At 47.9% G+C, this 57,671-nt stretch carries 50 protein-coding genes, 1 pseudogene and 1 riboswitch (2 of these 52 running past the window's edge); of the genes and pseudogenes, 23 read left to right on the plus strand and 28 right to left on the minus strand.

Annotated elements, in window-relative coordinates; genetic code table 11:
* From VP504_RS25150 to VP504_RS25170, 5 genes are all read right to left on the minus strand, one after another.
* Positions 1-370, minus strand: the 5' portion of a protein-coding gene (locus VP504_RS25150; RefSeq protein ID WP_325894736.1) for a DNA-binding domain-containing protein. Its footprint begins 401 nt before the window's first position; 370 of the gene's 771 nt are visible here — the first part of the coding sequence; its start codon is at positions 368-370; the stop codon falls past the left edge of the window.
* Positions 367-1,194 (minus strand): MNIO family bufferin maturase, encoded by an 828-nt coding sequence (gene bufB, locus VP504_RS25155; protein WP_325894737.1) that lies wholly within the window; start codon positions 1,192-1,194, stop codon positions 367-369. Before bufB ends, VP504_RS25150 begins: the two co-directional genes overlap by 4 nt.
* A gap of 22 nt (positions 1,195-1,216) precedes the next feature.
* Positions 1,217-1,498 carry a BufA2 family periplasmic bufferin-type metallophore gene (bufA2, locus tag VP504_RS25160; protein WP_062714710.1) on the minus strand — a complete coding sequence of 94 codons (282 nt, stop codon included), beginning with the start codon at positions 1,496-1,498 and terminating at the stop codon, positions 1,217-1,219.
* A 338-nt stretch (positions 1,499-1,836) separates the two neighbouring features.
* Positions 1,837-3,759, minus strand: a complete 1,923-nt coding sequence (locus VP504_RS25165; RefSeq protein WP_325894738.1) for a M14-type cytosolic carboxypeptidase — start codon at positions 3,757-3,759, stop codon at positions 1,837-1,839.
* Positions 3,760-4,218: 459 nt separating this feature from the next.
* Positions 4,219-4,524 (minus strand): hypothetical protein, encoded by a 306-nt coding sequence (locus VP504_RS25170; RefSeq protein WP_325894739.1) that lies wholly within the window; start codon positions 4,522-4,524, stop codon positions 4,219-4,221.
* Here VP504_RS25170 and VP504_RS25670 point away from each other — a divergent pair.
* Positions 4,482-4,601, plus strand: coding sequence for a hypothetical protein (locus VP504_RS25670; protein WP_442788938.1), 120 nt, complete (start codon positions 4,482-4,484; stop codon positions 4,599-4,601). The two genes, VP504_RS25170 and VP504_RS25670, sit on opposite strands and share 43 nt — an antisense overlap.
* Positions 4,602-5,064: 463 nt before the next feature.
* On the opposite strand, the gene VP504_RS25175 is transcribed toward VP504_RS25670, so the two are convergent.
* The 12 genes from VP504_RS25175 to VP504_RS25230 all read right to left on the minus strand — a co-directional run bounded on the left by VP504_RS25175 (position 5,065) and on the right by VP504_RS25230 (position 19,648).
* Positions 5,065-6,663, minus strand: a complete 1,599-nt coding sequence (locus VP504_RS25175) for a methyl-accepting chemotaxis protein (protein WP_325894740.1) — start codon at positions 6,661-6,663, stop codon at positions 5,065-5,067.
* 181 nt (positions 6,664-6,844) lie between these two features.
* On the minus strand, positions 6,845-7,378 hold the full coding sequence (locus tag VP504_RS25180; protein WP_325895439.1) for a GNAT family N-acetyltransferase: 534 nt from the start codon (positions 7,376-7,378) through the stop codon (positions 6,845-6,847).
* A 16-nt stretch (positions 7,379-7,394) separates the two neighbouring features.
* Positions 7,395-8,570, minus strand: a complete 1,176-nt coding sequence (locus VP504_RS25185) for a MerR family transcriptional regulator (protein ID WP_325894741.1) — start codon at positions 8,568-8,570, stop codon at positions 7,395-7,397.
* 125 nt (positions 8,571-8,695) lie between these two features.
* Entirely contained in the window at positions 8,696-10,447 is a 1,752-nt protein-coding gene (locus tag VP504_RS25190) for a HEAT repeat domain-containing protein (RefSeq protein WP_325894742.1), read from the minus strand.
* 80 nt (positions 10,448-10,527) lie between these two features.
* Positions 10,528-11,505, minus strand: coding sequence for a hypothetical protein (locus VP504_RS25195; protein ID WP_325895440.1), 978 nt, complete (start codon positions 11,503-11,505; stop codon positions 10,528-10,530).
* A 312-nt stretch (positions 11,506-11,817) separates the two neighbouring features.
* The gene (gene choV / locus VP504_RS25200) at positions 11,818-13,008 is read right to left on the minus strand and encodes a choline ABC transporter ATP-binding protein (RefSeq protein WP_325894743.1); all 1,191 of its coding nucleotides are present in this window, start codon (positions 13,006-13,008) and stop codon (positions 11,818-11,820) included.
* 2 nt (positions 13,009-13,010) lie between these two features.
* Positions 13,011-13,859, minus strand: a complete 849-nt coding sequence (gene choW / locus VP504_RS25205; protein WP_325894744.1) for a choline ABC transporter permease subunit — start codon at positions 13,857-13,859, stop codon at positions 13,011-13,013.
* A gap of 89 nt (positions 13,860-13,948) precedes the next feature.
* Entirely contained in the window at positions 13,949-14,899 is a 951-nt protein-coding gene (locus VP504_RS25210; protein ID WP_325894745.1) for a choline ABC transporter substrate-binding protein, read from the minus strand.
* A gap of 114 nt (positions 14,900-15,013) precedes the next feature.
* On the minus strand, positions 15,014-16,696 hold the full coding sequence (betA, locus tag VP504_RS25215; protein ID WP_325894746.1) for a choline dehydrogenase: 1,683 nt from the start codon (positions 16,694-16,696) through the stop codon (positions 15,014-15,016).
* 15 nt (positions 16,697-16,711) lie between these two features.
* Positions 16,712-18,172: a betaine-aldehyde dehydrogenase gene (betB, locus tag VP504_RS25220; RefSeq protein ID WP_325894747.1), complete on the minus strand. Its 1,461-nt coding sequence runs from the start codon at positions 18,170-18,172 to the stop codon at positions 16,712-16,714.
* Positions 18,172-18,783 carry a transcriptional regulator BetI gene (betI, locus tag VP504_RS25225; RefSeq protein ID WP_325894748.1) on the minus strand — a complete coding sequence of 204 codons (612 nt, stop codon included), beginning with the start codon at positions 18,781-18,783 and terminating at the stop codon, positions 18,172-18,174. Before betI ends, betB begins: the two co-directional genes overlap by 1 nt.
* Before the next feature lie 457 nt (positions 18,784-19,240).
* Positions 19,241-19,648: a nuclear transport factor 2 family protein gene (locus VP504_RS25230; RefSeq protein ID WP_062714601.1), complete on the minus strand. Its 408-nt coding sequence runs from the start codon at positions 19,646-19,648 to the stop codon at positions 19,241-19,243.
* Positions 19,649-19,774: 126 nt separating this feature from the next.
* On the opposite strand from VP504_RS25230, the gene VP504_RS25235 reads away from it, so the two are divergent.
* Both VP504_RS25235 and clcA read left to right on the plus strand, forming a co-directional pair.
* Positions 19,775-20,677 (plus strand): LysR family transcriptional regulator, encoded by a 903-nt coding sequence (locus VP504_RS25235; RefSeq protein WP_325894749.1) that lies wholly within the window; start codon positions 19,775-19,777, stop codon positions 20,675-20,677.
* A gap of 80 nt (positions 20,678-20,757) precedes the next feature.
* Positions 20,758-22,167 (plus strand): H(+)/Cl(-) exchange transporter ClcA, encoded by a 1,410-nt coding sequence (clcA, locus tag VP504_RS25240; RefSeq protein WP_325894750.1) that lies wholly within the window; start codon positions 20,758-20,760, stop codon positions 22,165-22,167.
* A 46-nt stretch (positions 22,168-22,213) separates the two neighbouring features.
* On the opposite strand, the gene VP504_RS25245 is transcribed toward clcA, so the two are convergent.
* From VP504_RS25245 to VP504_RS25260, 4 genes are all read right to left on the minus strand, one after another.
* Entirely contained in the window at positions 22,214-22,579 is a 366-nt protein-coding gene (locus VP504_RS25245; RefSeq protein WP_325894751.1) for a DUF4870 family protein, read from the minus strand.
* 204 nt (positions 22,580-22,783) lie between these two features.
* On the minus strand, positions 22,784-23,269 hold the full coding sequence (locus tag VP504_RS25250; RefSeq protein WP_325894752.1) for a DUF2127 domain-containing protein: 486 nt from the start codon (positions 23,267-23,269) through the stop codon (positions 22,784-22,786).
* A gap of 112 nt (positions 23,270-23,381) precedes the next feature.
* Positions 23,382-24,605: an HlyD family secretion protein gene (locus VP504_RS25255; protein WP_325894753.1), complete on the minus strand. Its 1,224-nt coding sequence runs from the start codon at positions 24,603-24,605 to the stop codon at positions 23,382-23,384.
* Entirely contained in the window at positions 24,598-24,957 is a 360-nt protein-coding gene (locus VP504_RS25260; protein ID WP_325894754.1) for an MFS transporter, read from the minus strand. Before VP504_RS25260 ends, VP504_RS25255 begins: the two co-directional genes overlap by 8 nt.
* A gap of 128 nt (positions 24,958-25,085) precedes the next feature.
* Between VP504_RS25260 and VP504_RS25265 the strand changes: the two genes are divergently transcribed.
* From VP504_RS25265 to VP504_RS25275, 3 genes are all read left to right on the plus strand, one after another.
* Positions 25,086-26,084 (plus strand): AraC family transcriptional regulator, encoded by a 999-nt coding sequence (locus tag VP504_RS25265; protein WP_325894755.1) that lies wholly within the window; start codon positions 25,086-25,088, stop codon positions 26,082-26,084.
* An 82-nt stretch (positions 26,085-26,166) separates the two neighbouring features.
* A riboswitch (FMN riboswitch) is annotated at positions 26,167-26,328 on the plus strand.
* 164 nt (positions 26,329-26,492) lie between these two features.
* Positions 26,493-27,149, plus strand: a complete 657-nt coding sequence (ribB, locus tag VP504_RS25270; RefSeq protein WP_325894756.1) for a 3,4-dihydroxy-2-butanone-4-phosphate synthase — start codon at positions 26,493-26,495, stop codon at positions 27,147-27,149.
* Between the two features lie 290 nt (positions 27,150-27,439).
* A complete protein-coding gene (locus VP504_RS25275) occupies positions 27,440-29,356 on the plus strand; it encodes a BCCT family transporter (protein ID WP_325894757.1) in 1,917 nt (638 codons plus the stop codon).
* A gap of 240 nt (positions 29,357-29,596) precedes the next feature.
* Here the strand turns inward: VP504_RS25275 and VP504_RS25280 are convergent, their stop codons facing one another.
* Complete coding sequence (locus VP504_RS25280; RefSeq protein ID WP_325894758.1) at positions 29,597-31,123, minus strand: diguanylate cyclase domain-containing protein; 1,527 nt, start codon at positions 31,121-31,123, stop codon at positions 29,597-29,599.
* Between the two features lie 531 nt (positions 31,124-31,654).
* On the opposite strand from VP504_RS25280, the gene VP504_RS25285 reads away from it, so the two are divergent.
* From VP504_RS25285 to VP504_RS25300, 4 genes are read left to right on the plus strand one after another with little or no spacing between them, the layout of a single operon-like run.
* A complete protein-coding gene (locus VP504_RS25285; protein WP_325894759.1) occupies positions 31,655-33,088 on the plus strand; it encodes a TolC family protein in 1,434 nt (477 codons plus the stop codon).
* A gap of 6 nt (positions 33,089-33,094) precedes the next feature.
* Complete coding sequence (locus VP504_RS25290) at positions 33,095-34,084, plus strand: HlyD family secretion protein (protein WP_325894760.1); 990 nt, start codon at positions 33,095-33,097, stop codon at positions 34,082-34,084.
* A 5-nt stretch (positions 34,085-34,089) separates the two neighbouring features.
* Entirely contained in the window at positions 34,090-35,259 is a 1,170-nt protein-coding gene (locus VP504_RS25295; RefSeq protein WP_325894761.1) for an ABC transporter permease, read from the plus strand.
* Positions 35,256-36,371, plus strand: coding sequence for an ABC transporter permease (locus VP504_RS25300; protein ID WP_325894762.1), 1,116 nt, complete (start codon positions 35,256-35,258; stop codon positions 36,369-36,371). The genes VP504_RS25295 and VP504_RS25300 overlap by 4 nt, the downstream gene beginning before the upstream one ends.
* A gap of 50 nt (positions 36,372-36,421) precedes the next feature.
* Here VP504_RS25300 and VP504_RS25305 read toward each other — a convergent pair.
* Positions 36,422-37,199 (minus strand): annotated as a pseudogene (locus tag VP504_RS25305) (SDR family NAD(P)-dependent oxidoreductase).
* 109 nt (positions 37,200-37,308) lie between these two features.
* Positions 37,309-38,364 carry a LacI family DNA-binding transcriptional regulator gene (locus VP504_RS25310; protein ID WP_325894763.1) on the minus strand — a complete coding sequence of 352 codons (1,056 nt, stop codon included), beginning with the start codon at positions 38,362-38,364 and terminating at the stop codon, positions 37,309-37,311.
* Between the two features lie 228 nt (positions 38,365-38,592).
* Here VP504_RS25310 and VP504_RS25315 point away from each other — a divergent pair, with 228 nt between their 5' ends.
* The 11 genes from VP504_RS25315 to VP504_RS25365 all read left to right on the plus strand — a co-directional run bounded on the left by VP504_RS25315 (position 38,593) and on the right by VP504_RS25365 (position 48,856).
* A complete protein-coding gene (locus tag VP504_RS25315) occupies positions 38,593-38,814 on the plus strand; it encodes a hypothetical protein (RefSeq protein WP_062714407.1) in 222 nt (73 codons plus the stop codon).
* A 22-nt stretch (positions 38,815-38,836) separates the two neighbouring features.
* Positions 38,837-39,991: a TRAP transporter substrate-binding protein gene (locus VP504_RS25320; protein ID WP_325894764.1), complete on the plus strand. Its 1,155-nt coding sequence runs from the start codon at positions 38,837-38,839 to the stop codon at positions 39,989-39,991.
* A gap of 90 nt (positions 39,992-40,081) precedes the next feature.
* Positions 40,082-40,594, plus strand: a complete 513-nt coding sequence (locus tag VP504_RS25325; protein WP_251880238.1) for a TRAP transporter small permease — start codon at positions 40,082-40,084, stop codon at positions 40,592-40,594.
* An 8-nt stretch (positions 40,595-40,602) separates the two neighbouring features.
* Entirely contained in the window at positions 40,603-41,913 is a 1,311-nt protein-coding gene (locus tag VP504_RS25330) for a TRAP transporter large permease (RefSeq protein WP_325894765.1), read from the plus strand.
* A gap of 86 nt (positions 41,914-41,999) precedes the next feature.
* Entirely contained in the window at positions 42,000-43,304 is a 1,305-nt protein-coding gene (gene hisD / locus VP504_RS25335; protein ID WP_325894766.1) for a histidinol dehydrogenase, read from the plus strand.
* A 21-nt stretch (positions 43,305-43,325) separates the two neighbouring features.
* A complete protein-coding gene (locus VP504_RS25340) occupies positions 43,326-44,102 on the plus strand; it encodes an SDR family NAD(P)-dependent oxidoreductase (protein ID WP_062714420.1) in 777 nt (258 codons plus the stop codon).
* Positions 44,103-44,125: 23 nt separating this feature from the next.
* Positions 44,126-45,133, plus strand: a complete 1,008-nt coding sequence (locus tag VP504_RS25345) for an alcohol dehydrogenase catalytic domain-containing protein (RefSeq protein ID WP_325894767.1) — start codon at positions 44,126-44,128, stop codon at positions 45,131-45,133.
* 107 nt (positions 45,134-45,240) lie between these two features.
* Positions 45,241-45,528: a UxaA family hydrolase gene (locus tag VP504_RS25350; protein ID WP_062664816.1), complete on the plus strand. Its 288-nt coding sequence runs from the start codon at positions 45,241-45,243 to the stop codon at positions 45,526-45,528.
* A gap of 2 nt (positions 45,529-45,530) precedes the next feature.
* Positions 45,531-46,700, plus strand: a complete 1,170-nt coding sequence (locus VP504_RS25355; RefSeq protein WP_002541226.1) for a UxaA family hydrolase — start codon at positions 45,531-45,533, stop codon at positions 46,698-46,700.
* 96 nt (positions 46,701-46,796) lie between these two features.
* Positions 46,797-47,810, plus strand: coding sequence for an Ldh family oxidoreductase (locus VP504_RS25360; RefSeq protein ID WP_325894768.1), 1,014 nt, complete (start codon positions 46,797-46,799; stop codon positions 47,808-47,810).
* Between the two features lie 14 nt (positions 47,811-47,824).
* Positions 47,825-48,856 carry a YeiH family protein gene (locus VP504_RS25365; RefSeq protein ID WP_325894769.1) on the plus strand — a complete coding sequence of 344 codons (1,032 nt, stop codon included), beginning with the start codon at positions 47,825-47,827 and terminating at the stop codon, positions 48,854-48,856.
* Positions 48,857-49,053: 197 nt separating this feature from the next.
* Here VP504_RS25365 and VP504_RS25370 read toward each other — a convergent pair whose 3' ends face one another.
* Positions 49,054-49,329 carry a hypothetical protein gene (locus tag VP504_RS25370; RefSeq protein WP_325894770.1) on the minus strand — a complete coding sequence of 92 codons (276 nt, stop codon included), beginning with the start codon at positions 49,327-49,329 and terminating at the stop codon, positions 49,054-49,056.
* 302 nt (positions 49,330-49,631) lie between these two features.
* Between VP504_RS25370 and VP504_RS25375 the strand changes: the two genes are divergently transcribed.
* Together VP504_RS25375 and VP504_RS25380 are read left to right on the plus strand one after the other, a co-directional pair.
* Positions 49,632-52,610, plus strand: coding sequence for a methyl-accepting chemotaxis protein (locus tag VP504_RS25375; protein WP_325894771.1), 2,979 nt, complete (start codon positions 49,632-49,634; stop codon positions 52,608-52,610).
* An 82-nt stretch (positions 52,611-52,692) separates the two neighbouring features.
* Positions 52,693-54,372, plus strand: a complete 1,680-nt coding sequence (locus VP504_RS25380) for an Hsp70 family protein (protein WP_325894772.1) — start codon at positions 52,693-52,695, stop codon at positions 54,370-54,372.
* 48 nt (positions 54,373-54,420) lie between these two features.
* Here VP504_RS25380 and VP504_RS25385 read toward each other — a convergent pair whose 3' ends face one another.
* The 3 genes in view from VP504_RS25385 to VP504_RS25395 are tightly spaced (at most 34 nt apart) and all read right to left on the minus strand, a layout consistent with a single transcriptional unit that may run on beyond the window.
* The gene (locus tag VP504_RS25385; protein WP_325894773.1) at positions 54,421-54,825 is read right to left on the minus strand and encodes a dual specificity protein phosphatase family protein; all 405 of its coding nucleotides are present in this window, start codon (positions 54,823-54,825) and stop codon (positions 54,421-54,423) included.
* A 34-nt stretch (positions 54,826-54,859) separates the two neighbouring features.
* The gene (locus VP504_RS25390) at positions 54,860-55,282 is read right to left on the minus strand and encodes an NUDIX hydrolase (protein WP_325894774.1); all 423 of its coding nucleotides are present in this window, start codon (positions 55,280-55,282) and stop codon (positions 54,860-54,862) included.
* A gap of 4 nt (positions 55,283-55,286) precedes the next feature.
* Positions 55,287-57,671, minus strand: partial view of a DnaJ domain-containing protein gene (locus tag VP504_RS25395; protein ID WP_325894775.1) — the 3' portion only. It continues 405 nt past the right edge of the window; 2,385 of the gene's 2,790 nt are visible here — the last part of the coding sequence; the start codon falls outside the window, past its right edge; the stop codon is at positions 55,287-55,289.

Here is a 57,671-nt window from a genome sequence, read left to right on the forward strand (position 1 = left end):
CGTCAAACGCTCTTCTTAGCGTCCAATCCAATTCTGCCAACTCTGCGACTTCAAGATCATCGGGAAGCTGCTTTGCAATAAACCCGGCAAACAAGTGTCCGTAATAGCCTATGTTGTTGCATATCGACGGATGGTTTTGCACGTAATCCGCAGCCAATTGGTTAAACCAATCATCCCCCAGGTAAACTGCAGTATGCTCGAAGTTATCGCGTAAGATATCGATAAGTCGGATACGGTATGCGTTGTAGTAAATCGCCAGACGATCTTTTGATGGTAGACCGCCTTTACTTTCCTTTACCCAGTCAGCGCCATTACAGTCTTGGCCGAGTACGATACTTTCAAAGCTGCTCTGAAGGGCTTGAAGGCTCATACAGAGTCCTCCGTATTCACCACATCTCCTGCGATTTTACGTGCTGCATCTAGCTCATCCAGTAGTTCAGCTAAAGGCGGCACATTGTCGTCGCGCTCTATCATGGTTGGCACGTTGCCGTAGCGGATTAACGCATATTCATACAAGTCCCATACACCCGCGCAAACGGGGTGATCGTGGGTGTCAATGAGGTGGTCACCATTGTTTTGGTGTCCGGCAAGATGAAACTGGCAAATGTGTTCTTTCGGCACGCTATCAATAAACTCAAATGCTGAAAATCCGTGGTTGAAAGCACTCACATAGATGTTGTTGATATCCAGCAAAAGCTGGCTGCCTGTTGCGTTGCAAATCTCTGTCAGAAATTCCCACTCGGTCATTTCCGAATCTTTAAACTCGACATAGCTTGAAACGTTTTCCACCACCAATGGACGCTTCAAAACATCCTGTGCGTGATGAATATTTCTCACTACCACGTCCAACGCTTCCTGCGTAAACGGCAAGGGCATTAAATCGTGAAGTTTGCGTCCGTGGACACCGCCCCAACAGAGATGATCAGAAACCCACTTGGGTTCAATACGCTGTTCAAGCGCTTTAAGACGTTTGAGGTAGTCTTCATCCAGACCATTAACCGAACCAATGGACATGGAAACACCATGCATTGTCATTGGATAATCAGCCCTAATGCGGTCGAGTATGGCCAATGGCTTGCCACCATTGACCATAAAGTTGTCGGAAATGACTTCCAGCCAATCGACAGGTTGTCGTGCATTCAGAAAATCGTTGTAATGCTGAGTGCGTAAACCCAGTCCAAAGCTCGAAGTCATTTCATTCACTCCAGGCAATCAATTAGAGATCAGAGATCACACCGCCTTGATCAAGGCATTCTTTTGCTTTCATCGCTTTAAAGCCATGGCCACCACATGCGTTTTGACCTTTGCACTGGTGCTCAGCAGTTTTACAGTCTGACTGGCCTTTACAAGAGTGAATGCCGTAGCAGTGAACTTTATCCCCGGCACCAATTGCTGCACCCGAGCTACCAGCTGGTGATTCTGCCGCAAACGCACTCGCGCTCATTGCTACTGCCAGTGCTACTGATGCAAAAGTGGCGCTCTTTTCAATCTTATTCATTGTCTGTACTCCAATGTTTTTAAAATTGGCAGCTTTCCAAACCTATTCCTTCAATGAGTGAAAATTTAGATCAAACCGTATGGGAAAAGTGTTTGCTACCGTTGAATAGGGCAAGTGCCCAGTCCATTCAGTAGACCCAACTAATAATTCTCTTCTTTCAATATTTTTTAAATCTTCTGAAGATTAACTTTCATTTCGTCATATTTACATACGCTTAAAGCAATAAAAAACCGCTTCCAAGCATGTATGCAATAGAAGCGGTTTAGCAATGACGATGGCGGCTATGTTTTCTCAGTTACCTGCCTTCCGCCGATTTCAGAAGTACGTTGATAATAATACTACTGCTTGGAGACGTCCTCATTCAAAACCACAGGATCAACCGCCCTGACTTCCTTGTTTAAACTTTGACGAGTAAAGATAGATCGTCTGAATCTTTGCTGCTTGGCAGGGATGGGAAGATCGTGATACGAAAGAATAGAAATTGCCATTGACTCACCCAACCTTCTCAGAGAATCTTCAGTGACATAGTTTGGAGCAAAGCCCGATTTATCGTAGGTGGTTTCAAATGTCACCGCCATGACATCACTCCCATAGTTTGTCCACCACCAAGATTCAGGATAGTTGCGACTTGCAAAGCTGCTACCACCCTCTTCAGGCGTTGGCTCAATCAAATCCTCTCCGAATGATGCTTTTACTCCGTCAATAAAACGAACTGTTTTATTCCAAAGCTCTGCTTCTTCTTTGCTATAGCCCAACGACTCTGGACCAAAATGCGGGTAAAAGAATGGGCGTGTATCGGGATCAGATTGTGAAGAGTGAAGGTTCAGTGCCATGGTAAACTTGCCATCTTGCTCGGCTAACCTCAGCATTGCTTCGTTGAGTAACCGATTCTCAATAGGTGCATCCTCGTTGAGGAGCATCGGATTATTCTCATCTCTTTGCCACATCACCTCTAGGTTGACCGAACTACCATTCAAACGATAATGCCCCAAATCAACGCCGTCTGGGTTATGGACAGGGACGATATGAAAAATCAGGTTATCCAAAGCTTCCTGCGAATATTCATCGGAACGTGCAAGAAAGTTCATTAAACCCTCTACCAGTAAAGACCCACCGACTTCCGCTGAGTGTGTTCGCGCATGAATCCAGACCCTTTTTTTATCTTTTGCGTCAACATATGGGTTAGTAATAGTGACTAAGTCGATGGGTTTACCCAAAATTGGTGAATGACCGAGTGTTTCTTTTGTCACATACTCCTCGGGCAACTTGGTGATGAAGTCTTCATAAAATGCGTCAAATTGACCAGAGCTGTATGGGTAAAAGCGCGAGAGTAAAACATTATTACTATCAAATTGTTTGTCGATTTCAATTGTTCTTGTAACCTCTCCTTCTACTTCATCCGTTACCACCGTAATCTCACTCGCGTCAAAACGATGCCATTTCTCTCCATCATACGAATACAATGGTGTGTAGTCGTACTCCCACCCTCTTTTATCGCTCGTGTATTTATCGTTCACGCTAAATGTAAATGGCGTATCCGTAAATACTCCGGACAATTCCAAATACCACCAGTTTCTCCATTTAGGGATGGCATTCAGCCAATCTTCAGGGCCGTCATTTCGCAAAGTAATTGCCGCTGATTGGGTTCCTGTAATTTGAGCATCATTTCGACCCGCATTCCCTGAAGGAAAATTCTCTGCAATTAAGGGATAAGGATAATCCTGAGGTTTAACTTGATCGGCAGTGTAACCATGCAGCCACCACGGGAAAAATTGTGCCCACCAAGGCAAATGATTTATCCAGGGTGAGAACAGTATCAGCCAATTGGGAATAGCACTCGTGCCTGCACCGCCCAGTATCAAGCCTTCTGGTGTGTATGCGCTAACAGTGAGGAATTTTTTTCCGTAGCGTGTAGAGTCCAGTTTTAGCTGTTCAATAAATGTCTCGTCACTGACTTTAATGTTATAGACAGGCTCACCACCAAAACTCCAAAAGTGGCGTTTTTTGAAAGCCTTAAATCGGAAATTGCTAAGCTCCTCAAGGGTGATATCTCTCCCTATGTAACACCTCGTCTCACCATTAAAAAAATACGGTACCGTCTCTTCTAAATTAACGGTAAAGTTCACCCTCCACGCATTGTGGGCAAAGTCGGAAGTAATGGTGCGACAGTCATGTTCATTCGCAAAAGTCTGAGCAGAGCATGCAGCAGTCGCGACGAGAAACAAAGACTTCACTTTGGATTTTAATAAGCCATTTAACATAGAATTCGCTCCTTGTTACGAAATCTCGCATGTATAAAATAGTTAACATTCTACGCTCGTAGCTTTGACACAACAGCTCAACGTTATGACTGTCAAACCCGCTAAGCACAACTCGTAGTTTTTCTTTTTTATCATATTGTTAAATGTAAACCAGAATAGAATTCCTTTACTGTTAATGAGAAGAAAGTGTCTTGTTTTCCTTACGACACAAAACATGTAAAGGTTGGAAAATTGGGAAAATCCTTAATGGAGGAGATTTTTAAGTTGACCAAGCAGTCTCAACCCAGTGCTCTCAACTTGCTTTGAACACTCTGCGAACACCATCGTGATACTGACTGCAGCTATCGCTGTTTTCTTGAGTATTGTGGTCGTCCTTGTTTGCATCAATTAAGGCAACAATGACGTAGGGTCTGTTGACCTTTCTAACGAGTACCGCTTATTGGAAGGTGCTTTAAAACTTCAGTTCTTACTTTCCTCGCTTAAGGATTCTCCAAGGGACTTAAGCCAGCTTTTTACCTCAGTCGCTTCATGACTTAACGGCTTACTACTATCGTGCAACAACCCATAGTAAGAACCGTCTTTCGCAAAACCCATTGGGCTAACCAAACGATGTTTTTTCAATTCATTGAGCGCCAATACCTTTGGACATAGCGCCACGCCGAGTCCATTGACTGCCGATTCCACCAATTCGCACCAGTCCGGACCACGGAACAGGGTTCGACATTGCAGGTAAAAGCGTCGCCTCGCCCTCAAGCCTATTGGCATCTATCCGATGCGCCCATCAACTATCACAAAACAGAGTTACACTGAACCAACCGGAGGGGAGCCATCATGAGCTTTGATTTTATCTTAGTACTACCCTTTTGTAGGAGAAATAGAAGGACACCCAAGTATCCTGATCGGCAGTGTCGATAGCATTTCCCGGCATGCAGAAGAGGTTTCAGCTATAGATGAGGTAGACGGATTAGATTTGCTCGCATACCGTTTTTCGGGAGATGAACCCGAGTTGATGCGCAGAGTATGTGAAGCATCATCAATGCCGGTCATCATGGCAGGGAGTATTGATAACCAAGAATGTATTGAGGTGGTATACCAATCAGGTGCCTCAGGATTCACAGTGGGGACGGCGGCCTTTGCTGGTGCATTTCCATCCGAAAAACCAGGATTGCAGGGTCAGGTTAGCGCCATCTCAAAGACATGTCTGGCAGTTCAGCAATCTCCTAGACCGACTGGATAGCGACAGTGGGAAATTCATTGATACTAACAAGCCTGCTCGCTGCAGGCTTATAAGCTTTATTATCTGGTTTAGGTCTTAAACTGCATTGTGAGCTTAGACAGCTCACTCGACTGACTGCTTAGCTGACCACTGACATGACTGGTTGTATTGATGGCAGCAGTCAATGACTGGCTTCCGCGCTTCAACTCTCTTCTTCGCTCTGTCAGTTGCTCTATCTCGCGGTGCTGGGAAGTCAGCGCCACGCCAGCTTCTGCACTGAGTTGTTCCAAACCTTCAAACGTGCGATGTATTTCACTGAGATATTGTTGAAGCTGCACACTCGCCTGCTGGTTGTTTTCACTCGCCACCTTCGTCTCACCCAATAATGAGCTTGCAGCTTCAACCTGCGAAATCAAATCGTTAATCCAGTTTCGAATGTCTCCCGTCGATTCAGACGTTCGTTTCGACAAACTACGAACCTCGTCTGCGACAACAGCAAACCCTCTGCCCTGCTCACCAGCGCGTGCAGCTTCAATAGCCGCATTGAGCGCCAACAGATTGGTTTGCTCGGCAATGGCCTCAATCACATCAGTCACCCCAGAGATTTTTTCACTGGTGGCCCTTAGTGTTTCCATCGTGATTGCCACTTTGCCGACAGAATCGACACTGTAAGCAATTGACCTCTCTGTCGCGGTCATTTGCGCCTGAAGATCGCCATTGTCTTTGGCCATTTTGCCGATACATTCACGCGTGTTGTTAACTGCCGACACAATGTCTGAGGTCGCTGTTTCCATCACAGTCAAAGACTGAGCCACTTCATTGATTTGCGACTGAGTATCTTTGTTAATATCCGACACCCTGTGGCTCTGGCCGTCGAGCGTACCGGATTGCTCATCCAACTCCCCGGTTCTGGTGTTGATGTGCGTGACGAAGTGATTGAACTTCTCCAGCAAATTGTTAGAGGCGCGGACAATCGCAGAGACTTCGTCTTTGTAATGGTCTTCAAGACGCACGGTAAGGTCAGATTCCGTATCAATATTGGTAAGCGCTGTCGATATCTTGTTCATACGGTCGATGACGGTTTGGTGCAGCCAAAGCATCAGGATCACGGCGACAATCGTCGCTATGCCGATTGCTGCCACGATAAACATCGACTGTTGCTTTAAAAAGGCAATCAAACCGCCAGCAGAGAAATTCGCATATTCGCGCCGCTCTGCCAGCTTTTCACTGATCGCCACTAACATTGGGTCTACCGCCGGATACAAATCAAAGTCGACCACTCTCCCTGCGTCGTAGAAGCTTTTATCTTTAATAGCGCGGGACAACTTAGTGACATAAGCATCAACTTTATCTTTGTTTTCCGCGTTGGCATGAACCCATTCACTGAGGGAAGGATACTGATAAAGCTGCTCCCAGCTCGCTTGGTAATTTGCCTGAAAGTTCTCAAATTGCGGTGTAATTTCACCCCAGAACAGGAGCTGAGCTTTCATTTTTTGAGAGAGAGTTGAGAGGTCTCGATGATCTCTTTCCAACGCTAAGAGCGCCCATACTTCAGGCAACTGTTCATTCACGTATTCTGAATACGCCTCAGTTGATCGGGATGAAATCCACAGCGCTAAACTGCCAAGCCCTATCGTTGACGCGAGAAAAAGTGTGAATGCGACCAGCAAACGCTGACGTACGCTCATAGTATTTCCTTATACCTACCTACTGCTTTTGCTGGTAAGCCTAGTAACGCTATGTTTCACATTGGTTACAAATTTATCACTAGAGTCGATAGCAGAGTGATATGCGACTTTGATCACATTCGAAAAACCACATATGGTCAGTAAAACAATAAGTAAAAAAATCGCCCAAGGCGCTCTTCATTTACCACAGGCTTGGGTTGTTCAATGCAGATACACAGCCTGATTCTCCAGAAATGGCTTCTAATGTTTCGCCATTTAGCGATTGTCCCAACCAACCTTCCGGGAAACTCAATGGCAAAGGCGCTTTGATGATGTCTTCGCTGATCTGCGCAAAACCTACTCTGCTGTAGAAGTTAGGGTCGCCATAGGTCACGGCGATATCGACGCCTTGGGATTTCAGAATATCCAGAGCATGGTTAATCAGCCCTTGGCCAATACCTTTGCCCTGCACTTCTGTGCTCACCGCCATTGGTGAAAGCAGCTTGGCTGTTTTATCGCCTTCCAAAGTGAGCGTGGAGAACATCACGCCACCAACAATTTTTTCTTCGTCTTTGGTAATGAATACCTGTAAGTCTTGCTCAGGCGTCGTTTCCATCATCGCGCGGGCAAATACGCCAAGCACTTTGCCTACTTCTTCACCTTCAGAGTTGGCAAATGTCTTTTGAAAATATTTCGATAATCGCTTCCACGTCGTTTTTTTGGTAAGTGGTGTAATTCATGTTTAATCCTGCTTAGCGGCCTTTCTTCTTCAGTACAAAGACCTGATAACTAAATTCGTTCAAGCATTCGTTGTAGATATTCAGTTCAGCCTGAATATCTTTCAGTGCCGCTGAGTCTTGCATTTCTGGTTTTAAAGCGTTCACACGTGCTTCTAATGGCTTGAAGTAATTCTCCCAAGCCTCCGGAGCGAGAGTAAAACTCTCCATGACGTCATATCCTGCAGATTTCGCCTGTTCTTCACGTCGGGAAATCGAGCCAATGTCTGGGTATCCCTGTGACCAGAAGGCCTTGGCTTCTTCACTTGGTGTCTCTGTCAGCCAGACCAAATCGCTTAACACCAAAACTCCGTCATGCTTGAGCACTTTACGCCACTGTTTGAGCGCATTTTCTACCCCCATAATGTAGGCAGAGCCTTCTGCCCAAATCAGGTCAAAACTTTCTGGTTCAAAAGGCAATTCCGTCATGCTCGCATTCACTGTTGTAATACGATCTGAAAAACCTAGCTCTGCTGCACGTTCATTCAAGCGGTTGAGCGCAGAGGGCTCATTGTCCAGCGCTGTAATTACTGCGTCGGTATGTTTTGCCAACACAGTCGTCGCAATGCCTTTGCCACAACCAATTTCGAGCAGTGTCTTTGGCGAAGACTTCACACTGCTGAGCGCACGAAGTGTTTCTTCTTCCGAACCTGGCCCCCAGCGGTCCATTGTTTCGAAAACACGCATAAAGTCGGCCATGTAGCGGTCATGTTCATTCATGTCTTTTGATAACCATTTCAAGTGCAGCGCCTCTTTTTTGCTGAAGCCCTGCTTTATTAACCATTCCAGATGCGCATCAGGCGCTACTTTGTCGACAGACTCATGCCAGGCTTTTAAGTCCCCTTCACCCAGCAGCGCCGCTAACAATTGTCGCGATTGCTGTTTGTGCGCAATCTCTTCATCCAACCGTTTCAGGCGACTCTGTAGAAGCTCACGGTCGACTTTGGCATTCAGGCAAGCTTTGCATTCTTTTAGGGTTAAACCTCCAGCCTGAAGCTTTTGAATCAAGCGAACGCGTTGAACATCTTTGTCGCTGTATACGCGATAGCTGTTTTCCAAACGTTTACCCTGAATCAGTCCCTGCTTTTCGTAATAAAGCAGCGCCGTGCGGGAAAGCCCTACAAAATCTGCAAGCTCGGAAATGCGGTACATATCTGGCTCCTGTGCCTATCAAGAGCGTCACCTTAAACTATAAAGCTATAGACAGGTCAATAAGAATTATGCAGAAATAGAAAACGCCGACACCAAATGCCGGCGTTTGATCGATAAAGTGAGGTTTAACGGTTTATCAGATCTTGTGCCAATGCCAGTGTTGATTCTGAAACGTCTGGCGTTTCCAAAATCTTACGGGCAACTGATTTGTTTAATTCTGTTGGCTGGGCATTGTTAGCTAGAAAGGCGAACAGTAAATCGCGAGTGGGAGTCAGAATATCTGGCGAACCAATCCTGTTTCGTAACTGCGCCTGATAGGTCTCTGAAAGCTTCAAATTCTGAGTATTAGTTTCAATACCTTCGGCAATGGCCTTCACCACACTAGGGTGGCTGTCATTTAACATTTGATTAAGTAGCCTTGATTGCATCTCTGGGTTCCGGCTTAGCATTTTCGCTGCCACTTGCCTCTCATCAGCATACTCGCTGTCCAGATAAGGCAATACTCGGTTATCGAGCTCGGCATTGCCCAGATTCGCGATGGCAACAAGTTCACTGTAACCCGCCTCACTCGACGAAAGCTTGTTCGCAAGGAATCCAGTGACCTCATTGGTCATACGTGGATTTTGCTTACCCAAAATGCCGATATTCAGCATCGCTGTCTTTGCTAAGAGGCTGTTGGAATGAGTGAGCATATCCTGAAGGGTACTGAGCGCAACCTGACTGTTCACCTCACCCATTTTGGAAATAGACATAATTGCCCGAAGACGATCTGTTTCCCCCAAGGAGTCGTCTTCAATAATGGAAGACAGCAAGTATTCGCCTTCTTGTTCACCGGAACGTTCAAGCGCAAATATCAGGCTCGAACGCATACTGTCGGTGATATCGTCAGACGTAAGAAGGTCACGAACAAAACCCCAGCCTTGGCTAACCAGATAAACTCCGAGAACCTGAGCTGTATCTAGCGTTGGATTGGCATCAAACGACACAAGCGTTTCCATAAAGTTTTCATCAGCCACTTCCAGTTCTGGCGCAGTGTCCATAAGTGCAACTTTGTACTGACTGTTTGTTCCAGCGCCATAGTTTGCCAAGGTGAACAAGCTGCCTTTAGGCGTAATGGGTTTGATGATAATTTGCTGATCCAATTGCATTTCGGAACCATCCATGACGATGGTTTTTCGGGTACTGAGTGTTAGCCGTTCAGGAAAGAAAAATCGATCGGTCTTCAGTTGCCATAAGTCACTGTCTTCTAGCGTTTCATAACTGGCTGAGCTGCCAATTTCAGCCGTTTTCTGTCGGCTGACTGCATTACCTTGAATCTCGTAGAGGTAAGTGTGGGTACCGTCCGGTAACTGCAGACTCTGAATGCCTTCGTAGTAAGAAAACTGCTGCAATAATACCGTCATCAAATTTAGCGGATGCATAGGCTCCAACCCCAGCATCGACACATCACTGAAAGCGCCCTCATGATACTTGAAAGTGAAGCCAAGGTACGGCGGAATTTGGGTATTCGGATCCTCTGATTCAAACGTCACATCAAATACAACGCCTCTCCTTGGGGCGCCACGCTCGATATCCAGCTGAAAACTCAAAGCATTGGTAAAATCAGCTAATACCGTTTGCGACGTTGAAAGCTTTGAATTCACTATTGCTTTATATGCCCTGATAGACGGTATTTCTTCTCCACCTTGTGGGATGTAATCAGCTTCGCTATCGTTTGGCGTCATATTTCTAGTAAGAGGTATGACAGTGTCACTTTTAGTGCTATTAGAAAATGTAATATTGTTTGACTGCACTTCAGGCTCGCTATCAAACCATACGAAAGATGCTGCCACCGCTGAGCACGCAATTAGAGAAATAAGAATAATATTTCTGTTCATGACTTATCCATAGTAGAAATAGGAGGCACTAATGCGCCCCCATAAGTATTATTTTATTAAAAGATCATGAATATTATTAGTTAGAAGTAAGCCGTTTTTTCATAAATCGTATGTTCAAGTTCATAAACCGGCGACCAGCTAATTAAGTCAGTTTGTGCGTAAAATATTCGTGCAAAGCTAAGTAACTTAACATCGCAGTACAAACCAATTTTACCATTTCCACCTTTTGCGCTTGCATCCCATTTCAGCTTGGTATAGTACTGGTATTCTTTTACTTGATTACACTCACAGCCTGGCTTATAGGCTATACCTGCCTCAGCGTAAGCTTTCGTACCCGCATTAATTAAAGTCAGCGAGCCATTCACACCTTTTTCAACAGTTTTCAATAAGAGGTTTAAACTGACATAGCCTTTTGCTGTTGCATCTCCAGAAATAAAGGGACGTACGCTAGCATAAATAAAGTCAGGACGACGCTGACCGTTAATTTCGATGGTTTTGTTTGGTCTATCAAAACCACCGACTTCTAGGCCTGCAGCGAAATCTGCACCCACCCTCAGTGCTGCCCCAACTTTAACGCCCAAGCGGAAGACACCAGCCGGGTCGATGGGTATCTCAGGGATAGGCACTTCTGCCTCAGCGACTGTGTGGCTGATAGTACGGTTGATATCGGCACGCAATAGCGCATCACATGTTGGGCTGAGCGATAGTGGAACATCACTGCCCACACTAAGTGAAAGGTGTAAACCGCGTACGCAATTCAGGTTTTCAGGATTAAAGTTTAAATCAACGCCACCAAGTACAGAACCCAACGTCGTGTTGTGTGGGCCTACAGTCACTTTGAATTCATTGTCGGTGTTACCAATCACTTTCCCACCTGTGAACTCCACGTAACCAAAACCCTTACGCGTTTCGACGAAGTTTTTCACCACGTTATGTGTGTTCGCACGATGTGATTTGTTAAGTACCTGCCCCGCGTAGAGGCCAACTGCCTGAGTTTGAAAAGATGAAACCGAGAGTACCGCTACGCAGAGCAGCCCCCCTATTTTCCTAATTTCCATCATAGTTTCCTAATATTATTGAGATCTAATTTAAATTTCGCCCAAAAAATTCAAAGGCAAAAAAAATGTAAACCACAGAAACAAAAAAAGTGAAGAAAGAAGATAGTTTGAGAATTAATTGGTGATTTTGTATTAGTAATAAGTTAAAGGTATGGCTTTGGCATTACTTTAAGGAAGACATTATTTAGGGAATGTTAACTTTACAACATATCTTCTTTTTAACACTAAAAATAAAAAGAAGTTTAATGCTTGTATTAAAAAATAAAAATAAAAAAGGACAGATAATATCTAGCCCTTTTAATTTCAATATTGTTAAGCCGCTTCAGAAAAATGCTTACCCAATAACGCATGATAAAAGTCATTGTCAGATAAGGCACCAATAACCTTATTATTTTCCGTTAATATCAACGGTAGCCCTGTCTGATAACGAATTTCGAGTGCATTGCGCATTGAAATTTCTGCATCCGCCATCACAATAACATCTCTAGGGAGAGAACAGGCTTCTGTTATGCCATCCCATGTGAGAATCGGTATTGTTGTTTCACCCCGATAGGCTGCTATCAAAGTATTCTGGCTGTCAAACAGTAGCCTACTTTGCTCCATCTCGTTGAGCATGACCATGTTATCTCGTCGCCCGAGATCACCAATGGCTGTCATTAAGGAACGACCACGAAGCACATTTAATGGATTGGTGTGAGCTACAAAGTCCTCGACATACTGGGTCTCTGGACGAAGTACAATGTCTTCCGGTTTGCCGTGCTGGATGATTTTCCCCGACTCCATGATAGCAATGTTGTTGCCAATCTTTAGGGCTTCATCCAAATCATGGCTGACAAACAGAATGGTTTTGTTGAGTTTACGCTGAAGCTCCAACAACTCGTCCTGGAGTTGGTTTCGGATCAAGGGATCGAGTGCTGAGAATGGTTCATCCATTAGCAGGATGTCGCTATCCATACAGAATGCACGCGCTAAGCCAACCCGTTGCTGCATACCGCCAGAAAGCTCGTGCGGTAGTTTGTTATGCCACTCACTCAAGCCAACCATTTCCAGTTTCTCCATCGCGCGTTTACGACGCTCGGCCTTACCCATACCCTGCAATTCCAGCCCAAAGGCAACGTTGTCAACCACAGGGAGCCAGGGCATCAATGCAAACTTCTGGAACACCATGGACACACGGTGGGAACGTAGGTCGCGAAGCTTGTTAGCATCGATACCATTAAGCTCTACCATCTCTTCGCCATCGCACACTTTCAGCGAGCCACGGGTCACTGGGTTTAAACCGTTCACTGCACGCAACAAGCTTGACTTACCCGAGCCAGAAAGCCCCATCAATACGCAGATTTCACCCTGTTCTACTGAAATGGTGGCATTACTGACGCCAACTACATTGCCAGTTTCTTCCTGAATCTCCTGACGGGATTTCCCTTCATCCAGCATGGCAATGCTGCGCTCAAGACCGTGACCGAAAATCACATCGAGGTTTTCAATCGATACTGCTTTCATGATTAACCCTCTTTTCCTTGGGAAGCCGGCGCTTTACAGAGACGGTCGAGAATAATAGCGACCAATACAATCGCGAGTCCTGCCTCAAAGCCTTGTGAAATGTTTACTGTATTCAATGCTCTAATGACTGGCTTACCTAAGCCGTCTGCGCCTACCAGCGCCGCAATGACCACCATTGAAAGTGACAGCATGATGCATTGGGTAATGCCGGCCATGATATTTGGCATGGCAGCTGGCAGCTCTACTTTGAACAACAACTTACTTGGCGTAGCGCCAAACGCTTTACCCGCTTCAATCAGCTCTTCCGGCACACTCCGGATACCGAGATAAGTCAGGCGGATAGGGGCTGCAATCGCAAAAATAATGGTGGATATCAGACCAGGCACGACACCCAGCCCAAACAGCACCAATGTAGGGATCAGGTAAACGAACGTCGGTATGGTCTGCATCAGATCCAGAATTGGACGCATAAAAGTATACAGCCAAGGTCGATGTGCAGCGAGAATACCGAGTGGTACACCAAGTAAAACCGATAACATCGTAGCAGTAAGTACCAGCACGAAGGTTTCAATCATCTCCGTCCAGTAGCCTAAATTTAAAATCAGCAGAAGCGCTGCTACAACAAAAATCACTAGCGAAACACGTCGATGCAGCAGCCAAGCGATACCTGCGGTTAGAGCAATCGGTACATATGGCGGGAACCACTGCATCACATCGACGAGGGACAGAATCAGCCATTCAAGCGAGATAGAAAGCGCGTCAAAAAAGCCCGCTGCATTGTAAGTCAACCAATCAACAACGTTTTCCATGTAGCTGCCAAGAGGAATTTTATTATCTGTAATCCAGTTCATTTGTGCTCCAAAATCCATGTTGGTGTGCTGGGCTGAGAAATAGCCCAGCACCTGCTTTCGCGGTTACTGCTTTCGAAATGCAGTTGGGTTTACTGGATATTGAGGTGAGCCTTCACCGCAGGCAGTGCATCTTTGCCATCTTGCGTTTTCACGCCGTCCAACCACGCAGTAAGCACTTCCGGGTTACCTTGCAGCCACTCTTTCGCAGCCACTTCCGGCTTCTCACCATCATTCAGAATGCCATTCATGATTTCGTTTTCCATTGGCAAAGTGAATTTCAGATTGGTCAGCAGTTTGCCCACATTCGGACACTCTGTGGTGTAATTTTTACGTACGTTTGTGTAAACATTCGCGCCGCCATAGTTGGGGCCGAAGTAGTCGTCACCACCGTCCAGATACTCCAGCTCGAAATTGCTGTTCATTGGATGCGGTGCCCAACCCAGGAATACAATCCATTGGTCGCGGCGCACAGCACGTTTAACCTGAGAGAGCATGCCCGCTTCACTTGATTCAACCAGTTCGAATTCTTTCAGACCGAACGCATTAGCATCAATCATGTCCTGAATAAGACGGTTGCCGTCGTTACCTGGCTCGATACCGTAAATACGGCCTTTGAGGTTGTCTTCATACTTTGCGATATCTGCAAAGTTTTTCACGCCACCTTCAAATGCATATTTTGGTACCGCCAAAGTGTATTTTGCGCCTTCCAGATTCATTCCAATGGTTTCTACGGTGCCCGCTTCACGGTATTTCGCGATGTCGCCTTCCATGGTTGGCATCCAGTTACCGAGGAATACGTCAATATCGCCATTTGCCAGCGAGGTATAGGTAACAGGTACAGACAGCAACTGGATGTCGGTGTTGTATCCCATACCTTGCAGTACAAGCGTGGTAGCAGCCGTGGTGGCGGTGATGTCCGTCCAGCCCACATCAGAGAAGCGAACTGTTTCACACTGGTTTGCCATTACTGGCATGGCAGTAAGGCCTGCCGCCAGTGTGATGCTCAAACCTGCCAGTCGCTTGGTCTGTTTATTTTCCATGGTTACTTCCTCTTCCTTTCTTTTTGGCTAAGGGCGCAACGACTTGCTGCGCCCTTCCGTTTTTTTACTTGGGTGGTGCTTGATAATGCTTTTATCCTGATGTCTCTTAAGGATTCATAGCTTCGGGTTCAGGCGCTGCTGAGTTTCCCAGTTCGGGTCGACCCACACGGATACTTCCGTGGGAGCTTCCATCGCCTTACCCAGAATCATGTCAGCAGCACGTTCAGCAACCATGATGGTTGGGCCATTCAGGTTACCGTTAGGAATCGTCGGAAATACTGACGAATCCACCACGCGAAGATTGGCAATACCGCGAACACGGAGTTGATTGTCTAGCACTGCCATCTCGTCGCTGTCTGCGCCCATTTTGCAGGTGCAGGATGGGTGATAAGCGCTTTCCACATTTGCCTTCACCCATGCATCGATTTCTTCGTCGGATTCAACCTTCACACCCGGCTGGATTTCCCCATCACGGTACGGAGACATCGCTTCCTGTGCGAGAATTTCACGCGTCAGACGAATGCAGTCGCGCCAGTCCTGTTTGTCCTGCTCAGTGCTGATGTAGTTAAAGATGATTTCCGGTTTGTCATTGGTGTCGGCACTTTTAATGTGCACATGACCACGGCTTTCCGGTTTGTTTGGTCCAACATGAACCTGGAATCCATGCCCTTCCACCGCAGACTTTCCGTCATAACGGATTGCTGCTGGCAAGAAGTGATATTGAATGTTTGGCCATTTAATGCCCGCACGGCTTCGGATAAATGCACAGGATTCAAAGTGATTGGTCGCTCCGAGACCGTCTTTGAACAAAATCCAGCGTGTACCGATCAGACCTTTACTAATAAGACCCAGCTTGCCATTCAGGGTGATTGGCTGTTTACAGAAATACTGGAAATAGACTTCCAAATGATCCTGAAGGTTTTCACCTACACCTGGCAGGTCATGCTTTACTTCCACGCCTGCATTTTCCAGCACAGATCTGGGGCCTACACCCGACACTTGAAGCAATTGTGGAGAACCCACCGAGCCCGCAGCACTGATCACTTCTTTGCGTGCTTTCATCTCGAACGACTGCTCGCCTTTTCCATAGGCAATACCGGTCGCGGCATTGTTTTCAATCAGGATTTGTTTAACCGTCACACCTTTAATCAGTGTCAGGTTGTCACGCTTTAACGCGCGGCGAAGATAGGCATTTGAAGTAGAGGCACGCACACCACCATCGACGGTCATGTGCATGGGTCCAAAGCCTTCCTGCTGATAACCGTTGTAATCTTCTGTGACTGGATAACCAGCCTGCTCACCCGCATCAATAAACGCGCGATACAGCGGGTTAAGCGCCATATCGTTACCGTTGCAGGTGCCAACAGGGCCGTTACCGCCACGATATTCATCTTCGCCACCAACCCAGGTTTCAGCGCGTTTGAAGTAAGGCAGACAGTTTTGGTAGTTCCAGCCTGCCGCGCCGTTGGCTTCCCATTCATCGTAATCACAAGCGTGGCCTCGAACGTAAACCATGCCATTGATCGATGAACTTCCACCTAAAACCTTGCCGCGGGGACAATGCAGTTTCCTGCCATCCAGTCCTTCTTCCACTTCCGTTTCAAACTGCCATGCGTACTTTTCAGTGTTCATTGGATACGACAGTGCGGTCGGCATCTGAATGAAAATGCTTCTATCAGTACCACCTGCTTCAAGGATCAGCACCTGATGTTCACCTGACGCACTCAGGCGATCTGCCAGTACACAACCCGCCGACCCAGCACCAACGATGATGTAATCAAATTCTTTGTTAGACATTCCAGCCCCGATCTCTTATGCGTAAGGACTGTCTACATCGCCCAATTCGACGTAAACACTCTTGGTTTGTGTGTAGCTGCTTAGGGTCTGGATGCCATTCTCACGACCAATCCCGGATTGCTTATAACCGCCGACAGGCATTTCCGCAGGGGATGCTCCCCAGTTGTTTATCCAACAAATGCCCGCCTGAAGCTTGGCAATCACGCGGTGGGCGCGGGAGAAGTTGGTCGTAAACACGCCTGCTGCAAGGCCATAATAGGTGTCATTGGCACGGGAGATCACTTCCTGCTCATCGCTAAATCTCAGCACTGACATAACAGGACCGAAGATTTCATTTTGAACATGTGGCATGTCATCCGCGCAGTTCGCAAACACGGTAGGTGCAACGAAGTTTCCTTTTGCCAATTCACCTTCCGCCACTTGGTAACCGCCGCATAACAGCGTCGCACCACTTGCCTTTCCTTTCTCGATAAAGCCGAGCACTTTAGAAAGATGATCTTTGGAGATCAGGGCGCCAATTTGGGTTTCTGGGTCGTTAGGGTCGCCCACCACCAGTTGTTCCGTACGAGCTTTGAGTTTCTCAAGGAAAGTGTCATAGATATCGTCATGTACAAAAACGCGCGTGCCATGCGTACACACCTCACCTTGGGTGTAGAAATTCGCAATCATCGCGCCAGATACTGCGTTATCAATATCAGCATCTTCGAAAACGATCAGTGGCGACTTACCACCCAATTCCATCGTGACAGGCTTAAGCGTACCAGCCGCATCCGCCATGACTGTTTTACCTGTGCCACACTCGCCAGTGAAAGACACTTTGACGATGTTGTCGTGGCGCGACAACATCTGACCTACACGGTAGTCACCTTGAACAACGTTAAATACGCCGTCCGGCATGCCCGCTTCGGTAAAAATTTCTGCCAGTTTTAATGCAGTTAACGGTGTTTCTTCTGACGGCTTAAACACCATGGCATTGCCTGCGGCAAGTGCAGGGCCAGCTTTCCACATCGCAATTTGAATTGGGTAGTTCCAGGCACCGATGCCTGCACAAACACCCAGAGGTTCTTTGCGCGTATAGAAGAACTGGTTTTCGCTCAAGCTTTGCTGCTCGCCCTGAATTGCTACAGCAAGACCCGCGTAGTATTCGATGACATCCGCGCCAGTGACTACATCCACATACTGGGCTTCTTGCATTGGCTTACCCGTATCCAGCACTTCCAGCGCTGCCAGTTCGTCATTGCGCTCACGTAGAATCGCTACGGCTTTGTTCAGAATGCTGCGACGCTCTGCTGCACTCATTGATGACCAAACCTTGAAGCCTTCCCAAGCAGAGGTGACTGCAATGTCGACATCCGTCTGACTGGCCTGTTGAACCTCAGCCAGTGTCTCGCCAGTCGCTGGGTTAGATGTGGTAAAGGTTTCTCCGGAAGTCGCATTAACATACTTTCCGTGAATATATAACTGCTTAATATCCATTACTTTTTGCCTTTTGATATGGATTCAAATGCTTTCAGCTGAAGCTTGAGATAATCTTCGACTGTCGCCATTGCCGCGTGCGGATCAATGCCCTCTGGTGCAAGTGCACCACGAAGCCAAATCCCGTCTATCAATGCTGCAATACCTTGGGCAACAAAGTCTGCACGTTCTGTCGGCATCAACTTTTTTAACTCAATGCGAAGGTGGGATAGCAGGCGTTTTTCATTGACGCGCTGTAACCTGAAAAGCGCAGGCTGGTGCATAGCATGAGACCAAAACGCCAGCCAGGTTTTGGTGACTTTGCTGTTGACCTGATTCGGATCGAAGTTTCCTTCAACAATCGCCAGAATCCGGCCATATGCATCGTCTGGGGAGGTAATGTTCAAACGGATTTGGACGCCATTGGACAGCTCACGAAGTACTGAGCGCATGGTCTCTTCCAGAAGACCATCTTTCCCGCCAAAGTAGTGATTGATAATGCCTGCTGATACACCGGCTTTGCGACTGATCAGCGAAACACTTGCTCCTGCCAGACCCACTTCATCAATGACTGCCATCGTTGCAGCAATAAGCTGCGGGCGGCGAATCGCTGGCATTCCTACTTTTGGCATTCATTCCTCCGTGCGTACTCAAACCAATCAACATACCGATTAAAATGTAGCGGAAATGTTTCTTGATTGAACGTTCAATTAAAAATAGAGTCACAAATAAGACATTAGTTGTCAAAGAGATATTTAATATGTAAACCTGGAAAATAGTTATCCGATAAATTTTACATTCTAAGAATCAGAGAGTTAGGGAGAGTGATAGGCAAAGAACCGAAACGTCTGACTGGTCAATATTTAGCACACTAAACGTTTAATACAGTCAGCAGCCCGACAAGCAATCTCACAATGAGAGCACCGCGCCATGAGAAGTTAGTTAGCTCTGAGAGATCGATGGGTGATGCCGCCAACTGATGGAAGCGAAAAACAAGAGATTAATTACTTGGGTACAAATTTTGAAAATGTGTTTAAAAAAGGGGCTTGAGCCCCTTTTAGATTTACGCCAGAAGCACTGGGTTTATGTTTAGTTTCCCCAGAATGTGTCTTCTGAAGCCTGATCTGCTGAGTAAAGCCAAGCTTCAACAATCTTTCCATCCTCGATAGTCAGCATATCGACACCGACCATACGCATTGATTGGTCTCCACGAGCTGCAGAAAACTCGACGATCACAGCGACATTGTTTTTATTGCCACCAACAACGTTAAAGGTTTCAATTTTAAAAGAGCCTTGTGACACTTCCATCATGCCACCAATCATGCCAAAAACTGCTTGAGCACCTTCGTGCTTTCCTGAAAAGCGATTGTTGCCTGGTTGGTACCAAACCACATTTGGTGCTACCAGCGCACCCAGTGTTTCCAGATCGCCCGTTTGTACTGCCTGAAAATAAGTTTTGGCCACTTCCATATTCTTACTTACATTACCTACGCTCATTTCGATGTCCTCTTTGATTTTAAACTCGCGACTTGCGCGCCATTTGTTTACGTAAAAATCTTATGAGGTAAATCCAGGTCAAAAAACCGTATAAACTAAACACACTGTTTACTATTTGGATTCAATGTGAACCTTACGCATTTAGAAACTTTTAAAACCGTGGCGGAGTTGAGCAGCTTTTCAAAAGCAGCGGATGTTCTGGGAGTATCGAAGGGACTGGTCTCTCGGCACATTCGTGCATTAGAGAGTGAACTGGCATGTAGACTGTTCTTCAGGACGACTCGTTCAGTGGTACTGACAGAACCAGGAAAGGAACTCTTTGGCGCCGCGCAACAAATCGACGCGATCTCGCATAAAGCGGCACAAAGCATCAACATGCTGACTCAAGATGGTTATGGCTATATCCGGTTTACTGCACCAGATGCGTTAGGCCCAATTATTGCCGAAACAGCACTTCCCGCATTTTCCAAAGGGAACCCCAACATACACATAGAACTGGATTTCACTACCGACATCAAAGATGTTGAATTTGGAGAATCGGACGTGGCGCTAAGATCTCAAAAAGCCCTCCCTGACAACTTGGTCGCGAGAGATATCGGCGCTTTGAAAGACATACTGGTTTGCTCACCGTCACTATTTGAGAAGCATGAAATTCGCTCTTCGAGTGACCTACTGACAGCGCCTTGCCTCAAAAGCTCGTTTGATACTTCCTGGAATAATTGGACCTTACACTCAGGTGATGGACAAAGCATCCAACTTACCGCCAAGGGGCAATATTCCAGCTCGAGCTATGAAGGGCTCATAGCGCTAGCGGCGGGCGGATTAGGGGTCGCCTGTATTCCTCTTGCCTTGGTTGAAAAAAACCTCTCGGATGGCAGCCTAATACGCGTTTTACCGGATTGGTTTGCGAGTCAGCACCAATTGCATCTTGTCTATACCCATCAGCGTTTCTATCCCAAAAAGCTCAGGGAGTTTATTGATGCTGTAGTAGCGTGGAGAAACGCCAACAGTATCTGGTTCATTACATAATCACGACTGTATCATTTCCGAAGAATAACCCTCTTCCTTCCTGCTCTATGCTGAAACGAGTTGAACAAAGGAAGCAAGCGATGGCCGAGCTAACAGAAGGAGGGCGGGCAAGTGCAGCAGCACGTAACCCCCAATCAGGAGTGATGCGTCGATTTCTCGCCAGCCATCAAAGCTCGCTTCCTATTCTTTTCCTTGCTGTATTTGTCGGCTTGTTGGCTGGCCTTTTGTGTACATTCTTCGACATCGCCATTGAGTGGGTCATCGCGCAGCGTAATGAATGGTCAAAAGCCCATGGCGAAATGTCGCTAATCACCATAGTGACAGTTGTGCTCAGTAGTGCCTTGCTCTCAGCGTGCGGCTTCTTTTTGGTAAAGAAAGTCGCTCCGGAAGCAGCTGGTTCTGGGATCCCTGAAATAGAGGGCGCACTTGATGGACTTCGTCCTGTTCGTTGGTGGCGGGTGATTCCAGTGAAGTTCTTTGGTGGTATTGGGGCAATCGGAGCAGGACTGGTTCTGGGGCGTGAAGGACCTTCGGTACAAATGGGCTCCAGTGTCGGCAGAATGATCACTGATATATTTCGGCTGAATGATGATGAAAGTCGCCACACCTTAGTGGCTTCAGGGGCTGCCGCGGGTTTAGCCGCAGCCTTTAACGCACCACTCGCGGGAATTATGTTTGTCGTCGAAGAGATGCGCCCTCAGTTCCGCTACAACCTGATTTCGATTAAGTCCGTCATGATTGCCGCGATTGTCGCGACCATTACCTACCGATATTTTCAGGGTCAGGGTGCAATGATCCCCTTACCAGCACATACTGATGTGCCATTAGAAGCCCTAGGGCTTTTCTTGATTCTGGGGCTCATGTTTGGCGGTTTTGGCGTGCTGTTCAACCGAATGGTGGTTTGGAGTATGGACAGTTTCGAGCGCCTGCACCGAGATGAGACGAAGCGGTTTATCGGCATTGGCGGAGCGCTCGGCGCCATATTTGGTGTGATGATCATTTTTCTGCCTCGATTAACTGGCGCAGGTGAAAGCCTGATCACAGATGCCGTTGGCGGGTCGTTTACGCTTTCTATGCTTTTAATACTATTCATGGCCCGAACAGTCACCACCCTCGCGTGTTTTTGTTCCGGCGCACCCGGCGGTATTTTTGCCCCCATGCTTGCGCTGGGAACGCTGTTCGGTACATGTTTTGGCGCCGTATGTATGTTGGTGTTTCCCGATTTCGACATCACTATCGGGATGTTTGCTGTTGCAGGAATGGGCGCACTGTTTGCCGCTACCGTTCGCGCGCCCATCACCGGAATACTTTTAGTGATCGAGCTCACCCATAATTATGAGCTTATCCTCCCTCTTTTGATTACGTCTCTCGGTGCAACCATGACGGCGCAAGCCATGGGAGGAAAACCGCTCTACAGTCAGCTATTACAACGTACCCTGAGTAAGCAAAAAGCAGCTGAATGCGCTGAAACTGAAAATACCTCGACATAAAAAAACCGCTTCGAAGAGCGGTTTTTTAGGGGGGAAACAGCCAATTTTACGCCGTCTTGACTTGGCGGTCGCTGTAAGGGCTTTTTAGGTCAGTCAGGACTTTTGCACCATACATGCCACGGTAGAACACCCAAAGGTAAGTCACACCTGCAGTCAACATTCCAATGCCGAATGGGATCAGCAGAAGGTTCATCATCGCCAGCGGTAACGCAATCCAAAAGGTTCGAATAATCCAACGGAAGTGATCGACATACATGTCTTCACCAGCATCAATCGCCTCTTTTCGTTTAAAGTAAGCAAAAACGGCACCTGCAATGCTGAAAATACCAAATGTCAGCAAGCCACTGAGCAGCAGCATGTAAGCAATCATGGCTGAAGATTTAAACTTTGAAGGCTTTGTATCTGTTGTCATTATATTTGTACTTATTTTTACGTGAGCGTGAAAAAAACGCATGTTAATTCATTGAAATGACCCAAATCAACACATTAATAAACATTCAAACAAACCCCGTTACAAACACAGAAACCACCCATAAATCATGCAAATATGACCAAGCCAATCCCATTCATAGTGCAAATGTTATTTTCTATTCATTTTGCGATATAAAGCGGTCTTTTAAGCACTTGGCTTGTTCCGGTAACGCTTCTGAATAATCAAGGCCATATAGCCCACCACCAACAAATTCATTACCAGTGCTAAATATGCCAAGGTCTTCCCAGTGGTAAACACCTCGTAAACTTCGAAAGGTAAATAAATCGCACCACTGGCGAGGGCAAACCACTCTGTCCAACCAAAAGCCCGCCACAATCCATAGGCTTCGATAAAGCGCACAATGGCATAAAGTAACGTCCCTAACGCAAATATGGTCAGATTCCTGTCATCAACGCTAGTCAGCGCTTTGTGAATCACACTTGGGATTTCCCCTGCGGGATTGAGCCGCAAGTGGCGCAGCATCTGTTCGCATAACGCTTGAATTTCCATACCTCCCAGTTCATGCAGTGCAAGACCGACAATCAATGCCAATAAGCCTTTACCTGCTTCCAACATGGCAATAGCTCGCAAACCTTTGGGTTGGTGACTTTGTATCGTTTGATGGTTCACATTCCGGCACTCTCAACAACAGCTTATTAAGCGTGGGCAGAATGACGATGAGACAGAGTCACAGGCACAAGAAAAAGGGCTCTTAAAGAGCCCTTTGGGAGAAGAATGTCGGTTAAATCGAATAAATGAAGTAAAGCTGCGCTTTCATTCGGATGATGATGCCGCGAATCACATCCAGGAAGCTCATAAACCCGATAGGTTTTTCCCCAGAGACCCAAGCCAAACCTACTGCGCCAACAGGAACATCATAGCCTTCCGGCTCTTCCAGTTTCAGCCTGACAAAGTGATGTTTGTTGGCAAGGTTTGAGCCCGTTGTCATGCGTACATTGTCGTCAGTGGCAATCAGGCGAGCCTGAGATTCACCCGTCGCTTCTACAATACCTTCCACTTCGGCTTTGAAGATCTTACCGGGATAAACCGGGCTCGCGAATTCAGCATACTGCCCTACTTTCACATTACGGATAGCCTGATGATTCACTCGCATCAGCACATATTTTTCGTCTGTGTACATATGAATGCGAGGGACCATGCCTACATACTGACCTTCACGCATTATGTAGTTAGTCACATAACCATCTGCCGGCGCGCGTACTCGGGTTTGTTCAAGGTTCCATTCGGCCTGCGCAGTATTCTCTTTTGCACTTTCCAGCTCAGCTTCTTTAGTCGCAACTGCCAGCACTGACTTCTCTTTCATCAAACGTGCTTGTTCAACCCCGATCTCCGCCTTTTGTATTTGCTTTTCGAGCGTCGCGATTTGCGCTTCAGCAAGTTGGACTTTATTGCGTTGCTCATCCATCACAGATTCCGTCACAGTATTAGGCGCACGCTTGTTTTGAGTGATGTAACGGTTTAGTTGGCTCGCCTTCCATTTAGCATCTTCTTTTGCTGCTGCCATCTGGCTTTCAAGCACATTGAGATCAGCTTTCGTTGCTTCATATTGCTGTTCATTCAAAGAGACATCCTGGATCGCCACTTCGAGTACCACGTTTGCGGCATGCTCGGCAACAGCAGCACGATTAAGAGCGATTTCGTAAGGTTCAGCATCAAGCGTGTAAACAAGCTGACCCTCTTCAACGCGCTGGTTCGGGCTCACATAAATTTGATCGACATTGCCGCGAATTTGATTTGAACCAGGACGTAATTGAATATGCGGAGACTGCACCACTGAACCACCCGTTAAATCCATCGGCGTAAAGTTCAACAAGCCAATCCAAACGAAAATCAGCCAAGAACCACCACCGATATACGCAAATGCCTTGCTATAAACATTCCACGGCATGCCAACCAAACGAAGTAGGTAGATAAAGAGGGCCCATACGGCTAAACCTTCAAGCATGATTTTCCTCCTTTTCGCTAACTGTCTTTGTGGTGATTTCGGTTTCATTGATTGGCGCACTCGGCTCACGCCAGATGTCCCGAATCTTTCTCAGTGCTTTCTCTCCATCCACAAAGGCGAGAATGACGGCAACTACCCACACCCAATGCCAGAGAAAACCAATCCATGTCAGTGCAGATATCAGTCCCATTTGATGATGCTGCTTTTTTCGGGCCTTGCTTAAAGGCAATTCATGAACTTTCCAAAAACCAAAAGCGATTGCGCCAACCGACCCTAAAAGTACAACTAGCGCGACCACATGAAGGACAGTATCCGTGGTGGTATCTACAAAAGGTGTTGCCAACAGGCTCATTCAAATACTCCGACATTCATTCAATGCGTGAATGCTCACACAGGAAGATTAGCGGCACCTTGATATGGATTGATTACGTTAATTTTCCGTATATATTGAGACCTTCTATCCACAATAAAGTGATATACATGTTCGACATCTCATTTATCCGTATCGCCTATATCCGCCCTCTGATCAGTGGAGCATGTTCGAAATATCACTTAACACCTGAACAACTGGGTATTCCAACCTCTTTGTATAGCGATGAAATGGCACTCGTCCCCCATGCGGCAGTGAATGCTTGGCTGAAGGAAATCGCTGACCTTTCTGGAAATCCCTCATACCCGCTCGAGATTACCGACTCTCTGACGATTTCTTCGATTGATTTGAAAGCAAACTGGTTTATGTCTGCACCGGATTTGGCCGTGACATTCAGGCGCATTAACTATGGTTTAAGCTGCTTCCACTCAGGCGCTCACTACGTGGGAAGGCAATCAGGAAAGTTGTTGAAGTGGTGTTATGACAACGACTACTCAGGAACGGCGGCAGGTATCGACTCACTGCGCGTCGCCATTATGATGACTTCCGTACTTCGACATTTTACCCATGAAGGATTTGCTCCGCTGGCCGTCAGGCTCAAAGGGGCGGATATCGATATCAACGCCGCAAGCGAATGGTTTGGATGTGAAGTGAAGACAGGTTGTGCCATGACGGAAGTCTGGTTCGATAACAAATTGCTACTTTTGGAACATGCCGTGCCGCGCGACCATAACAAAGCAACACTGATTTCTTTGTTTGATTTGGATGAACTGGTCAATATGCCGCAACGCGATGACCCCACCAAAGCGCTGTATGAAGTCGTGAACTTCACCCGTCATTACGGCATGCCCTCTTTGGAAACGGTCGCATCAACACTGGGTCTGTCCACGCAGCAATTGCAGCGGCGATTACATCGATTGGGTTTCAGTTTCTCGTCCATGCGGGGTTATGTGCTGAATAACATTGCGGCGAGGTACATGTTAAAGGGCTATGCCCCGGATGAGGTTGCCCGTCTACTTGGGTACAGCAACCCACAAAGCTTCACCAAAGCCTTCCAACGCGTCCGTGGGTGTACGCCGAAAGAGTACATGCGACGCATGGAACACTGATCGCGCAAACAATAAGCACGCAGCCGATCTTCCCTTCCCTTTTCGATTGAAAACACAGTAATATTTGTTTGCTCATTTTGAGCATTATTCTCAGGGCGGGGCGAAATTCCCCACCGGCGGTATGTCAGCACGCAAATCATTGTAAGACTGGCGAGCCCGCGAGCGCCCAAGCGCATGCTTGGGGTCAGCAGACTTGGTGAAACGCCAAGGCCGACGGTCATAGTCCGGATGAAAGAGGATGATAAAAATGCACCGATTCACGGCGGCGTTCGCTTCGCCGAAGATCGGTGGATTGCGTATAGCTGCATTCGCAGTTTGCGCTCATCCATACCCAAACAAGCTGAATCCTGCATCTTCAGGTCGTTTGGGTATACGCCCTGATTCTGGTATTTAAACTTAGGAGTTACCATGAATCAGACTCACACATCTCTACTTTCTGGCACCCCATTTGAGCGCGTTGAAGCGGCGCTTGAAGCACTGCGTTTGGGTAAAGGCGTTTTGCTTCTCGACGACGAAGATCGCGAGAATGAAGGTGACATTATTTATTCTGTAGACCACCTAACCACTCAGCAAATGGCACTGATGATCCGCGAATGCTCCGGCATTGTTTGCCTGTGCCTACCGGAAGAACAAGCCGACAAGCTAGAACTTCAGCCAATGGTAGCCAATAACAACAGCGCCAACCAGACGGCTTTTACCGTTTCCATTGAAGCGAAAGTGGGCGTCACAACCGGCGTTTCTGCTGCTGACCGCGTCACTACTATCAAGACCGCCTCGAACCCAGATGCGAAACCTTCTGATCTGGCACGTCCCGGCCACGTATTCCCGCTTCGCGCCCATAAAGGTGGTGTTCTTGTCCGTCGTGGTCACACTGAAGGCACTATCGATTTAATGCAAATGGCCGGCCTTTCGACTGCCGGTGTTTTGTGTGAGGTGCAGAATGAAGATGGCTCCATGGCAAAAGCGCCAGAGATCGTCGAGTTCGGCAAGAAGCACGATATGCCAGTGCTGACCATTGAAGACATGGTGCAATACCGCCTGATGTGGGCGGAAAAGATCGCTTAATCTTTAGAACGACATGTAATTTTGAGGTCGCTCACACCTTTAGGTTGATGAGCGATCTTTATTTTGTAAAAGAATAATTCCTCTCACTCTGCAAGCTATTAACAAGTTGTTAATCACGCCCCTTCTTTCGGAAAGTAAAATTCATCAAAAATATTATCCAGCCACAATTACATTCACACAGCGAATCACATCGAGCTTTTTTATCTTCAGAATTCAATACCCGAATTGATATGAATTGAATTCAAAATGAGAATTTCCAACCATAACCTTGTGAACTGGAAGTTTATTTTATGAAAAAACACTTTGAGCTCATCGACAAGCCGACGTTTTTCGGTGCGTTGGGGCTGCTTTTTTCGGTCATCGTTCCTCTGCTGGTTTGGCCCGACCAAGGCGCAGAATGGATTGCGATTGCAAAAACCTTTATGACAGACAAGCTGGGCTTTATGTACCTGGCGCTGGGTATCGCTGCCTTCTTTTTTATGGCTTACATCGTTTTCAGTGATATCGGACAAATCAAACTTGGTGACGCTGACGAGAAACCAGAGTTTGCGACCGGCTCTTGGGCTGCGATGCTTTTCTGTGGCGGTATCGGTGCCAGTATCCTTTACTGGGGTACTATCGAGTGGGCTTACTACTATCAAAACCCTCCTTTCCAACTGCAGGCTGGCAGTGAAGAAGCCGTTCGTTGGGCAGCGACCTACGGTATTTTCCACTGGGGTCCAATTGCGTGGTCTATTTATCTGATCCCAGCTATTCCAATTGCTTATTTCTTCTACGTCCGTAAGCAGCCTGTACTGAAGGTGTCTGCTGCGCTTATGCCTGTCATTGGTGAAGCGCGCAGCCACGGTAAGCTGGGCAAATTCATCGATGTATTATTCATCTTTGGTCTTTTAGGTGGTGCCGCAACCACATTAGGTCTCGCAGCACCATTGATCAACGAAGGTATCAGCTACCTGTTTGGTATTCCATCTACGACAGTCACCCAAATCGGTGTCTTGTTGCTGTGTACGGCTTTGTTTGCCTACTCGTCTTACAAAGGTATGGATGAGGGTATCAAGGTTCTGAGTAACATTAACTTTTGGGGTGCACTTGGTCTGTTGGCATTCGTCCTGTTTGCTGGCCCAACGCTGTTTATGCTGGAAACTGGTCTGGATTCCATCGGTCGTATGCTGTCGAACTTCTTTGTCATGGCGACCTGGGCTGAACCTTTCGGCGGTTACGGTACATTTGAAGACACCCACTTCCCGCAGGATTGGACCATCTTCTACTGGGCATGGTGGCTGGTATTCGCGCCGAGTATGGGTCTGTTTGTGGCCCGTATATCGCGTGGCCGTACTATCAAACAAATGGTATCGGGCTCCATCTTCTTCGGCTCTCTGGGCTGTGCGCTGTACTTCATGATCCTGGGTAACTTTGGTCTGTCGCTACAACTGTCAGGTCAGTTGGATGTTGTTTCAATCCTTAACGACAAAGGCGCAACGACTGCCATTTTCGCCATCCTTGAGCAATTACCGATGAGCACCGTGGTTATCGCCGTGTTCACGATTCTGTGTATCATTTTCACCGCGACCACGTTCGATTCTATCTCGTTTATTCTGGCTTCTGTGGTACAGAACAATGTGACCGAAGACCCACTGCGCTGGAACCGTCTGTTCTGGGCATTCACCCTGTCTGTGATGCCTTCCATCCTGATGTTTATGGGTGGCCTGGCAACGCTGCAAACTGCGGCAATTGTGGGTGGTCTTCCGTTGTTGGTTATCGCTGTGATGTTGATGATTTCAGGTGTTAAAGCCGCTACTCTCGACTTGGCACACCAAGAAGGCTATGAAGACCCAACCATCAATATCGAAGAGTTCCCGGAAGTTGATCCTTGGTCTCGTGAAGGTATGGCAATGGCGAAGTTTGAACGTTTGAAAGACGAAGCGATTGAAGCTGCTAACGAAGAGCGTGAGAAACTGGATGCTATCTGGGATCTGAAGAAACATATCCGCGCCGAAGCACTGTCACGTGGTGAAACTGGTATGGAACTGGGTGATGCGCCACAGGAACAATTGGATCAAATCCAACGCCTAACAGATGAGGCTATGGCTGCGAAAGAGCACAAACTTCAGGCATCAGAAGCCGCTCAACAAGCTCGCATTGAATTCAATGAACTGATGCGTGAGAAGAAACGCTTAGAACAAGAAGCTGAAGAGCAGATGGCGTAAACCTCCATAGCAATTCATCAAAGGGGCACCATCTGGTGCCCCTTTTTATACCCAAACGACCTGAAGATGCTCGCATTCAGAGGTCATCAATGCGTTCAATTCGAGGCAAATTTCGAGAGTAATAGTCGTTCTATTTCCGGTGGAATTTAACGAAGAAGTGGGCGCATTGAGGGCCTCCCTTCGGGCGAGTTGAATCATGCTTCTTCAGGTTGTTTGGGTATATATAGCCGATTCGAATCGCTAAGATTGAGGTGTGGTGATGGAGGCTTCATTTACGCTAACTGTAGCATTAGACTTTTTTTTCGCATCTGGCTCATAGACACGGAACTTATTTTTTCCCGTTTTCTTCGCCACATAAAGCGCTTCATCCGCGTAACGAATAAGGGAGTCACGGTTGTCACAATGATCTGGATAGAACGCATATCCAATTGATAGCCCAACCTGAATCTCGATGCCGTCAGCAAATATAGGCTGGCCAACAGATTCAATCAGCCTCTCTGCAATATCAGGTAAATACTCCCGGCTTTCTGGTCCGCTATAGACAATGGCAAACTCATCACCACCCAGTCTAGCAACCGTGTCCTGATCCCTGCACTGCATCAATAGTCTATCAGCCACAATCTTGAGGCATTCGTCACCTACAGGGTGGCCATACTCATCGTTAACGGGTTTGAAGTCATCTAAATCAAGAATGGCAAGCGCGACATGACCGTTTTCTGCCTCAGCAAGCTCTAATGCTATTTTTAAATCATCATTGAAACGAATGCGGTTAGCCAACTTAGTCAGGGGGTCGCTCAGCGCCAATTTGGTGATCTTCTTTTCCGCACTACGACGCAGCCTAATTTCCCGCTTGAGCCTCATATTCCATTGATAAAACAAACTTACCGTAAACATGGCACACACTAAAATGGCCGACACGACGGACCAAAACAGCCCCCACTCAAAACCTGTCTCGTACTTCACCGGGAACCAGCGCTCGAAAATTTCTTTTCGATCCAAGGGAGTGATTTCGTTGATTGAATAATCTAACAACTCCACTAATTCCGGAAGATCTCGATTAACAAGCATAGAAAGCTTGGCGTTTGAAGGCAAAACACCACCTATTTTCACATTGGTGATGTTGTGTTCTTGAATAATGTATACCAACGACCCAAGCACGCTGACAAAACCATAAACTTCCTTAACCTCAACTTTTTTTATTCCTTCTTCGGTTGAGTTAAACACCTGAAAATCTAAATGTGGATAGAGCTTTGGTAAAACTTCAGCTGCTGGAGAGTCCCGCAGTACACCAATAGTCTCCTGAGCGAGATTATTAAGATCGTCGACGAAAGGCGTGTCGGTGTGAGTAGCTAGGGATCGGTGGGAAGTGAAGTACGGTATGGTAAACAGAAAGTCCTGACGTTTTTCTTCTGTGGCGACTTCAGCGACAACAATGTCACAATTCCCGGCTTTTACCGCTTCCAGGCTTTGTTGATAAGTTTCGGTAGGATGAAGATGGAAAGTAACGCCTAGTTTGTTGCTGATAAGAGCAGCATAATCAGCCAACACGCCAACATATTCACCATCCTGATTGATATATTCGAAAGGTAACCAATTAGGTTCTACACACATTGACACCCCTTTGAGGGCATCGAGCTGGATCTTTTGTCGTTCTGATAGTGGCTTGGCACAAACAGATTCAGAAAATGCTAACAAGCAAGCAAAAACAATGAAGAAGTGATTATAATATTTTGATATTTTTATAAAATATGGTGAAAGATTGGCCATGGCTTTCCCCCAAAAACGCGATTTCCGCGAAACTCCCAGTCTATAATGCCATGTTGCGGCTTTGATTATCGCATCATAAATAAGACAAAAGTTGCATTAATAGAATTATCATAAGTAATGAAATTCCCTTCAAACCATCACACTGAAAATTAAACATTAATGCAGTGAATATGACCAAATAAAAAATAAATTATGACTTTTACGTCTGCCTTAATTTATATATTCATTGTCAAATTATGTAGATACACATTTAAAGCTCCCCCAATTAAAAATGACTTTCAATCACTTAAAAAACATTTGGCAATCGAAAACACTTTTATTACCTATCAGAGTTTTTGTCTTCGTTTATCCCCAAACAAACTCAAGATGCCGGATTCAGCGAGATTGAGCGGCGTTGTGAGCGCGGCGTCAGTCAACTCACCCGAAGGGAGGGGCCCCTTTGAAAACACTGGCATCGACGGATAACTCAGCACTGGCTTTTTTAGAGTATAAGCTCTAACATATTCACAACTTCCTCATGCGGAAACCATTATGCTTGCCAGAAACTCCTTCTTTGTCCGTTTAATCATTGCATTCGCGCTTTTGCCCGGTATTGCCAACGCAGACCCCATGAGCTTTCAGCAGGCGTGGCAATCCGTGCTAACCCGCAATGATTCAATCGCCGCAGAACGAGCTAACGTTCAGCGCGCCGAGCACATGCGAAACGCAGCTTCGGCACACCATCTTCCTTCGATTTCACTCAGCGGTAATTACACACGTCTGGATCAGGATGTGGAACTCAAACCGTCCCAGTTGGCTCACCATATGAATGGTGGTGATGCATTGGGTCAATTGGCTGCTTCCGTTCCTCAGTTAGGTGCACTGATGGGGAACCTCGATAACTTGTTGACCACCACGCTAGCCGACCGCGACATCTATACGAGTTCTATACGCGCTATCTGGCCGATTTTTACGGGTGGTCGTATTTTGGCAGCTCAAGATATTGCTAACGCTCAGCGAGACGAAGCCAGTTACCTGATGCAAATGGCTCAACAGGCAAAATTCGAAGACCTCTCGAAAGTGTACTTTGCAACCGTGCTTGCTGAGCAGGTATTGCACACCAGAATTGACGTTGAGCAAGGACTGGCAACGCATCTCGACCATGCGAAAAAGCTGGAGGAACAAGGCCAAATAGCCCGCGTTGAACGTTTACAGGCTGAGGTTTCTTACGACAAAGCCAAGACAGAACGCCGCAAAGCCGAACGAGATCTGGAAATCACACAGGCTGCGCTGCAAACACTGGTAAAAAGCAATTCGCCCGTGACACCTTCAAGCGCTCTTTTCACCCAAGAAAATGTGCCGGCAATGGCACCGTTTATGCGCAAAACGCTGGCTGACTATCCTGGCCTGAAAGTGCTGGATGCCAAGCGCCACCAGGCTGATGGTTTGATCAATCTAGAGAGAGGCAAGTTCTATCCGCAGGTTTACCTTTATGGCAACTACAACCTGTATGAAGGCGATTCACTAACGGCAGAGCTAGCGCCGGACTGGGCCGTTGGCGTGGGCGTGAGTATTCCGCTTATCGACAATGGAGGCCGTTCAGATAAGGTAAAAGCCGCCCACAGTAAAGCACTTCAGGTTCAGCACCTTCGTGCTCAGGCTGAACAGGATCTTTCGCTTTTAATAGAGAAAACCTGGCGTGAAGCAGGGCAAGCACTGGAAGAATATCAAGGCCTTGATTCAAGTATTGCCCTCGCAAGGGAAAACCTTCGCTTACGAGAAAAAGCATTCGCACAAGGACTCTCCACATCACTTGATGTCGTGGATGCTGAACTTTATCTCGCCAGCATCAAAACCCAACAGCTTGCGGCGTCTTATCAATATGTACTGTCACTTTCTCGCCTACTCGCTGTCAGCGGTGAAATGAACCGTTTCCCAGATTTTCAGGCGGCAGCTATCCATTTAACCAAACCAACACAGGGATAATTCACAATGAGCAAATTGAAATCTATCACACTGGCTTTACCTGCTGCTGCCGTTTTTGGTTGGATTGGATATAGCTTCTATCAGGCTTACCAGCCCGTTCCAGAACGATTTCAAGGTCAGATTGAAGCTCAGCAATACAGTATTTCCTCAAAAGTCGCGGGCCGAATTGACGATGTGTTAGTGCGTAAAGGTGAAACAGTGAATAAAGGCGACTTGATTTTCACTCTCTATAGCCCAGAGTTAGACGCGAAACTGGAGCAGGCAAAAGCGGGACAGGAAGCGGCAGACGCTATGGCTGAGCAAGCTGAAAGTGGCGCGCGTGAGCAGGAAATCAGCGCAGCACGTGACCAATGGCAAAAAGCTCGGGCAGCCGCCCAATTAGCTGACAAAACATTCAAACGTGTAGACACGCTTTATAAGGAAGGCGTGGCAGCCGAGCAAAAACGTGATGAAGCGTACACCCAATGGCAGGCGGCAAAGTACACTGAAAACGCTGCACTTCAAATGTATGAACTGGCTAAAGCCGGCGCGCGTTCAGAGACCAAACGCGCCGCGCAGGAGAAAGTCCGTATGGCCGCCGGTGCAGTGGCAGAAGTGGAAGCTTACGCCAAGGACACCAAAATCCGCAGTTGGTATCAGGGCGAGGTCAGCCAAATACTGCTTCATCCTGGCGAGCTAGCCCCACAAGGCTTCCCTGTTGTCACTGTCATCGACATGAAAGATGCCTGGGCAGTCTTCAATATTCGCGAAGACAAACTTCGTCTGTTTGCCAAAGGCACTCAATTTGAGGCGAACATTCCTTCTCTGGGAGCGCAAGCTTACGAGTTCGAAGTGACCCACGTTGCGCCATTGGGTGATTTCGCCACTTGGCGTGCCACTAATAGTCAGAATGGCTATGATATGCGCACCTTTGAGGTGGAAGCCCGCCCCCTGAAGTCAATTGAAGGTTTGCGTGCAGGCATGAGCATTCTGGTTTCAGAACAATCTCAGGGTTAATCGCGATGGATAAACCTTCGTTAGTTCCGCTTCTTTTTGAAGAATGGCGACTGACTCTGTCAGACAAATGGTTAACCGCCCTCCTTAGCTGGTTACCCATCACGCTGTTTCTATTGGTGTGGGCGATATTCTCTTCTGGCACAGGACGGGATCTAGCAATTGGCGTTGTCGATCTTGACCATAGCTCGACATCGCGAAGCCTCACCCGTTTCTATGACGCGAGTCCAACTCTGGAAACTCGAAATTTCAGCACCGTTCGAGAGGCGTCTGCATCAATGAACAGTGCACAAACTTTCGCTACCGTCATCATTCCCTCTGATTTTGAAAAAGCGACCCTGCGCGGTGAAAGCCCAGATGTCACGGTCTTCTACAACAGCCAGTATATTCTCATTGGCAAACTGGTGAGTGCGGCGATTACCCAAAGTCATAGCACCTTTGCGGCCATGGCCGAAATCAAAGGGAAAATGCTGCATGGCACAACGGTTTCCACACAAGCAGCAGGACAGTCTGTGCCTGTCCGTTTTCAGTTAGTGCCGTTGTTTAATAACGGCACTAACTACGCGCAGTTTCTGGTCTCGGCGATTATTCCCGCACTTTGGCAAATCGTGATTGTAGCTAGCGGCATGCTTTCAATGGCACTGACCGACAAACGCATTGGGCTGGATCATTTCTTCAAGCAAGATTTGTTATCAGCGCTAATTGCCAAAGTAGTAGGGTTGCTTATTCCACTTTGGCTGATGGGAGTTGTCTTCGCCACCGCCATGCACTTTGGGTTGGGCTGGCCGATGAACGGAAGCTGGACGTTACTTTTCGCATCACAAGGCTTGATGGTGTCAGCAGGTCTCGCGGTAGGTTCTTTGCTGTATTTAGGAACACGCGATGCTATCCGCGCCATGAGTCTGGTAGCCGGATTTACTGCGCCAGCATTTGCCTTTATGGGGGTGAGTTTCCCAGCCAGTGACATGCCGTTTCTGGCTCAGTGTTGGCGCGCAATGTTACCAGTTAGTCATTACATCACGGTGCAAATTGGCCAGTTCAACTATGGCGCGACACTGATACAAATGCAGCCCATGCTTCTCGCTTTAGCGGCTTTCAGCCTGATTTGGCTACTTGTCGCCGCTAAACTCAAACGACTCTGCCGGTCAGCGACGCTAATTCAGGAGGCTGGCATATGACTTGGACTGCGTTATTTAAGCAAGAACTGAAAGCACTGTTTACCAATCCGGCAGTGGTTTTCACCGTGTTTGGTGGCATCATTATCTATTCGCTGCTTTACCCATTACCGTATGAAAACCAACTCCCACGCGAACTTCGTGTTGCGGTTGTCGATCACGATAACAGTCAGGAGAGCCGCGCATTTGTCAGGATGCTTGATGCTACTCCGCAACTTTCAGTTGCCATGCGGTTAGGCAAAGAGCAAGAGGCCAGCCAGCAAATCGCAGGCGGAAACATTGAAGGCGTAGTGGTGGTTCCACAGCACTTCTACCGCGACCTATTGATGGGCAAAAGCCCAGTGATTTCAGTAGGAGGAGACGCTTCATTTTTCCTGACCTACGGCACCATCGCAGAAGGCGTCGTTAATGCGGGCAACACACTTGGCTCGTCAGTAAAAACGATCCGCGCCATGATGCAATATACGCCAATGGAACCAGCCACCAAGCAGGTTACTCCGTTTTCACTGAATGTCGTGCCAGTTTATAACCCGACGACTGGCTACGGGAATTATGTCGTTCCCGGCGTGTTTATCCTGATCTTGCAGCAAACTTTGCTGATCGCTTCCGGCATGCTGGCCAGCGTAAACCCAAATAGCGGGGGGAGAAATCTGATAGCGCGCGCCTGCATTCTTGCAGCGATTTACAGTGTAATGGCAATGTACTATCTGGGCGCTAGCCTAGAGATTAACGGGGTTAATCGTTTGGCAGAGCCGGTAATTCTCATCATCATTATGATGCCTTTTTTGCTGGCGACGATTGGCTTAGGCACGGTGATTGGGAAATGTTTTTCAAGGCCGGAAATCATTACCTTAACGGTGTTGTTAAGTTCGATGCCTCTGCTGTTTACATCGGGATTTGTCTGGCCAAGCAGTGAGCTGCCAGTGTGGTTAAATGCTTTGGCGCAATTTGCACCTTCCACACCCGCCATTCAGGCGACTATTCAGCTGAATCAAATGGGCGCGACGATTCAAAGCCAGCTGGGCCACCTTTACCAACTATGGCTACTAACCGCAATTTTTGGTGCTATCGCCATCTTGGCAAACCCCAGGAGTGCGACAAACTCAGTCCAATAAAAAAGAACCCCGCTAAAAGCGGGGTTCTTTTTTAAATAGTGCTTAGGGACTTAAATTAACGACTCAATGGCTTTCACAACCGCGTCCACTTTAGCGCCATTCGCAGCTTCAGAATGCGGATCAGCAAAACGGTGTGAATCATTGTCGTAATACTTGCCGGAAGCCTCAGCGAATTCGTTACTCAGCGAAGCTCGGGCGAGAATATCAGCACCGATACCCATATCACCACCTGCCACACCAAAACCTTGTGTTACCATTTTACTGCCTAGCATTGAACCTGGGTTAACAGCCACCAGCATCGGACCATCAGTACCCAAATCACTCGCCACTTTTTTCGTCCACATGATGATAGCCAGCTTACTTTGTGCATAGGCCGAAAATTCATCAGCGACTTTTACCTGCCCCTCAACGCGGCTATGTTGACGGGTGCTTGTGCGGCAGAAGACAGGTTAAAACACGTCCTTCTCCACCAAGCAACGACAGCAAGCGCTTAGTCAGCAGGTAAGGCGCAACTGTGTTTACAACAAACCGCACGTCAAAGCCATCCGCCGTGATCGGCGAGGAAGTACGAAAGATACCAGCGTTGTTAATAAGCACATCCAGCGATGCATGGTTTGCGGCCACTTCATCTGCAAACTTTTCTACATCCTTCAGGTTCGACAAATCTGACAGATAGGTTTCCACATTACCGACAGCTGCAACACCCTGCACCTGAACTTTCGCATTTTCCAGCTTGGCGACGCTACGCCCATGCAACAGGATACTGTGGCCTTGAGATGCTAGTAGTTTAGCGGTCTCCAGCCCAATACCGTCTGTAGCGCCAGTGATAAAATTGTTTTGGTCATTGTCATCAGCTTACTCTTTTCTTTCCTCTTTGGATTTCATGTCAATGAAATCTGCTTCAAGGCCCTCTTATATTTTTGATACCGTGACACGTCTATTTTATTGCAGCTGTCGTTTCACGGACCACGAGCTTCGCTTCTAGCTCAAGCATGTCGCTCACTGACTCCCCTGCTAGTTTCGCCAGCAAATAGTCGGCGGCTTTTTCCCCCATTTCCCGCGAAGGGACTTGCATGGTCGTCAAAGCGGGCTGGATATGAGAAGCCATGGCGACATCATCAAAGCCAACGATAGAAACATCTTCTGGAACCCGAAGGCCAAGAGATTGCGCTTCAAGCAGTGCCCCCATAGCGATAATGTCATTACCACAAACAATCGCAGTAGGTCTTGGCGTCAGCTCCATCAGTTTTCTCAGCGCCTGACGGCTTTCCGCCAAATCGTAACGACATTCAATGATTCTGTCTTGAGCCAACGTAATCCCCGATTTTCTCAAGGTTTCGACGCACCCTGCAATACGGTCTTTAGTCCTGTCATTCAGTCTTGTAATACCAGGAATCGCAGCAAAGTCCGTATGTCCTAAATCAATCAGAAATTGAGTCGCCCTGGCAGAGGCACGGAAATTATCAAAGCCTATACAAGGATGAGGTAATTCAGGTTTGAAAGACCATGTGTAAAGGTAGGGTAGCTGCTTCTTATGAAGGATATCGAACAATTGTGGCTTGTGCTCAGCACCCACCAACATGATTCCCTCTACGCCTCGAGAGACTAACCGTTCCGCCTGCGCCAACTCTTCATCTGTCGAGTAGTCAGAGCTTGCGATGAACAGCGTATAACCCTTTTCCTGCAACCTTCTTTGAAACGCCTGAATACCCTCTGCGAAGATGGCATTGTCCAGAGTCGGCACAACCACACCTATAGTGCGGGACCTTTGGGAGGCCAACGCTTGGGCTGCTCCATGGGGAATATAACCGAGAGATTCAATCGCTGAACGGATTAAGGCTCCCCGCTTTTCACTTACGGAAGTTGGGTTTGCCAAATAACGTGAAACAGTAGCCGTCGACACGCCTGCAGCTATCGCCACATCTTCCGCTGTCGGGGCATCTGATGGTCTTTTTTGTAAGCGCTTACGCGCTGGCTGAGTCTCTTTTGTCATAGGAAGTTATATCGTTGACTCACTTTTGGGATTCATAAACCGTAACTTACCTAATTATAGCGTTACACAAAAATTATACCGCCAAAAACTTGACAGTCATTCAAACTCTCTTCTATCTTCTTAATGTAAGCGCTTACATTTAACAATCGGTTTACATACTGAGTGAGTGCTATAACTACAAATGGCGACTGCAAGCCAACACGACTGATAACTGAGAGGTAATGAAATATGAGGTTAAGGAAACGCTACTTACTACCCGCTGTGCTTTTCTCACTCTATTTCCTCAATGTGATTGCCACCAAATTTCAGATCGCTTCTGGGTCCACATCCATAGTTCGCGTTGGTGATGTCGGGGAGTTCCTTTTACTTCTCCTTGCTTCACTGACTTTCGTCGTCGCAATGCTGTCAGCGGAAAAGGAAGCTGATAAACATTCGGCAGAATTACGATAAAAAGCAGAAAGGAAGTAGATATATGTCTGTTCACCATAAGGATGACTCCCCACAAAGTGCAGAGCGTCGCCGTTTCCTGGAAATTGCAAAAAAAGCAGGGTTTACGGCAGCTGTCGTCGCAGGTGCCTCGGGGGCCTTGTTGACCTCAACCACCGCACACGCAGCGGCTAATGAAGAAAAAGAACGACAGAAGCGAGCTAAGTACACCATGACGATTGCTACGGCATACATCATTGGTGCATCCCGTAGCTACCCTATCATGCAGCTGGATTTCAAAGAAAACATCCAGAACATGACCAACGGTGAAGTTTACGTAAAACTGGCGCCGGGCGGTCAACTGGGTGCGGGTGGCGCGTTAGCGCAAAAAGTACAAGCAGGTACCATTCAGGCCGCGCAACACTCTCTCTCCAACTTTGCGCCATTTGCACCTGCTGTTGACCTCATCAACATCCCTTACTGGTGTGGTGAAAACCAAAAGTTCATCAACCTGGTAACGTCTGACGCATGGAAGAAGGAAATCCACCCGAAAGTAGAAGCGAAAGGATTCAAACCGCTTTGGTACGTGGTTATCGACCCACGCGTAGTTGCGCTTCGCAACGGCCTTGAAGGTCCGATCAAAACGCCAGATCAGATGGAAGGCATCAAATTCCGTGTACCGGGTTCGAAAATCCTTCAGCAGTTCTACCGTCTGCTTGGCGCAAACCCAACGCCAGTTGCCTGGGGTGAAACACCTTCTGCAATCAAACAAGGCGTTGCTGATGCGCTTGACCCTTCGGTAGAAGCGCTGAATGTCTTCGGCTTCAAAGACGTGCTTTCTTGGGTCACTTTCAACCGCTCAGTGCCAGATTCGCAAGTTTTCTCTTGTAACCTGGAATGGTTTAACAACCTACCTGGCCACATTCAGGAGGGCATTGAGTTTGCGAGTGAAGTGACTTCACTGCAGAACCTGGCAAAAGTCCCTGCTGCTCGCGCTTACGCCATGGCGGAACTGAGTCAGGCGGGTGTTCAGTTCTACGCGCCAAACAAAGACGAAATGGCACAATGGGCAGCCAAAGCCGGACATCAACTGCCAGCATGGGATGCATTCAAAACCGAGCTGGCTGGTTCCAAAGCCACGTTCGACAAACTGCTTGCAGCAGCGAACGAAAACAAAGGTCCATTCGTTCACGACGTTTAACAGCTGAGTAAATCGCCATTTGGGTGGACGTTTCTCCTAGCGCACCCAAATGGCTCCCACTCTATCTGAAACGGATGTTGGACGGTCACAATGAATTTCTTAAAACAAATCGACGAAAATGGTGAGCGCTGGTTGCTGTTGTTCTTCTACACCACCATCGTCATTACCATCGCCATGGAAGTACTGAGACGCTTTGTCTTCAGCTATTCCTCCATTTGGGGCGAAGAGGTTGCAAGGTATGCCTTTATTTATCTGGCGTGGGTCGGTGCATCCGCAGCCGTAAAAGAGCGCGCGCACATACGCATTGATGTCATGCTGCATTACCTGCCAAACCGAGGCAAGGCAGCTATCTATCTACTTGGGGATGTCGCCACACTGGTGGTCGCATTATTCGCGCTCTATTGGTCAATCCACCCTATTGAAATATCGCTGAAATTCGGGTCTGTGACCCATGGTTTGGGGATTAGTCAGGCTTGGTTTCTTGCCGCTGTCCCACTGGGATTCTCCATGATGATATTCCGACTTATGCAGTCAATGCGCCGGGATATCCGTAGCCTCACACAGAATACCCCTGTGTTTGAAGGCAACAAGCTGTTTGATTAGGAGGTCTCATGCTGAATTATTACTCGCAACAGGTCTCTGTCGATCTTGGCTGGGAATTCTATGGCCCCGTTATTGGCATGCTGGTACTTATCGCATTCGCGGTGCCGGTTTGGGTGTCATTGGGCTTGGGCTCAATTGCTCTCTTGTTTATCACCGAAGTACTACCTCTGTCCTTGTTTGGTGAATCTCTGTTCGACGGTATTGATGCTTTCGCGCTGATTGCCGTCCCACTTTTTATCCTGACAGGTGATGTTCTGGTGAGAACCGGTCTTTCGAACAAACTGCTTGATGTGGCGGAAGCCAGTGTCGGCGGCGCGAAAGCGGGTTTTGGTAGTGCAACCGTTTTAGGGTGTGGCTTCTTCGCCTGTATCTCTGGCTCTGACGCAGCAGGTGCAGCAGCAGTAGGCCGAATGACGATTGACCGTCTGGTGGCGCAGGGTTATCCAAAGCCTTACGCCTGTGCACTGGTCGCCGCGGGTGCTTGTACCGGGATCCTGATCCCGCCATCAATTGCCTACATCATTATTGGTCTTGTGCTGGGTATTTCTGCATCAACGCTGTTCCTGGCAGCGGCAGTACCGGGTGTCATGGTCATGATGGCTATCATGCTGACCAACGTCGTCATGAACCGTATCTATGGTTATGAAAACGCGGGACAAGGCTTCTCGATCAAGCGCTGGTTTTCAGTAGTGGTTGATGCACGTTATGCCCTGTTGGTACCTGTCATCATTCTTGGTGGTATTTACTCAGGTGTGTTTACTCCGACAGAAGCGGCCGCGGTGGCTGTGGTTATCACCATCATTATCGGCCTTTTCCAGGGCACACTGAAAATCAGCGATTTCCCGAAAATGCTTGAAAGCTCTGCCAAAGTAAACGGCGTCATTCTGCCCATTATTGCGCTGAGCCTGCCACTGGCGCAGACACTGGCCGCGCTGGATGTACCACAGGCATTCGTGGAAACCATGACATCGTTTACCGATAGTCGCACGGCACTGATTCTGATCATGATTGGTATTTTGATCATCTCAGGCTGTTTTATGGAAACCACGCCAAACATTCTGATTTTGTCGCCAATCCTGCTGCCACTGGCACGCGAGATCGGCATGGAAGATGTGCAGTTCTGCATCATGATGGTTACCGCTCTGGGTGTCGGCTTCATCACACCGCCACTTGGGCTGAACCTTTTTGTTGTATCCGGATTAACGGGGACCTCGGTTCTGAAGATTGCCGCGCGATCGGGGCCCTACGTCATATCCATGTTAACGGTGGTATTGCTCCTGGCATTTATCCCCGAATTATCGCTCTGGGCTTTGGATTAACTACACACATTTAGCTTCTCTTTGGCTTGTCGCCGACAAGCCAGACAGGGAAGTTGCGCCCAAAATTTAACGAGGAAATTATCGACATGGCTGTTAAATATCTGAAAAAAGCAGAAAAAACTGCTGCAACAGGTGAAGACGATGTTCGCGCAATCGTGGCGGACATGCTCAAGGATATCGAGCAGGGCGGAGAAGAAACCTGCATCGCTTACACGCAAAAATTTGACAACTGGCATGGCGACATTGTTGTCTCTCAGGAAGACATCGACGCGGCAGCAGCGAAAGTGCCAGAGCAACTGAAAAAGGATATTCAGTTTGCTTATGAACGCGTTCGCGACTTTGCCCAAGCACAGTTAGATAGCCTAAGCGAATTTGAAACCGAACTGTCCCCAGGTTTGTTCGCTGGTCAGCGCTTGATCCCTATGCAAGCCGCAGGCTGTTATGTGCCGGGTGGCCGTTACTCTCATATCGCATCAGCGATTATGTCTGTAACCACCGCAAAAGTAGCCGGTGTGGATCATGTAATCGCGTGTTCGCCTCCAGGCCGTGAAGGTGGCATCCACCCTGCCATTCTTTACACATTGAGCCTGTGTGGTGCTGACACCATCCTGAACTTGGGTGGCGTACAAGGCATCGCTGCGATGGCATTTGGTCAATTCACTGGCCACCCAGCCGACATTCTTGTTGGCCCGGGTAACCAATTCGTTGCTGAAGCCAAACGCCAGCTTTATGGCCGTGTGGGTATCGACATGTTCGCAGGCCCATCAGAGGTGATGGTGATAGCGGATGCAAACGCGGACCCAGAACTCGTCGCGGTCGATTTGGTCGGTCAGGCAGAACACGGTCCTAATAGCCCAGCTTGGCTGCTGACGGATTCAGAGGACTTGGCTGAGAAAGTCATAAAACGCCTGCCAGAGTTAATTGCTGAATTGCCAGAGCTCAATAGCCAATCGGCAGAAGCCGCATGGCGTGATTACGGCGAAGTGATTCTTGTCGATACCAAGGAAGAAGCCGTAAAAGTCAGTGACGAATACGCTTCTGAACACTTGGAGGTGCACGCTGAAGATCTGGATTGGTGGCTGCAAAACCTGCGCAACTACGGCTCTCTCTTCCTTGGCGAAGAGACCAATGTGGCGTTTGGCGATAAAACCTCTGGGCCAAACCACATCCTGCCCACCAAAGGCGCTGCAAAGTATACCGGCGGTCTCAGTGCCGGCAAGTTCATCAAGGTTGTGACCTATCAGCGCTCCACCAAAGAAGCGAGCAAAGATGTGGCACAGGTGACTGCGCGTATTTCGCGCCTTGAAGGCATGGAAGCACACGCGAAAACGGGCGATGCACGCCTCGCGAAATACTTCCCGGATGAGCAGTTCAACCTGCAGCCAGAGTAAGTAAAACGAAGGGGGACTGAGATGACGGGCAGCATGATAAATCAACTATTCAATCTTGAAGGTCAAGTCGCATTAGTGACAGGAGCGGGTTCCGGTATCGGACAACGCATGGCTTATGCCCTCGCCAAAGCGGGCGCAAAAGTGGTGCTCTCCGGACGCCATGCAGAAACGCTGGCACAAACGGCGGTCGCCATTGCCAGTGAAGGCCGAGACGCCGCCATCGAAACCGTTGACCTTAACAAGCGCGAAACGCTGCCCCGATTCATTGAAAAGGTGTCATCACACTTTGGCTCGCCAGACATTCTGGTGAATGCGGCTGGCGTCAACCTTCGCCAACCTGCCGATGACATCACGCTGGAAAGTTGGGACATGACATTGAACCTCAACCTGTCTGTTCCCTTCTTTCTCGCCAAAGCCTGCTTGTCGGGTATGCGGGAAAAAGGCCGCGGAAAAATCATCAATATCGGTTCGCTACAAAGCTATCGCGCCTTTACCAATTCGATTCCCTACGGCGCATCAAAAGGCGGCGTCGCGCAACTGACAAGAGCAATGGCTGAAGCCTGGTCAAAAGAGGGCATTACCACCAACGCCATTGCTCCCGGATTCTTCCAAACACCGCTGACCGAGAGAGTGTTTAGTGACGACTCCCTCTCCAAGCACCACGCATCAATGACAGCGATAGGACGAAATGGAGAGCTGAGCGACTTCGACGGACTGACGGTATTTTTAGCCTCCAGAGCCTCCGATTACATCTCAGGCCAGATGATTTCTCTCGATGGCGGCTATACCGCGAAATAGGCAAGCATTAAGGATTAATTGAAATGGATATGAAAGCCCTGGTTTACACAGGTCCAAATCAAATGACCTACCGCAACGAGGAAGTACCAACACCACGGGAAGACGAAGTGTTGGTCGAAATCCGGGCAGTTGGGATTTGCGGTTCTGACTTGCACGCTTACCTCGGTCACGACGAACGCCGCCCAGCCCCATTAATTCTCGGACACGAGGGGGCGGGTATCGTCCACGGTGGTGAATGGGACCAAAAAGCCGTGGTGATCAATCCACTGGTCAGTTGTGGTAAATGCGATTACTGCCTGACTGGCCATACGAATCAATGCCAAGCGCGAGAGATCATTTCCATGCCGCCTCGTGAAGGCGCATTTGCCGAATTTATTGCGATTCCCAAACGCAACTTAGTGCCGGTACCGGAGGGTATGTCACTCAGCACAGCATCACTGGCTGAGCCGATTGCAACAGGCTGGCACGCCGTCACCAAAGGCGCAGAGCTCAGCAAGCGTCCTTTGGTGGAAAACAAAGCATTGGTTTATGGCGGCGGTGCAGTGGGTCTGGCAGCCGCGCTTTCTCTTGCTGCACAAGGCTGCAAACAAATCTATCTGGCAGAAACCAATGCCCTACGCCGTGAAACCGTGGAAAAGGCCAACGTCGCCACTGTTTTCGATCCACTGACCGATCAGATGATCGGCGAGAACACCATGGATCTCGTCGTGGATTGCGTGGGCAACAAACACACACGAATGGGCGGATCAGCGGCGGTTAAACCCGGTGGCGTGATCATTCATGTGGGACTGCAAGACAGCTTCGAAGGGTTGGATATCCGTAAGTTCACCCTTCAGGAAGTGACCTTCGCAGGCAGTTACACCTACACCATGCAGGACTTCAAAGCCACGCTAGAAGCTATGCACAATGGTGCGCTTGGTGCACTGGACTGGATTCAGGAGCGCCCGCTTAGTGATGGAGCGAACGCTTTTGACGATTTACTTAACGGACGTATCGCCGCTGCCAAAGTGGTGCTGCTCCCCGAAGGGTAAACAAACACCGAGGTAAGGTTGGTGAATCAGATTGCCCAAGCTGTATGCCAGCCACGCCAAGGATATATGGAAGTAAGTTTTAAACCTTGATTCAAAAGGAGATGAAAATGCAAGCACCGGACTTTCTCGTCCATGACTCGTCTGACACTGTCGGCGTGATTGTGGTCGAGGGCCTCGAAGCAGGCCAAACGCTAACCGGATGGGTGATGGACACAGATGCCACCATCGAAGTACTCGCGCTGGACGCAATCCCTCTCGGCCACAAAGTGGCGCTGAGCGACATTAAAGACGGCGACACCATTCTTAAGTATGACAACGATATCGGTAAAGCTGTCGCAAACATCGCGAAAGGCGGTCACGTACACGTACACAATGTGAAAACCAAGAGGTGGTAACCATGAGCAAATACACATTTATGGGCTACCGCCGCGAAAATGGCCGTGTCGGTGTGCGCAATCACGTCATTATTCTGCCATTGGATGATCTGTCTAACGCAGCATGTGAAGCTGTTGCTAACAACATCAAAGGTACACTTGCGTTGCCACACCCGTATGGCCGCCTGCAGTTTGGTGAAGATTTGGAACTGCACTTCCGTACCCTGATTGGCACAGGTTGTAACCCTAACGTGGCTGCGGTTGTGGTTATCGGTATCGAGCCGGGCTGGACCAGCCGTGTGGTTGAAGGCATTAAAGCTTCTGGTAAGCCTGTTCAAGGCTTCGCGATTGAGCAAAACGGTGACATCAACACAATTGCTGCCGCATCCCGCGTAGCGAAAGAATACGTTCATTACGCGAGCGAACTGACCCGCGAAGAGTGCGACGTGAGCGAGCTGTGGGTTTCAATGAAGTGTGGTGAGTCTGACACCACATCTGGTCTGGCAGCGAACCCAACCGTGGGTAACCTGTGTGACAAGTTCTCAGCGGAAGGCGCAACGTTGTGTTTCGGTGAAACATCGGAGCTGACCGGTGCAGAGCAAATCTGTAAGACCCGTGCAGTGAGCCCGGAAGTTGGCCAGAAGTTCCTGGACACCTGGCAGGCATACATGGACGAAGTTATCGAACCACACAAAACGTCTGACCTGTCTGACAGCCAGCCAACCAAAGGCAACATCGAAGGCGGCCTGACCACCATCGAAGAGAAAGCGTTTGGTAACTACCAGAAGATCGGTAAAACCACTCAGTTCGTTGATGTTCTGACGCCCGCAGAGCGCCCAGAAGCAGGCCCAGGTCTGTACTTCATGGACACCTCTTCTGCAGCGGCAGAGTGTGTGACGCTGCAGGCAGCTGCAGGCTTCGCGGTTCACCTGTTCCCAACAGGGCAAGGCAACGTCATTGGTAACCCAATAGTACCTGTTATCAAAATCACTGCGAACCCACGTACCGTGCGTACCATGGGTGAGCACATCGACGTAGACGTTTCCGGTATTCTGCGCCGTGAGCTGAATCTCGACACAGCGGGTGATGCGCTGATCGACATGACGCTACGCACCGCAAACGGCCGTGCAACCGCAGCAGAAGCGCTGGGTCACCGCGAGTTCGTTCTGACCAAACTGTATCGAAGCGCATAAGCATTTCGCTTATTCGGCGCGGCAATCATTTGATACAGCAAGACCGACGCTGGGGAAACCCAGCGTCTCTTTCCTTACCAATCGCAGGAGCCAGTTATGCCTGTGTTTATCGACCCTTCGGAAGCTAAATCTCTGACCGCACAAGCGCTGGAAAACGCTGGCGTTACATCGGCCAATGCTAAATCTGTCGCCAACGCCCTTATTCAAGCGGAAATTGATGGTCAATCAGGTCACGGACTCGCCCGTCTTGCGGCCTACATTGAGCAAGTCAAATGCGGAAAGGTGATGGGTGATGCGACCCCCAAGGTGGATACCCCGAAACCCGCGGTTTGTCATATCAATGCAGAACTCGGCTTTGCCTTTCCTGCTATGGACAAGCTTGTATCCCTGCTTCCAGCCATGGCAAAAGCACAAGGTATTGCGTTAGCCACGGTAAACCGTTCCCACCATTTTGGACAGGCCGGATTCCACGCAGAACGTATAGCCAAGCAAGGTTGTATTGCCTTGGTGTTTTCAAACAGCCCGAGCGCTATTGCGCCTTGGGGTGGAAAAAAAGCCCTCTTTGGCACTAACCCTATCGCATTTGCCTGCCCACGTGACGGCGCACCGCCGCTGGTCATCGACATGAGCTTGAGCAAAGTGGCCCGCGGCAAGGTATTGGTCGCCAGAAAGAACGACGAAACCATTCCTGAAGGCTGGGCGATCGATGCCAATGGTGAGCCAACCACAGACCCTGATGCAGCAGTGAAAGGTTCGATGCTCCCTATCGGCGATGCCAAAGGGGCTGCGCTCGCGCTCATGGTCGAAATTCTCTCAGCAAGTCTAACCAATGCCCTTTATGGCTTTGAAGCGTCAAATTTCTTCGATACTGAGGGTGAGCCACCCGCTATCGGACATTCTGTCATCGCCATCGATACGACTGTTTCTGGAACACAATTTGCTGAACGCCTTGAGTTACTCCTCAACACCATGTGTGAGCAGGAGAGCGTTCGCTTACCCGGACAGCGTCGAATTGTCCGCCGTGAACGCGTACTCAAGGAAGGCTTACACCTCACCGATGCCACCATGAAAGAACTACGGGAATTAGCTCAACTATCAAATAATCAATAACATGGAAGTTATTCATGCAATCACAATTAAAACAACGTCTCCCTAATTGGCAATCACTGAGCCAAAGTGCCCGTACCCTTGCGCCTGGTCTTTTACTTTCCGTCACCGTCGCTGCTGCAGCCACCTTTCTCGCTGCACATTATGGTGCACCGCAAATGCTCTTTGCCCTCTTGCTGGGCATCGCGTTTCACTTTCTCGCTGATGATTCCAAGTGTCAGGCAGGCGTAGAGTTTGCCGCCAAAAAGGTACTCCGATTTGGCGTGGCTTTACTTGGTCTTCGCATTACGGTGGAAGAAATGACTTCTCTCGGCTGGGAAGTGTTGGTCTGGGTAGCGCTTGGTATTGCGCTCACTATTTCTATCGGCATGTTGGTGGCGAAAATTCTCGGCCGCCGTATTCAGTTCGGTGTGTTGACGGGCGGCTCCGTCGCTATTTGTGGTGCATCTGCTGCGCTGGCTATTTCGGCCGTTCTACCTAAACACCCTTTCAGTGAACGTAACACGCTGTTTACGGTAATCGCTGTCACCGCATTCAGCACCATTGCCATGGTCATCTACCCCATCTTCGTTAACCTTTTAGGCTTTGATGACCGACTGGCTGGCATTTTCATCGGCGGTACCATTCACGACGTCGCGCAGGTTGTTGGTGCAGGCTATTCTATTTCCCCACAAGCCGGTGAGTTCGCTACCATCACCAAACTGCTGCGCGTGGCTTTGCTGGTTCCCGTGATTCTGGTGATTTCCCTATATTTCCGCAGCCATCCTGACAAAGACAGCGAGAAAGCAGATATCCCACTGCTTCCGTTTTTCGTTATCGGCTTCTGTATTTGTGTTGCGATAAACAGCGCCCATATTCTGCCTGTTGGCGTCACCAATACCCTGTCAGGACTCTCATCCTGGTGTCTGGTTTCGGCGGTGGCTGCCTTGGGGATTAAAACCTCTGTGAAGAAGCTTTTCACCATCGGCTATGAGCCCATTCTGATGGTGGTGATTGAAACAGTCGCGATTGCTGCTTGGGTATTAGTTGGGATTTATTGGTTTGGCTAGACGTATGATTCACCTCTCTTGAGGTAGATAACGATTTATTTTGAGGATACAGCCTTGAGACCAGTTTGTTTTGTTGCAGGGATAGGTTTGTGGGGATTTTATTCAAGGTAGAAGCATCGATGTGTAGCTAGAGCATAAATAAGAAGACGATAACTTAGCAGAAATCCCCCATAAAAGCTCAGGGATTCGGCTTTACCTTATGCTGGGTTGGTCAACCGCGACTGGATTTCCTGCATTAAACCTTCAGGATTTCTGTACGCATAATAGTTCACCACGATACGTTTCTCGCGAGTAGAAATGACAATAGAAAAGTCATTCGATTTTGAGCTTGTCACCTCACTCCAAAGAATTCGGTTCTTGCCCTTCTCTACGTACTCATCAGTAATACGGGTATTTTTCGAATCAAACACCCAGAATAAAGACACAAATATGCCCACGAACGCCAGAAAACCGTAAAGGATATTCATCAGCATACCATGCTGTTCCCCCCCCTCCCAGAACCAGCTGTAAGTTCAAAACACCAAAGGTCATCCCTAACATCAAGATAACGAAAGCAAGTGGTTTATTTAGAATCGCGCTGTTTTCGGTTGAGTTCGGCACTGGTTACTCTCTGGTGATAGGTCATTGGGTAAAGAGATTTTGTTCAAAATCATATTCGTTAACAAAACCAATCGCCAACAATGTTTTTACACTATCCTCACATTTAATCCTAAACTCTCAAATATAAGAATTGATAACTCATTCCGATAGGGGTTGAATTGTGCTTAAGGTCTGGATGCGTAAGTTCGAGGATTTTGCGTTAGTTAAAAAGATGACTGTCATTCTCTGCGTTGTAGGTTTGGTGCCATGTTTCCTTACTGCATTTATAGGTCTTTACAGCTCGTCGACATCGATTGAACAACAAAAAAGTGAATCTCTCCAAGCGATAGCCGAACTGAAAGCACATTCATTAGAAAAGTACTTTGAACGTTGCAAGACCATCTTATCCAGCATCGCCAAAAACCCTCTCACCATAGACGCCATTCCCAACTTGATGGGTTCATTCAAAGCATACCCTGAAGAAGAAATCTCACAGAAAACACAAGATTTATCGGTTTTTTACGAGGACATCTTTGCTCGACGATATCAAAGTCAAACTGAGCAAGAGCTGGACACAAGCATACTGATGGACGGAATAAGTGCAAAAGCCATTGCATTGCAACATGCCTACTTAGTGAAAAACAGCTATCCGCTGGGACAAAAAGATAACCTTAGACAAGCAGGTAAAACGCCCTACGATATCGCTCATAAAGAAATACACACGACATATCGCCAGTACCTTATCGATTTTGGCTATTACGACATTTTCATTGTCGACCTCTCCACCGCAAACGTCGTTTATTCAGTATTTAAAGAGATAGATTATGCCACTAACCTAGAAACCGGCCCTCACGCTGACTCAGGCCTAGGCGTTATTTTTAAAGATCTTAAAAAGAGCTTGATGAAAGGCGAAGCTGTAGACACGATTCTCCACGACTACAAACAATATCTCCCTTCATACCAAGCCCCAGCTGCCTTCACTGCAACACCCATCTATGTTAATGGCATTCCAAAAGCCGTTTTGATCATCCAAATCCCACTAGACCAAATCACCGCCGTAATGAGTATGGAATATGGTCTTGGAGAAACTGGGGAATCTTACATTGTTGGTTCAGACAAGAAGCTTCGCTCAGACACTTTCTGGAGCGAGGAGATGACTGTTGAAAACTCGTTCAGAAATAACAAAACCATAGAAGGGGAAGCCGTCAGTGTTGCGCTGAATAGCGAGATTGCCTATTCACCCAGCGCTATCCACAACGAAAACTACCGGGGCGAAGAGGTTTTTACTGTTTTCAGAAAGGTCAACATCGATAAGGGGACTGACTGGATTATCATTGTTGAGCAAGAAGTGGGGGAAGCATTACTGGCAATTACCTATCTACAAATTATTTATTTTATCGTTGCCTTGGGCTTGGTTGTGGTCGTTTGGCTCACTGCAAAGCAGTTTGGGCAACGCATCGCGAGACCGATTCAGGAACTGTCCACATTCATCTTAGATTTACGTAACAGGTGGAGTTTTTCTGACAGGGCGAATGTACACAGCAAAGATGAAACGGGGCAGGCAGCAGAAGCACTCAACACCATGCTCGCATCACTCAACGATGCCGTTGGAGAAATATCGACGACCATGGAAGGCCTTTCTCGCGGAGACTTCTCTCAACGCGTAGGGCTAGAGATGTCGGGCGACCTGCAAAAGTTAAAATCAAGTATCAACGAGTTTGCCAACGAAATTGAAACAACAGTCAATGACATTGGCGACGTAATGACAAGAATCGAACAGGGTGATTTCAGTGCACAAGTCACCAGCCATGCCCAAGGACAATTAGAAATATTAAAACAAAAAGTGAATAGCTCTGCCCGCAGTAATGCAGCCTTCATCAAAGACGCGAAACATGTTATGTCTTCTCTTGAGGCCGGGGATTACAACAATCGTATTACCGCCTATGCTGCTGGCGATTTAGCGTCTCTTAAAGAATCAATGAACCAGTCTATTGATAATACAGAGCGTGTGATAGCCAATATATGTGACGTCATGGAAGCCCTCAGTCATGGCCAGTTTGGTCGGACTGCCTCCGTCGATGCTAAAGGCAAGTTGAATGACATGAAAATGGCCGTTAATAAGGCTTCTACCTCTATCAATTCTGTTATCACTAATATTGTTACCGTCATGGGAGAAGTTTCAGATGGTGATTTCTCTGCACGTTGCCAAACAGAAGATGTTTCTGGTGATTTGCTCAAACTCGCCAACGCGGTGAATCAGTCAGCCAACAACATAGATGAAACACTGGCACATACTCAGGAAGTATTAGAAAAACTCTCTCAAGGAGATCTGACTGATCATTTTGCCCATGAAGTTGATGGTGACTACCAGAAGTTAAAATCTGGTATCAACGAAACAATTACAAGCCTCGCAGATATGGTCAAAGAGATCCAAAGCTCTGCCACAACCGTGACCAATACATCTGAAGAAACCAATTCAGAAGTATCGGACCTCAACAATCAGCTCAACGCTCAGGTGAAAGGCTTAAAAGATGTCACCCTGCGTATGGCTGCAATGCGGAGCAATATTGAGGAAACGCTCGACCACGCTAACGTTTCTGTCACCGTCTCACAAACTGCTCTCAAGCATGCACATGAAAGTGAAGCCTTGGTGAAAGAAGTAGAAAAAGCCATGAAATCAATTACAGAATCAAGCCATAAGATGCAACTCATCATTGAGACGATAGAAGGTATCGCGTTCCAAACGAACCTTCTAGCACTCAACGCCAGTGTCGAAGCAGCTCGGGCTGGCGAGCAAGGACGTGGATTTTCAGTGGTTGCCGGTGAGGTTCGCAACCTCGCACAGCGCTCCGCCGATGCAGCAAAGGAGATTTTTACGCTCATTAAAGAATCAGAAGACCGCATTGGGCTCGGGGCAGAAAAAGTGAACCTCTCAGCTGACTTGTTGAAGAAAATCACTCAGTCTAACAGCGAAGTATGTGCGAATTTTGATCGTGTCAATCTTTCCATTAAGGCACAGTTCGATCGAGTCAACGAGGCATCAGATGACGTGACTGATGTCGGTGATAACATTCAACAATGCGCACGAATTTTAAATCGTATCAACAGCAACATTGATGGTGTCAGCGAGCAGGCTGAAAGCCTCAACCGTATGATTGGCAGGTTTAATTACTAAGTCTCGACATCGATCATTTATGAGTCAAAAGTCACCTGTTACCCTAGGTCTTTACGGAATGAAAAGACGACGGAAGTAACGGATGACTGCTCCAACCGAATTGGCGATTGGGATTGATTTAGGCACCACCAACAGCGCCATCGCCGTCTGGCGAAATGGAAGCGCTGAGCTCATTCCCAATGCTCTAGGCCAATACCTCACTCCTTCGGTCGTTAGCATCGATGACAGTGGGCAAGTGTTGGTTGGTGAAGCGGCCTATTCTCGTTTGGTGACCAGGCCACAGGAAACCGCAGCGGCGTTTAAACGCTATCTCGGTTCTGATAAACAATATCAACTCGGTAAACAACGTTATACCCCCACTGAACTCTGTGCGCTCATCCTGCGTTCACTTAAAGCGGATGCGGAAGCGTTTCTCGGTCATGCCATCAGCGAAGTCGTTATCTCTGTCCCCGCTTACTTTAGTGACCAGCAGCGTAAGCAAGTTCACCTTGCCGCGGAGCTCGCTGACCTGATTGCAGTTCGCCTGATTAACGAACCGACAGCTGCCTGTCTAGCATACAGCCTTCATGAATCACACGAGCGCCGGTTTCTGGTGTTTGACCTTGGCGGCGGTACCTTTGATGTCACCGTAGTAGAACACGCTGATGGGTTTGTTGATGTTCGCGCCTCCGCGGGTGATAACCGTCTTGGCGGTGAAGACTTCACCCGCAAACTTGCAGACTATGTCGTCGATAAAGTCAAAACGGATGATAGCGAGCTTACTTTAAACGATATGGCAAAGATCATCAGCGCTTGTGAAAATGCCAAGAAAATCGGCGAAGGTGACTTTGTCATCCATCTACCGGAACCTTTTGCCAGGTCTTTAGCGCTGACGCCATTCATGCTTGATGAAATCTGGAAGGAGACCATGCTGCGACTCTCCCAGCCGCTTCGTCAGGCACTGAGTGACGCACGCATTACACCGGAAGATATCGATGAACTGATCTTCGTTGGCGGCGCAACGAGACTGCGCCATGTGCAGCAGCTCGCCACCCGTTTGATTGGACGGTTTGGTAAGATTTCTATCGACCCGGATTTAGTTGTCGCGATGGGTGCTGCGACTCAGGCGGCCTGCCGTTTGCGTGATGAAGCCGTAGAAGAAATCGTACTCACCGATGTGTCCCCTTTCAGTCTGGGCATTGCTTCAAACCGCAATGGTCAGGTAGACGTATTCAGCCCTATCATCGAGCGCAATACCGTTATCCCCACGTCCCGTGTTGAACGTTACTACACCACCACAGACAAGCAAACAGTCGTAAGAATTGCGGTTTATCAAGGCGAACGATACTGGGTGCGCGAGAATATTTTCATCAACGAGTTTGAAGTGACCGTGCCAGAAAACAAAGCTGGTGAAGAGGCCATTGATGTGCGCTTCAGCTATGACATTAACGGCTTGCTGGAAGTTGATGTGACAGTACTTTCGACGCAGAAAACCACCCAAAAAGTCATCGATCGCACACCAGTAGGCATGAGTGAAGACGACAAAGTTGCCAGCCGGGAGCGGTTGGCAATGCTGAAAGTACACCCTCGCGACAAACTGCCTAATATTGCTATGTCAGAGAAACTAAACCGCCTCTACGAAGAAAAGCTCGCTGAGGAACGACAGTTAGTGGAAGAGTTGATTGCCGCCTTCACACACGCGTTGGACAGTCAGGATGAACGTGTGATTCGTGAAGCCAGAGAGTCGGTTGATAAACAGTTGAAGGTTCTGGGTTTTAGTTAGAAATATGTTCTGCTGATTTTAGTGCTTTAGTTTTAAAAACTTAGTGAGTCAGCGTAACGAAGCTAGAACTGCTTCAGAAAACTTGTCCCATCCAGGAGCAGAGAAAGCAATTGGGCGAACACCTTTCACAATATTCATAGCGTCAGTTTCATCTAGCTCTTTGGCTTTCATCAAATAGGCGGCCAAAGCTAATCCCGTGCGATCTTTCCCCGAGCGACAATGAATAACAACTGTTCCGTTTGTTTTGTTGTCTTCAACAAAACGGACAATTCTGGGTAGCGCATCAATGCAAATTTGTAAGTCGCCTTCTTGTGGAGGCGCATTATCAGAAAGCGGAATATGTTGGTATGCAATACCAAACTCGACGAGCCTAGACTCATGCACCATCTCACCATTGTTCACAGATAGAACCGCCACAACACCAGATTTTTTGAGTAAATCGAGGTCCCACATGACTTTGTCCGGGCCGCATCGGCCAGCAACAAACTTATCGACGAAAAAAAGCTGGTTCATAGCTAAGTTGACCGCCTATTCGAACAAACTCTGAGAGAGCAACCTTATCTGCTTCAAGTTGTACGGGAGCATCATTTAATGGATACCATTCAACAGTCTCCGCTTCTTGATTTCGTAACTGTCCTGCCCATTCAGTGACGACATAGTAATGAATCAGCTGAAGCTCTGCTGCTGTGGGATGATACAGCGAGCAAAGGTAAAAGTGATGTTTGGGCGAAATGCAGAGCTCTTCAGTCAACTCCCGGGTTAGTGTCGCAAGCTGAGTTTCCCCACTCTCCATATGGCCTCCAGGTATGGTGATCACCCCCGGGTCTGTTTCTTTGTCTCGTGAACGCGTTTCCAATAATGCGTAACCACGCTTAACCAATAAGAAAGAAACACACTCTTGATGCTCCATTGATCTAATCCCTAAACCCTAACACCTTTCTCATATTAATCTCCCTTCTCGCCACCACTTTTCTGTCCCAACCTCCGCGGGAATATAGATCGTTGAGTCCATTAGCCGTCAGGTAGTGAGTGATAACATTGATGAAAGCCAGGAAGACTGAACGGAATATCATCGCAGCCAGCAGGGTAAAAATGCTGTAAAAAAGGTATTTCTTTCGGTTGCCCTTGGTGATGATGGGGCGTGAAACCTGCCAAGCAAGAAGACTGTGGGTGATAAAAAGAAAGATAGTCATAACACCTAACGTTTCCTCGGAGACTTCCAAACCCCTCATCACAGTCATTGGAAAAACAAACACCCAAGCAGCGAAGAAAGCAAAAGAAAGGAACTTGAGTTTGGTTTTGCTGTAGGTTGCTGCCTTTTCTCCTTTCTCTGAGATGTCTTTCTCCAGCTTCTGGCGATACATTCCGTCAAGATACTCGACGGCCACGTCCGTGGTGTCCTGTTGAAGTTCGGTTTGTTTTTGGCGCCTGTCTGCCAAGACTTTGAGCGAAGCCATGTTATATCCATCCCCTTCCAAGCCCAAATGAAGTTGGGTAAGAAGAATGCACATGGGATAGTGAAAGTCTTTCGCCTCATCTTCCGGTGAATGCTCTTCAAACTCTTCCGGTGGTGCAAACCATTCTCGGTTGTTGGTAATCATGGCGTGAAGGAACTCTGGCTTCACATAGTGATAGGTTTCTTTTACCAGCCCTTTTTCTTCTTTTAAGCGCATCAGTGATTGCTGTTGCCAGTCCACAACCAAATGGAACTGAGGGTTTGAATCCACATTCGCCGCCACTAAATTCCAGAAAACGACCGCCTCATCAAAATGTTCTTTTTCTAGCAGACGGGAAAGTGCCATAGTGGCGCAAAAATCCCGCGCTTTGGCCTTTTCCATCAGTACTTCTGGCTTTGCTTTTTCAACCAGAAGCGATACCTGCCTGTCGACTACAAGCCGATAAATAAACTGGTCAGGGTATTTCGAAAATGACTCAACACTTTCTGGCAAGTACTCATCTGGCCTAGCTGCAAACGGTAAGATCAGGGAAATCGGCCCTTCTTGCTGAGCCTCCGGTAATGTTGGCAGAGCATCAACAATTGACTGCTTTGGCAAACCTCCTGTGCCGAGGTGTGAAACAAAGAATAACATCCAATCAAATACACTTTCGAAAGGGCTGTTCTGCCAGACACTGCTCAATGCATAACTTGGGTTAGCGCTTCGATAGAAGCAAAGAGAGTCTATGTAAAACGGATAAATGGAACCCTCTCGGATTTCATCAACCACCAGCACTTCAGCTTGTTCCAACTGTCGATACCAGCTGTCTGGCAACAGTGGATGACGGCGAACACATTCAAGCCAATCTTCTTTTGAAAGTGAGCTCAGTTCTTCCATCGTCAACGCTTCCTGAGAAAAGAAAGCGTCGGTTTCGTAGTGGGCGAGTTTTTGTTGAAGTGTTTCTGAGCCACCTTGTTTTTGCATCTCTTCCTGCAAGCATTTCAACACCAAGGTCATCGCGACGCGTTCGCTTTGCGTTTCGGCCAAGCTGAGGGTTTCGATAAGCTCTTGCCTCAATGAGGACATCCAAGCCCAACTGCCAGAATGTGCAGCCCAAATCGCTTTCACAATCAGCGCTGTTCGTCCTTCTGCACCGACAAAATCCAGACGATGGCTTATTGCGCCATTGTTATGACTAACTAATTGACCGTATAGCCAGTTGAACATCAGCTCTTCAGAACTACTTTCCGGCGCTGGGAAGAGTTGACGCTCATTTCGCCAATAGACAGGCGGCAGCGGATTCCACCGTTGGCGCAGACAAGCGAGGCTCATCGCCAACAGCTTGTCATGTTTCAATGCTGCGGAATATTGCAGTTCCGCAGCTTCTGCGCATGCATCAAGAGAGAGTAACTTCTCAGTGACCGAATCTATCGCTTTTTCGTTACCAGTGAGGTTGGCGGTTCCAGCCACAGTTTCCCACTGAGCAACCGTTAAGTTTTCAGCGGGCAGTTGAATAAGTTCAGTCACCAAAGCATCTGAAACTACTGAGGATTTAATTTTTAGCGCCACCAGCGATTTAAGTACACTGATTTTCACATTGAGAAGATCAGGTAGTACAAAGGTCAGTGATTGCTGGAGATGGTACTCCAGAGCATCTAATTGCCCTCGGGCCAGCGCGATGTGAAGAGGACGCAGGAAGCTAAGAATAGCGCGTTGCTCCGGCGCGCTAAACTCAACTAATTCATCTAAGCTGATTGAGAGCGGTAGCTCGCGCCATTCATCCAGAAATTCACCCAGTTCAACCTGTTGTTGCTCCCCGTTGAGTAACAAATTCCAGCTTAATCCATCCCAAAGCACATCAAT

Source organism: Grimontia sp. NTOU-MAR1, assembly GCF_035758505.1.
GTDB classification, from domain to species: domain Bacteria; phylum Pseudomonadota; class Gammaproteobacteria; order Enterobacterales; family Vibrionaceae; genus Enterovibrio; species Enterovibrio marinus.

Coding starts and splice junctions, on each gene's coding strand:
- bufB (WP_325894737.1), bottom strand. CDS start 1,194: ATGACTTCGAGCTTTGGACTGGGTTTACGCACTCAGCATTACAACGAT.
- bufA2 (WP_062714710.1), bottom strand. CDS start 1,498: ATGAATAAGATTGAAAAGAGCGCCACTTTTGCATCAGTAGCACTGGCA.
- VP504_RS25165 (WP_325894738.1), bottom strand. CDS start 3,759: ATGTTAAATGGCTTATTAAAATCCAAAGTGAAGTCTTTGTTTCTCGTC.
- VP504_RS25170 (WP_325894739.1), bottom strand. CDS start 4,524: ATGCCAATAGGCTTGAGGGCGAGGCGACGCTTTTACCTGCAATGTCGA.
- VP504_RS25175 (WP_325894740.1), bottom strand. CDS start 6,663: ATGAGCGTACGTCAGCGTTTGCTGGTCGCATTCACACTTTTTCTCGCG.
- VP504_RS25185 (WP_325894741.1), bottom strand. CDS start 8,570: ATGTACCGCATTTCCGAGCTTGCAGATTTTGTAGGGCTTTCCCGCACG.
- VP504_RS25190 (WP_325894742.1), bottom strand. CDS start 10,447: ATGAACAGAAATATTATTCTTATTTCTCTAATTGCGTGCTCAGCGGTG.
- VP504_RS25195 (WP_325895440.1), bottom strand. CDS start 11,505: ATGGAAATTAGGAAAATAGGGGGGCTGCTCTGCGTAGCGGTACTCTCG.
- choV (WP_325894743.1), bottom strand. CDS start 13,008: ATGAAAGCAGTATCGATTGAAAACCTCGATGTGATTTTCGGTCACGGT.
- choW (WP_325894744.1), bottom strand. CDS start 13,859: ATGAACTGGATTACAGATAATAAAATTCCTCTTGGCAGCTACATGGAA.
- VP504_RS25210 (WP_325894745.1), bottom strand. CDS start 14,899: ATGGAAAATAAACAGACCAAGCGACTGGCAGGTTTGAGCATCACACTG.
- betA (WP_325894746.1), bottom strand. CDS start 16,696: ATGTCTAACAAAGAATTTGATTACATCATCGTTGGTGCTGGGTCGGCG.
- betB (WP_325894747.1), bottom strand. CDS start 18,172: ATGGATATTAAGCAGTTATATATTCACGGAAAGTATGTTAATGCGACT.
- betI (WP_325894748.1), bottom strand. CDS start 18,783: ATGCCAAAAGTAGGAATGCCAGCGATTCGCCGCCCGCAGCTTATTGCT.
- VP504_RS25230 (WP_062714601.1), bottom strand. CDS start 19,648: ATGAGCGTAGGTAATGTAAGTAAGAATATGGAAGTGGCCAAAACTTAT.
- clcA (WP_325894750.1), top strand. CDS start 20,758: ATGGCCGAGCTAACAGAAGGAGGGCGGGCAAGTGCAGCAGCACGTAAC.
- VP504_RS25245 (WP_325894751.1), bottom strand. CDS start 22,579: ATGACAACAGATACAAAGCCTTCAAAGTTTAAATCTTCAGCCATGATT.
- VP504_RS25255 (WP_325894753.1), bottom strand. CDS start 24,605: ATGCTTGAAGGTTTAGCCGTATGGGCCCTCTTTATCTACCTACTTCGT.
- VP504_RS25260 (WP_325894754.1), bottom strand. CDS start 24,957: ATGAGCCTGTTGGCAACACCTTTTGTAGATACCACCACGGATACTGTC.
- VP504_RS25265 (WP_325894755.1), top strand. CDS start 25,086: ATGTTCGACATCTCATTTATCCGTATCGCCTATATCCGCCCTCTGATC.
- ribB (WP_325894756.1), top strand. CDS start 26,493: ATGAATCAGACTCACACATCTCTACTTTCTGGCACCCCATTTGAGCGC.
- VP504_RS25275 (WP_325894757.1), top strand. CDS start 27,440: ATGAAAAAACACTTTGAGCTCATCGACAAGCCGACGTTTTTCGGTGCG.
- VP504_RS25280 (WP_325894758.1), bottom strand. CDS start 31,123: ATGGCCAATCTTTCACCATATTTTATAAAAATATCAAAATATTATAAT.
- VP504_RS25285 (WP_325894759.1), top strand. CDS start 31,655: ATGCTTGCCAGAAACTCCTTCTTTGTCCGTTTAATCATTGCATTCGCG.
- VP504_RS25290 (WP_325894760.1), top strand. CDS start 33,095: ATGAGCAAATTGAAATCTATCACACTGGCTTTACCTGCTGCTGCCGTT.
- VP504_RS25295 (WP_325894761.1), top strand. CDS start 34,090: ATGGATAAACCTTCGTTAGTTCCGCTTCTTTTTGAAGAATGGCGACTG.
- VP504_RS25300 (WP_325894762.1), top strand. CDS start 35,256: ATGACTTGGACTGCGTTATTTAAGCAAGAACTGAAAGCACTGTTTACC.
- VP504_RS25310 (WP_325894763.1), bottom strand. CDS start 38,364: ATGACAAAAGAGACTCAGCCAGCGCGTAAGCGCTTACAAAAAAGACCA.
- VP504_RS25315 (WP_062714407.1), top strand. CDS start 38,593: ATGAGGTTAAGGAAACGCTACTTACTACCCGCTGTGCTTTTCTCACTC.
- VP504_RS25320 (WP_325894764.1), top strand. CDS start 38,837: ATGTCTGTTCACCATAAGGATGACTCCCCACAAAGTGCAGAGCGTCGC.
- VP504_RS25325 (WP_251880238.1), top strand. CDS start 40,082: ATGAATTTCTTAAAACAAATCGACGAAAATGGTGAGCGCTGGTTGCTG.
- VP504_RS25330 (WP_325894765.1), top strand. CDS start 40,603: ATGCTGAATTATTACTCGCAACAGGTCTCTGTCGATCTTGGCTGGGAA.
- hisD (WP_325894766.1), top strand. CDS start 42,000: ATGGCTGTTAAATATCTGAAAAAAGCAGAAAAAACTGCTGCAACAGGT.
- VP504_RS25340 (WP_062714420.1), top strand. CDS start 43,326: ATGACGGGCAGCATGATAAATCAACTATTCAATCTTGAAGGTCAAGTC.
- VP504_RS25345 (WP_325894767.1), top strand. CDS start 44,126: ATGGATATGAAAGCCCTGGTTTACACAGGTCCAAATCAAATGACCTAC.
- VP504_RS25350 (WP_062664816.1), top strand. CDS start 45,241: ATGCAAGCACCGGACTTTCTCGTCCATGACTCGTCTGACACTGTCGGC.
- VP504_RS25355 (WP_002541226.1), top strand. CDS start 45,531: ATGAGCAAATACACATTTATGGGCTACCGCCGCGAAAATGGCCGTGTC.
- VP504_RS25360 (WP_325894768.1), top strand. CDS start 46,797: ATGCCTGTGTTTATCGACCCTTCGGAAGCTAAATCTCTGACCGCACAA.
- VP504_RS25365 (WP_325894769.1), top strand. CDS start 47,825: ATGCAATCACAATTAAAACAACGTCTCCCTAATTGGCAATCACTGAGC.
- VP504_RS25370 (WP_325894770.1), bottom strand. CDS start 49,329: ATGCTGATGAATATCCTTTACGGTTTTCTGGCGTTCGTGGGCATATTT.
- VP504_RS25375 (WP_325894771.1), top strand. CDS start 49,632: ATGCGTAAGTTCGAGGATTTTGCGTTAGTTAAAAAGATGACTGTCATT.
- VP504_RS25380 (WP_325894772.1), top strand. CDS start 52,693: ATGACTGCTCCAACCGAATTGGCGATTGGGATTGATTTAGGCACCACC.
- VP504_RS25385 (WP_325894773.1), bottom strand. CDS start 54,825: ATGTGGGACCTCGATTTACTCAAAAAATCTGGTGTTGTGGCGGTTCTA.
- VP504_RS25390 (WP_325894774.1), bottom strand. CDS start 55,282: ATGGAGCATCAAGAGTGTGTTTCTTTCTTATTGGTTAAGCGTGGTTAC.